At 34.3% G+C, this 57,671-nt stretch carries 51 protein-coding genes and 2 tRNA genes (2 of these 53 cut by a window edge); 48 read left to right on the forward strand and 5 right to left on the reverse strand.

Annotated elements, in window-relative coordinates:
* On the forward strand, window positions 1–1,651 hold the 3' portion of the coding sequence (gene ftsH, locus DWZ69_RS01040; RefSeq protein WP_347475071.1) for an ATP-dependent zinc metalloprotease FtsH. 170 nt of this gene lie to the left of the window's left edge; only the last 1,651 of its 1,821 coding nucleotides appear in the window; its start codon lies off the left edge, out of view; its stop codon occupies window positions 1,649–1,651.
* A 21-nt stretch (window positions 1,652–1,672) separates the two neighbouring features.
* Entirely contained in the window at window positions 1,673–3,697 is a 2,025-nt protein-coding gene (locus tag DWZ69_RS01045; protein ID WP_118435695.1) for a glycoside hydrolase family 13 protein, read from the forward strand.
* A gap of 154 nt (window positions 3,698–3,851) precedes the next feature.
* Here DWZ69_RS01045 and DWZ69_RS01050 read toward each other — a convergent pair whose 3' ends face one another.
* The 3 genes from DWZ69_RS01050 to srtB all read right to left on the reverse strand — a co-directional run bounded on the left by DWZ69_RS01050 (window position 3,852) and on the right by srtB (window position 6,455).
* Window positions 3,852–4,226, reverse strand: a complete 375-nt coding sequence (locus tag DWZ69_RS01050) for an NPXTG-anchored protein (RefSeq protein ID WP_118435697.1) — start codon at window positions 4,224–4,226, stop codon at window positions 3,852–3,854.
* 92 nt (window positions 4,227–4,318) lie between these two features.
* Window positions 4,319–5,713: an LCP family protein gene (locus tag DWZ69_RS01055; RefSeq protein ID WP_118435699.1), complete on the reverse strand. Its 1,395-nt coding sequence runs from the start codon at window positions 5,711–5,713 to the stop codon at window positions 4,319–4,321.
* Window positions 5,697–6,455 carry a class B sortase gene (gene srtB, locus DWZ69_RS01060; protein ID WP_118435701.1) on the reverse strand — a complete coding sequence of 253 codons (759 nt, stop codon included), beginning with the start codon at window positions 6,453–6,455 and terminating at the stop codon, window positions 5,697–5,699. Before srtB ends, DWZ69_RS01055 begins: the two co-directional genes overlap by 17 nt.
* 297 nt (window positions 6,456–6,752) lie before the next feature.
* Between srtB and DWZ69_RS01065 the strand changes: the two genes are divergently transcribed.
* From DWZ69_RS01065 to DWZ69_RS01225, 34 genes are all read left to right on the forward strand, one after another.
* On the forward strand, window positions 6,753–7,859 hold the full coding sequence (locus DWZ69_RS01065; protein WP_118435703.1) for an SIS domain-containing protein: 1,107 nt from the start codon (window positions 6,753–6,755) through the stop codon (window positions 7,857–7,859).
* A gap of 50 nt (window positions 7,860–7,909) precedes the next feature.
* Window positions 7,910–9,250: an MATE family efflux transporter gene (locus DWZ69_RS01070; protein WP_118435705.1), complete on the forward strand. Its 1,341-nt coding sequence runs from the start codon at window positions 7,910–7,912 to the stop codon at window positions 9,248–9,250.
* 57 nt (window positions 9,251–9,307) lie between these two features.
* Window positions 9,308–9,439 carry a hypothetical protein gene (locus DWZ69_RS12310; protein WP_279210249.1) on the forward strand — a complete coding sequence of 44 codons (132 nt, stop codon included), beginning with the start codon at window positions 9,308–9,310 and terminating at the stop codon, window positions 9,437–9,439.
* A gap of 92 nt (window positions 9,440–9,531) precedes the next feature.
* Entirely contained in the window at window positions 9,532–10,221 is a 690-nt protein-coding gene (locus DWZ69_RS01075) for a helix-turn-helix domain-containing protein (RefSeq protein WP_118435707.1), read from the forward strand.
* Window positions 10,218–10,970: an IS3 family transposase gene (locus DWZ69_RS01080; RefSeq protein WP_147364239.1), complete on the forward strand. Its 753-nt coding sequence runs from the start codon at window positions 10,218–10,220 to the stop codon at window positions 10,968–10,970. Before DWZ69_RS01075 ends, DWZ69_RS01080 begins: the two co-directional genes overlap by 4 nt.
* 481 nt (window positions 10,971–11,451) lie before the next feature.
* A complete protein-coding gene (locus tag DWZ69_RS01085; protein ID WP_243081022.1) occupies window positions 11,452–12,276 on the forward strand; it encodes a sugar phosphate isomerase/epimerase family protein in 825 nt (274 codons plus the stop codon).
* Between the two features lie 25 nt (window positions 12,277–12,301).
* Window positions 12,302–13,336 carry an SIS domain-containing protein gene (locus tag DWZ69_RS01090; RefSeq protein ID WP_243081023.1) on the forward strand — a complete coding sequence of 345 codons (1,035 nt, stop codon included), beginning with the start codon at window positions 12,302–12,304 and terminating at the stop codon, window positions 13,334–13,336.
* Window positions 13,337–13,715: 379 nt separating this feature from the next.
* The gene (locus DWZ69_RS01095) at window positions 13,716–14,756 is read left to right on the forward strand and encodes an SIS domain-containing protein (protein ID WP_118435711.1); all 1,041 of its coding nucleotides are present in this window, start codon (window positions 13,716–13,718) and stop codon (window positions 14,754–14,756) included.
* A gap of 142 nt (window positions 14,757–14,898) precedes the next feature.
* Window positions 14,899–15,369, forward strand: a complete 471-nt coding sequence (locus DWZ69_RS01100; RefSeq protein WP_118435713.1) for a PTS sugar transporter subunit IIB — start codon at window positions 14,899–14,901, stop codon at window positions 15,367–15,369.
* Between the two features lie 44 nt (window positions 15,370–15,413).
* Window positions 15,414–16,196 (forward strand): PTS sugar transporter subunit IIC, encoded by a 783-nt coding sequence (locus DWZ69_RS01105; protein ID WP_118435715.1) that lies wholly within the window; start codon window positions 15,414–15,416, stop codon window positions 16,194–16,196.
* Complete coding sequence (locus DWZ69_RS01110; protein WP_118435717.1) at window positions 16,183–17,013, forward strand: PTS system mannose/fructose/sorbose family transporter subunit IID; 831 nt, start codon at window positions 16,183–16,185, stop codon at window positions 17,011–17,013. Before DWZ69_RS01105 ends, DWZ69_RS01110 begins: the two co-directional genes overlap by 14 nt.
* Before the next feature lie 130 nt (window positions 17,014–17,143).
* On the forward strand, window positions 17,144–17,560 hold the full coding sequence (locus tag DWZ69_RS01115) for a hypothetical protein (protein WP_118435719.1): 417 nt from the start codon (window positions 17,144–17,146) through the stop codon (window positions 17,558–17,560).
* A gap of 135 nt (window positions 17,561–17,695) precedes the next feature.
* Window positions 17,696–18,427, forward strand: coding sequence for a GntR family transcriptional regulator (locus DWZ69_RS01120; RefSeq protein WP_118435721.1), 732 nt, complete (start codon window positions 17,696–17,698; stop codon window positions 18,425–18,427).
* Between the two features lie 9 nt (window positions 18,428–18,436).
* A complete protein-coding gene (locus DWZ69_RS01125; RefSeq protein ID WP_118435723.1) occupies window positions 18,437–19,177 on the forward strand; it encodes a GntR family transcriptional regulator in 741 nt (246 codons plus the stop codon).
* Between the two features lie 217 nt (window positions 19,178–19,394).
* Window positions 19,395–19,476, forward strand: a tRNA-Tyr gene (locus tag DWZ69_RS01130).
* A 31-nt stretch (window positions 19,477–19,507) separates the two neighbouring features.
* A tRNA-Leu gene (locus tag DWZ69_RS01135) sits at window positions 19,508–19,591 on the forward strand.
* A 234-nt stretch (window positions 19,592–19,825) separates the two neighbouring features.
* A complete protein-coding gene (gene rpiB / locus DWZ69_RS01140; protein ID WP_117999369.1) occupies window positions 19,826–20,281 on the forward strand; it encodes a ribose 5-phosphate isomerase B in 456 nt (151 codons plus the stop codon).
* 112 nt (window positions 20,282–20,393) lie between these two features.
* Window positions 20,394–21,515 (forward strand): hypothetical protein, encoded by a 1,122-nt coding sequence (locus DWZ69_RS01145; protein ID WP_118435725.1) that lies wholly within the window; start codon window positions 20,394–20,396, stop codon window positions 21,513–21,515.
* A gap of 198 nt (window positions 21,516–21,713) precedes the next feature.
* Window positions 21,714–23,294, forward strand: coding sequence for a sodium:solute symporter (locus DWZ69_RS01150; RefSeq protein WP_199640854.1), 1,581 nt, complete (start codon window positions 21,714–21,716; stop codon window positions 23,292–23,294).
* Window positions 23,295–23,674: 380 nt separating this feature from the next.
* Window positions 23,675–24,727: a beta-ketoacyl-ACP synthase III gene (locus tag DWZ69_RS01155; RefSeq protein WP_118435728.1), complete on the forward strand. Its 1,053-nt coding sequence runs from the start codon at window positions 23,675–23,677 to the stop codon at window positions 24,725–24,727.
* A 180-nt stretch (window positions 24,728–24,907) separates the two neighbouring features.
* Window positions 24,908–25,132, forward strand: coding sequence for an acyl carrier protein (locus tag DWZ69_RS01160; RefSeq protein ID WP_022165175.1), 225 nt, complete (start codon window positions 24,908–24,910; stop codon window positions 25,130–25,132).
* A 24-nt stretch (window positions 25,133–25,156) separates the two neighbouring features.
* Window positions 25,157–26,095 carry an enoyl-[acyl-carrier-protein] reductase FabK gene (fabK, locus tag DWZ69_RS01165; RefSeq protein WP_117999373.1) on the forward strand — a complete coding sequence of 313 codons (939 nt, stop codon included), beginning with the start codon at window positions 25,157–25,159 and terminating at the stop codon, window positions 26,093–26,095.
* Between the two features lie 103 nt (window positions 26,096–26,198).
* Window positions 26,199–27,113, forward strand: coding sequence for an ACP S-malonyltransferase (gene fabD, locus DWZ69_RS01170; protein WP_118435730.1), 915 nt, complete (start codon window positions 26,199–26,201; stop codon window positions 27,111–27,113).
* Between the two features lie 349 nt (window positions 27,114–27,462).
* Window positions 27,463–28,200, forward strand: coding sequence for a 3-oxoacyl-[acyl-carrier-protein] reductase (fabG, locus tag DWZ69_RS01175; RefSeq protein ID WP_117999433.1), 738 nt, complete (start codon window positions 27,463–27,465; stop codon window positions 28,198–28,200).
* Window positions 28,201–28,211: 11 nt separating this feature from the next.
* The gene (fabF, locus tag DWZ69_RS01180) at window positions 28,212–29,447 is read left to right on the forward strand and encodes a beta-ketoacyl-ACP synthase II (protein ID WP_118435732.1); all 1,236 of its coding nucleotides are present in this window, start codon (window positions 28,212–28,214) and stop codon (window positions 29,445–29,447) included.
* 10 nt (window positions 29,448–29,457) lie between these two features.
* Window positions 29,458–29,949: an acetyl-CoA carboxylase biotin carboxyl carrier protein gene (accB, locus tag DWZ69_RS01185; protein WP_022165169.1), complete on the forward strand. Its 492-nt coding sequence runs from the start codon at window positions 29,458–29,460 to the stop codon at window positions 29,947–29,949.
* A 36-nt stretch (window positions 29,950–29,985) separates the two neighbouring features.
* On the forward strand, window positions 29,986–30,408 hold the full coding sequence (fabZ, locus tag DWZ69_RS01190; RefSeq protein WP_022165168.1) for a 3-hydroxyacyl-ACP dehydratase FabZ: 423 nt from the start codon (window positions 29,986–29,988) through the stop codon (window positions 30,406–30,408).
* Between the two features lie 159 nt (window positions 30,409–30,567).
* Window positions 30,568–31,926, forward strand: coding sequence for an acetyl-CoA carboxylase biotin carboxylase subunit (locus DWZ69_RS01195; RefSeq protein WP_117999377.1), 1,359 nt, complete (start codon window positions 30,568–30,570; stop codon window positions 31,924–31,926).
* Entirely contained in the window at window positions 31,923–33,728 is a 1,806-nt protein-coding gene (locus tag DWZ69_RS01200; RefSeq protein ID WP_118435734.1) for an acetyl-CoA carboxylase carboxyltransferase subunit alpha, read from the forward strand. Before DWZ69_RS01195 ends, DWZ69_RS01200 begins: the two co-directional genes overlap by 4 nt.
* Window positions 33,728–34,798, forward strand: coding sequence for a nitronate monooxygenase family protein (locus tag DWZ69_RS01205; RefSeq protein WP_118435736.1), 1,071 nt, complete (start codon window positions 33,728–33,730; stop codon window positions 34,796–34,798). Before DWZ69_RS01200 ends, DWZ69_RS01205 begins: the two co-directional genes overlap by 1 nt.
* 323 nt (window positions 34,799–35,121) lie before the next feature.
* A complete protein-coding gene (locus DWZ69_RS01210) occupies window positions 35,122–39,804 on the forward strand; it encodes an RHS repeat-associated core domain-containing protein (RefSeq protein WP_158573336.1) in 4,683 nt (1,560 codons plus the stop codon).
* Window positions 39,805–39,896: 92 nt separating this feature from the next.
* On the forward strand, window positions 39,897–40,472 hold the full coding sequence (locus DWZ69_RS01215) for a hypothetical protein (protein WP_022164565.1): 576 nt from the start codon (window positions 39,897–39,899) through the stop codon (window positions 40,470–40,472).
* A gap of 22 nt (window positions 40,473–40,494) precedes the next feature.
* Entirely contained in the window at window positions 40,495–40,824 is a 330-nt protein-coding gene (locus DWZ69_RS01220; RefSeq protein ID WP_022164566.1) for a hypothetical protein, read from the forward strand.
* Window positions 40,825–40,908: 84 nt separating this feature from the next.
* Window positions 40,909–41,475, forward strand: coding sequence for a TetR/AcrR family transcriptional regulator (locus DWZ69_RS01225; RefSeq protein ID WP_022164567.1), 567 nt, complete (start codon window positions 40,909–40,911; stop codon window positions 41,473–41,475).
* A gap of 97 nt (window positions 41,476–41,572) precedes the next feature.
* On the opposite strand, the gene DWZ69_RS01230 is transcribed toward DWZ69_RS01225, so the two are convergent.
* Together DWZ69_RS01230 and DWZ69_RS01235 are read right to left on the reverse strand one after the other, a co-directional pair.
* Window positions 41,573–42,217 carry a sce7726 family protein gene (locus tag DWZ69_RS01230; protein ID WP_117999381.1) on the reverse strand — a complete coding sequence of 215 codons (645 nt, stop codon included), beginning with the start codon at window positions 42,215–42,217 and terminating at the stop codon, window positions 41,573–41,575.
* Between the two features lie 187 nt (window positions 42,218–42,404).
* Entirely contained in the window at window positions 42,405–43,988 is a 1,584-nt protein-coding gene (locus DWZ69_RS01235) for an Ig-like domain-containing protein (RefSeq protein ID WP_117999382.1), read from the reverse strand.
* Between the two features lie 215 nt (window positions 43,989–44,203).
* Here DWZ69_RS01235 and DWZ69_RS01240 point away from each other — a divergent pair, with 215 nt between their 5' ends.
* From DWZ69_RS01240 to DWZ69_RS01295, 12 genes are all read left to right on the forward strand, one after another.
* Window positions 44,204–45,193 carry an ABC transporter substrate-binding protein gene (locus DWZ69_RS01240; protein WP_118435739.1) on the forward strand — a complete coding sequence of 330 codons (990 nt, stop codon included), beginning with the start codon at window positions 44,204–44,206 and terminating at the stop codon, window positions 45,191–45,193.
* Window positions 45,194–45,214: 21 nt separating this feature from the next.
* The gene (locus DWZ69_RS01245) at window positions 45,215–46,000 is read left to right on the forward strand and encodes an ABC transporter permease subunit (protein ID WP_022166314.1); all 786 of its coding nucleotides are present in this window, start codon (window positions 45,215–45,217) and stop codon (window positions 45,998–46,000) included.
* Window positions 45,997–46,761 (forward strand): ABC transporter ATP-binding protein, encoded by a 765-nt coding sequence (locus DWZ69_RS01250; RefSeq protein WP_022166313.1) that lies wholly within the window; start codon window positions 45,997–45,999, stop codon window positions 46,759–46,761. The genes DWZ69_RS01245 and DWZ69_RS01250 overlap by 4 nt, the downstream gene beginning before the upstream one ends.
* Before the next feature lie 14 nt (window positions 46,762–46,775).
* A complete protein-coding gene (locus DWZ69_RS01255) occupies window positions 46,776–48,356 on the forward strand; it encodes a hypothetical protein (RefSeq protein WP_118435741.1) in 1,581 nt (526 codons plus the stop codon).
* Complete coding sequence (locus DWZ69_RS01260; RefSeq protein WP_117999384.1) at window positions 48,353–49,963, forward strand: MBOAT family O-acyltransferase; 1,611 nt, start codon at window positions 48,353–48,355, stop codon at window positions 49,961–49,963. Before DWZ69_RS01255 ends, DWZ69_RS01260 begins: the two co-directional genes overlap by 4 nt.
* A gap of 29 nt (window positions 49,964–49,992) precedes the next feature.
* Window positions 49,993–51,525, forward strand: coding sequence for a class I adenylate-forming enzyme family protein (locus DWZ69_RS01265; protein ID WP_022166310.1), 1,533 nt, complete (start codon window positions 49,993–49,995; stop codon window positions 51,523–51,525).
* 20 nt (window positions 51,526–51,545) lie between these two features.
* Window positions 51,546–51,767 carry an acyl carrier protein gene (locus DWZ69_RS01270; RefSeq protein ID WP_022166309.1) on the forward strand — a complete coding sequence of 74 codons (222 nt, stop codon included), beginning with the start codon at window positions 51,546–51,548 and terminating at the stop codon, window positions 51,765–51,767.
* 176 nt (window positions 51,768–51,943) lie between these two features.
* Window positions 51,944–53,671 carry an indolepyruvate ferredoxin oxidoreductase subunit alpha gene (iorA, locus tag DWZ69_RS01275; protein ID WP_347497427.1) on the forward strand — a complete coding sequence of 576 codons (1,728 nt, stop codon included), beginning with the start codon at window positions 51,944–51,946 and terminating at the stop codon, window positions 53,669–53,671.
* A 2-nt stretch (window positions 53,672–53,673) separates the two neighbouring features.
* Window positions 53,674–54,249 (forward strand): indolepyruvate oxidoreductase subunit beta, encoded by a 576-nt coding sequence (locus tag DWZ69_RS01280; RefSeq protein WP_117999387.1) that lies wholly within the window; start codon window positions 53,674–53,676, stop codon window positions 54,247–54,249.
* Entirely contained in the window at window positions 54,249–55,085 is an 837-nt protein-coding gene (locus DWZ69_RS01285) for an amidohydrolase family protein (RefSeq protein WP_118435743.1), read from the forward strand. The genes DWZ69_RS01280 and DWZ69_RS01285 overlap by 1 nt, the downstream gene beginning before the upstream one ends.
* Window positions 55,086–55,286: 201 nt before the next feature.
* On the forward strand, window positions 55,287–56,921 hold the full coding sequence (locus tag DWZ69_RS01290; protein ID WP_022166304.1) for a class I adenylate-forming enzyme family protein: 1,635 nt from the start codon (window positions 55,287–55,289) through the stop codon (window positions 56,919–56,921).
* 354 nt (window positions 56,922–57,275) lie between these two features.
* On the forward strand, window positions 57,276–57,671 hold the 5' end (the start) of the coding sequence (locus DWZ69_RS01295; protein ID WP_158573337.1) for a YfhO family protein. Its footprint extends 2,295 nt past the window's final position; only the first 396 of its 2,691 coding nucleotides appear in the window; the start codon lies at window positions 57,276–57,278; its stop codon lies beyond the right edge, outside the window.

The following is a 57,671-nucleotide window of genomic DNA, read 5'->3' on the forward strand; positions in this document are numbered from 1 at the left end:
GGAAGTTCCTACAGGTAAGCTGGTAATTAAGTTAAGCAATTCAAATGAATCAAAGATTGTTTATGTAACAGATGTTAATAAAGTTATTAGCGATATTGACAAAGCAAAAGCAGACAACAATAAGATTAAATTAAAACCATATATACCTGATGTAAGTAGAGACAGCGTATTCTTAACAAGCGTGGTACCTATGATTTTGTTAGGTATTGTTGTGGTTGTTGTACTTATTATGATGAATGCCAATGCCGGAGGTGGCGGTGGCAAGATGGCAAACTTTGGAAAGAGCAGAGCCAAGATGGTTGTTGAAATTAAAAACATGGATTTCACAAAGGTTGCCGGACTAGAAGAAGAAAAAGAAGAGTTAGAAGAAATAGTTGATTTCTTAAAAGATCCTAAGAAATATATTAGCTTGGGAGCACGTATTCCAAAAGGCGTTTTATTAGAAGGTCCTCCGGGAACAGGTAAAACATTACTTGCAAAGGCTACAGCAGGAGAAGCCGGCGTACCTTTCTTTACAATTTCAGGTTCTGATTTTGTGGAAATGTTTGTTGGTGTAGGTGCTTCAAGAGTTAGAGATTTATTTGAACAGGCTAAGAAAAATGCACCATGTATAGTTTTCATTGACGAAATTGATGCAGTGGCAAGAAGAAGAGGAACAGGTATGGGTGGTGGCCACGATGAACGTGAACAGACACTTAACCAGATGCTTGTTGAAATGGATGGTTTCGGAGTAAATGAAGGCATCATAGTAATGGCAGCTACAAACCGAGTTGATATTCTTGATCCGGCTATTTTAAGACCGGGACGATTTGACAGAAAGGTTTTAGTTGGTAGACCTGATGTTAGAGGCAGAGAGCAGATATTGGAAGTTCATGCTAAGAACAAGCCAATTGGTGACGATGTTAATTTAGAAAATATAGCTAGAATTACTGCAGGATTTACAGGTGCAGATCTTGAGAATCTTTTAAATGAAGCAGCAATTTTGGCAGCAAAGGGTGACAAACCATATATTACACAGGCGAATATTGACCAGGCAATGATTAAAGTTGGAATTGGAAAAGAAAAGAAGAGCAAGATTATTTCTGAAAAAGAAAAGAAGATTACAGCTTATCATGAATCAGGTCATGCAATTTTATTCCATGTTTTACCTGATGTAGGACCTGTACACACAGTTTCAATTATTCCTACAGGCGCAGGTGCAGCAGGATACACAATGCCACTTCCTGAAAAAGACGAAATGTTCCTTACAAAGGGCAAGATGTTACAGGAAATTATGGTAAGCCTTGGTGGTCGTATTGCTGAAGAACTGATTTTAGATGACATAACAACAGGGGCATCGCAGGATATAAAACAGGCAACAGCAGCAGCAAAGGCTATGGTTACAAAGTATGGATTTTCAGACAAACTAGGTTTAATAAACTATGATGACGATTCCAATGATGTGTTTATTGGAAGAGACTTGGCACACTCTAAAGGCTATGGAGAAGCAACTGCTTCAGCAATTGATCAGGAAGTTAGAGATATTGTTGAGAGTTGTTATGTACAGGCGAAAGCCATTATTGAAGAACACATGGAACAGCTTCATGCTTCAGCTAAATTATTGTTAGAAAAAGAAAAGATTAATCAGGAAGAATTTGAAGCGTTGTTCTAATAAGGAATAGAAGGTAAAAATATGTTTGTTAATCAAGATATATTATTTCATGACGGAACAAAGCAGTTCTGTAAATATAATGAACAGCAAAAAACATATAGCATCATTCTTAGAGCAAATAAAGGCACTGTTAGTAGTGTCTTTGTGTGCGTTAATGGAAATGAATTGCAGATGACAAAAATAAAAACTACAGAGGACTTTGAATATTTCGAAGCTCTGCTGGATGCCGGTGAAAAGATGTATCAGTATTATTTTAAATGCGATACAAATGAAGACTGCATTTTTTATAATATGTTTGGAATAATGAAACAGGCTGTAAATGATGGTTATTTCGAATTGACACCTGGTTTTGAAACTCCCGATTGGGCAAAGGGAGCGGTTATGTACCAGATAATGGTCGACCGTTTTAACAATGGGGACAAAACAAACGACGTAGTTGACAATGAATATGTTTATATTGGAAAAGCAGTTACAGCAGTGAAGGATTGGAGCGAAAATCCTGCAGTTGATGGAACAAGACAGTTCTACGGTGGAGATTTGCAGGGGGTCATTGACAAGCTGGACTATTTAGAAAAATTAGGTATTGATGTAATTTATTTTAATCCTATTTTTGTTTCACCATCAAACCATAAGTATGACACACAGGATTATGACCATGTTGATCCACATTTAGGAAAAATTGTTGTGGATGGTGGAGAAACTGTATCAGATTACGCAACTGATAATAAAAACGCAAGCAAGTACAAAACAAGAACTACTAGCTTGGAAAACCTTGAGGCAAGTAATCAGTTATTTATAGAATTAGTTGAAAAAGCTCATGAGCATGGAATTAAAATAATTATCGATGGAGTTCTTAATCATTGTGGTTCTTTTAACAAGTGGTTAGACAGAGAGGAACTTTATAAAGGAAACAGTGATTATGAAACAGGGGCATATCAGTCAAAGGAAAGCCCATATAATTCTTATTTTAAATTTAGCACAGATAGCTGGCCTGATAATTACAGTTATGAAGGTTGGTGGGGATTTGATACTCTTCCAAAATTAAACTATGAGGGTAGTGAAAAGTTGTGTAATTACATTTTGCATATAGCTGAAAAATGGGTGTCACCTCCATTTAATGTTGATGGTTGGAGACTTGATGTGGCAGCTGACTTAGGACACAGCCCTGAATTTAACCATAAATTCTGGAAGCGTTTTAGAGACAGAGTTAAACAGGCCAATCCTAATGCAATTATTTTGGCAGAGCACTATGGTGATGCACACTCATGGCTTATGGGTGACCAGTGGGATACGGTAATGAACTATGACGCATTTATGGACCCTGTTACATGGTTTTTAACAGGTGTTGATAAACATTCTGACAATGCAAACCCATACATGAGAGGTAACGGAGAAGTGTTCCATAACACAATGCAGTATCAGCTTTCACGTATGCAGAACCAGTCAATTCTTGTGGCAATGAATGAATTATCAAATCATGATCATTCAAGATTTATGACGAGAACAAATAAGATGGTTGGTCGAATCGGTACAGTAGGAGCTGCAGCAGCAGAAGAAAATATAGACAAAGCAATATTTAAACAGGGCGTTATTATGCAGATGACATTGCCTGGTGCACCTACTTTATACTACGGTGATGAAGCAGGTGTATGTGGTTGGACAGATCCGGATAACAGAAGAACTTATCCTTGGGGTAAGGAAGATTTAGAATTGCTTGAATTCTATAGAGAGGCAATATGTGTTCACAAACAGAATCAGCCATTAAAAGACGGGTCTTACATGTTGCTAATTGCTGACACCGATTTGGTGTGTTATGGTCGCTTTAATGAAAACGATTCAGTATTAACAGTAATCAACACATCTGACATAGACAAAGAGATTTCCGTTCCCGTTTGGAAGTTGGGACGAAGTGTTTCACAGTGGGAAAGATTGTTGGAATCAAGTAGAGAATTCTATAACTGTGGAAGAATAATCTATGAAGTAGAAAATGGCAATTTGAACTTAACAGTCAAAGGAAATAGCGGTTCAATCTACCGCAACAAATAAATAACAATTCACAATCTGGTGAAAAAGCAGATAAATAAAAGGAATTCAGACAAGTCATATTTCTATTGTCTGAATTCCTTTTTATTTTCTCGCTTTTTCTATTGATTTATGAATTTCCTTTATTTTCCACTAATGGCTATCTGTTATTTATTATTTAGTTCTTATCTGTTAATTCTTTTCTGGAAACTACAATTGCACCTGCGGCTACTAACAAGCCGGCAATTGGGATTATAATGTTTGAGCCTGTTTTTGGAGAAATGCCTGAAGAATTTCTCTTTCCTGTTTTACCTGAGCCGGTTGTTGTTTCGTCTTTCTTAGTAGTTTTTTGCTTTTTTTGTTTTTTCTTAGTTGTTTCGTTGTTCTTAGTAGGCTTTACTGTTGTTGGTGCTTTAGTAGTTGGGTTAACTGTAGTAGTTGGAATAACTGTAGCAGTAGGACTACTTTTGGCAAAACATGTTGTAGCAAAAGCCAATGTAAATATTAAAGTCGCTAGAAGAACTATAATATTTTTTTTCGTGGTTTTATTCATAGTTTTTACCTCCGTAATTACACATTATACAGAATGTGAAGCTTTTCTTATTCTATTATACATATATACGCTTAAAAATCAAAGTCATACTTTTAATCAATCTGTTTATAGTAAAAATCCAAAACAGTTTCAAAAAGTTTTTTCTTAGAAATTTTATATTCTGCAGAACTGTCTTTTGGGGAGTCCACATATTTCCCAGATGTACTTTGTATATTTAACCCGGTATAGTTTGTAGCCAGTGACCAACCTAAATATGTAAGTATCGGTGCAGAAATATTTGTAACTGTATTTGTTGTTGTATCTTTGTATAAATCCAAAGACACGTGGAAATCTTTTCTTATTGCAGGGACAATGGAACTGGCAAAAGCTGTAAGATATTGTTTCTGGCAATCCATTCTTCTAAGGTTGTCATCTAATAAGCTGGTGTCTCTATGACGAACAAATGCCTCTGCCATATCGCCTTTTAAGGTAACAGTCTGCCCCTTTGTGAAACTTTCAAATGTATAGTCAGGTGTAACAGTAACCCCACCAACATCATCATTTAAAATTTTTATGGCATCCAAATCAATTGCATAGTAAGCGTTGATTGGAATGTTGTATAAAAGACGTTCCGTAGCAGTTACCTGATTTTCAGCGCTTGTTTGTTTGCCGTCGCCATAGGCATATGCCAAACAAAGCTGGGCAGTTGCAGTGTCCACGTAGTTACCGCCCTCATCATATCGGCTAATGTCAGTCATAATATCACGATTAAGGCTGAGCACTTTTATATGACCGCTCTTTGTATCGTAAGTAAAAAGATACAAAGCATCAGCTTGGCCGCCTGTTCCAGAGACTGCATTATCTTTTAGTTTGCGATTATCAATACCCATAAAAAGTATGCTTGCAATATTGTCATTAAATTCATAAGTATGTCCCTTGTAGTATACAATTCGCCCGTCATCTTCATATTGTATTCCTGATGGAACATTAACATGGAGATTTCTGTAATTAAGTAACTTCTTCCTGCCAATATAATTTAAAACTCCGAAAACAATTGCAATAATTATAAGTAGTGAAAGTAAAATAATCAAAAAAATCTTTAGCTTTTTATGTTTCTTTTTAAGATTTTGATCATCATCTTTTGCCTTCTTATGCTTGTTGTTATTAGTTTGATCATCATCTTTTACATTATTATGTTTGTGTGTATTAGTTTGATCATCTTTTTTTAACTTATTATGTTTTTGCTTGTTAGTTGAAGCATTTGCGTCAAAATTCTCAGACTTATCTACGTTAGTAGAGCTATTATTGTTAAAGTCTGTAGGCTTATCTGAGTTCGACGAACTGTGATGTCTATGGTGTCTGTGATGATGAGAGTCGTATTTATAATTTTTCTCAATAGTTTCCCAGTCAACATCAAATTCCAGATTATTCCTAGTGTCCTTAATGACGTTAGGATTAGCAATGTTTGAATTGTCGCTTATATTATTATCATTAGTTTGTTTGCTCACGTTTAATTAAAACCCCCTGTACTAGATATCTTGTGTTTTCGGCACCGTTTGTGCAGGTACTTAAAGTTAAAATTTTACTGTCCTTATTTAATGTAACTTTTCTTGTATTTTTATTCATTGAGTCAGGATTAAGAGTGTATTTCTGATATTTTTCCAAAACACTTTTGTTACTAAAATCAAAGGAATTTAAAATATGTCTGTTGTCATATACATACGCAGCATAGATTTTAAATGTCAATTTTTGACTTGGCATGTAAATATAAATGTATTTATTTTTCTTAAAAAAATCAGGTTTCTCAAAACTATGCAAAGTCTTAAACATTGAACCGTTGTTCATATTGTGCCCGTATAAAACTGTTACAGGATCAGAGTAATCGGTTGCATTTTGCATTTCGCTGTAAATTGCACCGGCAAATTCTGATTCCTTCTGTATATTGTGATTTAGGTAAAAGTCATCATTATCTGTTGTTGGCTGAACAACAGGATAATCAACCTTGGTATTTGGAATATAAATCCAACTATATATGTCAGAGTTATCTTTTTTTAATTTTTTCCAGTTAATGTTGTGGCTGTCAGCATATTCTTTTGAATTCTTGACACGCCTAGAGGTAGTTTCGGTCAAATATTTTTTTGTATTTCCACCGTCGCTGCTTCCCTGTGAAAGTAGCAGGTAGCAACAAAAAATAAAAATAGCAGTAGCTATAACCAAAACAGTTCCCCATATAATTTTCTTACTCTTCATATAAATTTTAGAATCCCTTTCAATAACGATTGTTTGTAACTATAAGTATAGTGGTTGGAAGAATGTATGTCAAAGAGAGATATTGCCGAAAAAAAAGAGATACATTCTGAAAGGCAAAATAATTGTTAGGTGGGGGGGACATACATGTAATGCTACAAACATATTTCTTTAACATAAAAATATAGTTGAAATTAATAAAACAAGTGGTATACTAAAAATAATAATTGGACTATATAAGAAACCAAAAGCGATGTAAAATGAATTATAAAAAAGAGTCAAAAAAACGAGGTAAAATATATGAAAATGCAAATGGAGGATTATATTAGAATTTCGCCGGATGTAATGAAGAAAAATCTGGATAATAGAAAAAGTTTAACAGAAAAATTAGTCGAATATTATCTGAGTTCGAATAAAAAAGATATATGCATTATAGCATCAGGAAGTTCATTAAATGGAGCAATAACGGCAGAAATGTTTATGACTAACAATTTGAAGTGTAATGTATATTGTGTAAGTCCTACAGAATTTATTAATTATAGAATGGAGAAAATGAGAGAATGCAATCTTATTGTTGTTTCTCAAAGCGGTTGTAGTACAAATATTATCCAATTGGTAGAAATACTGAAAAAAAATAAAATGGATTATTTTTGTTTAACAGGAAACAAAAATGGAGATTTGTATACTTATTCAGACAATGTAATCGAATATGGGGTGGACAATGAAACCATAGGATATGTAACTTTAGGCTTTGTAACTTTGGTTGAGTTTTTGATTTTATTTGCTAATGAAGTAGCATTGAAGAGAAGAACAATTACTGAAGATAAATACAGTGAAAATTTGCAAAATTTAGAAAGAGCAATTGCTACAAGCAGAGAGTTGTATAAGGAGTCAGAGAATTTTGTGAAATTGTATTATGATCAGATATTTAAAATGGATAGTGCAATCATAGTTGCTGATGGAGCGAATATGGGAACGGCAAGAGAAGCAGCCTTAAAAATAAGTGAAACCCTAAAAATCCCTGCAGTTTATTATGAAAGCGAGGAATATGCTCATGGTCCTAATATGCAATTAACACCATGGTATCACGTGTTTTTTATAGATTTTAATCCAAAATCAGATAGAATGTATAACGTTTTCAACGCTACAGGTACGGTTACAAAGAATGTTTATCTTGTGACAAATCGAAAAGTTAAAAGACAGAATAATGTAATAGAACTTGGAGCAGGGATAGACAGTGATATTACTCCGTTGTTTACAGTTGTTTTATTCCAGTATATTTGTGCGATTGTGACAAAAGAAAAGAACAACTTTAAGTGTCATCCTGATTTTGATAAATTTGCCAAACTAATAAAAACAAAAACAGATAAATATATGAAAATGAAAGAAAACAACGAAGAGCTTTAAAGGGTAAACAAAATAAATAGAATAAAAGGACTTTAGAAAGGTAAATACAAATGAAAAACAGAAAATTTTTTTCGGAGTTTTTTCTTCTGGCAGTGCCAATTATGTTACAGGCACTAACAGGAACGCTTTTAAATATTTGCGACACAATAATGGTAGGAAAAATATCAGAAAATGCAATAAGTGCAGTGACAGTTTCAAATAAAACGTTTCTTATTTTTTCAATGTTTATTTTTGGAGTCGCAAGTGGCATTAGTATGTTTATGAGCCAATATTATGGAGCAAATGAAAATCAGAATGCCAAAAGGACATTTAAATTTGGCATTCAGGTGTGTGTAGCAGTTGCTTTTATTTTTATTGCAATGCTGGTAATAGGACCACAATATGCAATCAGATTGTTTGTAAAAGGCAATGGCATAACTGTTTTGGGAATCCAATATATTTCAATTGTAAGATGGTCTTATTTGCCATATGCAATAAATCAAATTTGTGCAGTGTATTTTAGAGTGTTTAAGAAACAGAGCTTACCGATGAAAATAAGCATGATATCTGTTGTAATAAACATATTACTTAATTATGTTTTAATATATGGCAAGCTAGGTATGCCAATCCTTGGAATTAAAGGTGCAGCACTTGCTACACTGATTTCAAGATGTATGGAAACAGCAATGCTTCTTACAATATTATTTTTTAAAGATTCAGGGAAAGAAATTTTTGGAGAAAAAATTGGAGCATTGGATAAAACTAAAAAAATGCGTATAATCAAAAAGATTATTCCATTAATGGTAAATGAAGGTTTATATGCTATAGCATTGAGCTTGATTTTTAGAAATTATTGTATTGTAAGTGAAGCAAATATTCCGGCAGTTACAGTAGTAGACAATGTTTACGACTTTGTAAATGTTGCTTTTGTGGGTGTTTCGCAGGCGGCAGGAATCATAATTGGAAAGGTGCTTGGAACGGGTAATATGGAAATTGCCAAAAAGACTGCTAACAGACTGCTTGTTATAGGAGTTACAACAAGTGTTATTGGAAGTTGTATAATTGTTGGAATTTCAGGCTTTGTACCAATGCTATTTTCTTTAAGTGGAGGTGTGTTTGCAATGGCTACATCACTTCTTAGAATTAAAGCAATTTTTAGTTGGAGTCAGGGATACGGATTGACCATATACTATATTTTGCGTGCAGGTGGGGATGTAGCGGCAGTATTAGTTTTAGATGGACTGTTTAATCTCTATGGACCATTATTAGTTAGCTCAATTTTAGCATATTTTGCTAACTTCTCAATTGAATTGGTTTATTTGTGTACAGAAGCAACATATTTGATGAAAATTATTCTTGGAACATGGTTTTACAAAAGAGGAAGATGGTGTAGGAATCTTACTGAAGGGTAGGAAAGAAAAATTACTAAAGGAAGGAGGAAAAACTAAATATTAGTTTTGAATAAAAATATGAACGTAGTTAAAAAAATAGGAAATGTGCTTGCAAAAGGATTTTTAGAAGTGGTTATGTATATAGCTGAACATTTAGCAGTAATCATAGGTGTGATTATTATGGTTATTTTAGTTTTGAAATTAATATAATTAAAAGAGGATATTCAGAAGTAATGCAATTTGATATGATACCTCTAAAGTAGACAGGTAAAATAACCAAAATCTACTTTGGAGGTATTTTTATGTCTAGATATTTAAAATATACAATTGAACAAAAAATACGTGCTTGCGAAGATTATCTTTCCGGTGCACTATCAGTGAGTGAAATTTGTGTCAGATTGGGGATGTCTCCTAAAAATGGAATGACTATATATAAGTGGTTAGATAAATATAAAATATGGGGCGCAGATGCCTTTATTCCCTCATCAAAGAACAAATCTTACACAAGAGAATTTAAACTACGAGCGGTTGAAGAATATATTTCCGGACAGGCATCTGTCCGTAAAATTGTTGCCCAATACAATATCAGTTCAATGTCTATGTTAGAAAGATGGATTTCATTGTATAATGCCAATAGAGAACTTAAGGATTATGATCCTAAAAGGGAGGTCTATATGGCAGAAGCTAGAAGAAAAACAACTATGGAAGAGCGTAAGGAGATTGTTGAATACTGTATTGAGCATAACCGTGACTATAAAGGTGCTGCAAGCAAATATGACGTATCGTACAGCCAAGTCTATTCTTGGGTAAAAAAGTACGTTACAAATGGCGAAGAGGGGCTAACTGATAAACGTGGATGTCATAAAGCAGATGACGAAGTGGATGAGTTAGAACGTTTACGACGGGAGAATCTCCGACTGAAACGTCAGTTACAGGAAAAGGACATGGCAGTTGAACTGCTAAAAAAAGTGAAAGAATTCGAAAGGATGTGAGGCTTGGAAAAGTACGTTACGAATCTAAATATTTAGCAATTAAATATTACCATGTAGAAAAGGGCTGGAGCATTGAGTGGATGTGTAAACAACTTGAAATTTCCAGAGCTGCTTACTATAAATGGTTACACCGAGATACCCCGGAACAGGAAGCAGAAAATAAACTGAAAAGAGATTTTAATGCAACAGCACCGAATGAAAAATGGTCTACGGACGTGACAGAATTTAAGGTTCCCGGTGAAAAGAAGAAATTGTATTTAAGTGCTATTCTGGATTTATATGACAAATATCCAGTTTCATATGTGATTAGTTGTAGAAACGATAATCGTCTGGTGTTTAGAACATACGATAAAGTAATTGCCTCTAATCCGGATGCAAAGCCTATTTTCCACAGTGACAGGGGTTTTCAATACACAAGTAAGGTATTCCAACAGAAATTAAAAGAGCAGGAAATAGAGCAATCCATGTCAAGAGTTGGTCATTGTATTGATAATGGACCGACAGAGGGATTTTGGGGAATCATAAAAACAGAAATGTATCAAATGTACGATATTACCGATGAATCATCTTTAAGATTTGCAATTAATGATTATATGAGATTTTATAGTGAAGAACGTCCGCAGGACAGATATTATTGCAAAACACCACTGGAAGTAAGAACAGAAGCTTTAGCTTCTGATAATCCAAAGGAATATCCTATTCCTGAAAATAAACGAATTAAGAAGTATAAAGAAAAATGGTGTGCATAGAAAAACGACCACACAAAATGCGTGGTCGTTCATTAGCACCTAATTTTATATATTTGACCTGTCTACTTGACAGGGGGCATATCAATTTATGAAAACCATTTATGGAAGTGTAAAGTCTCCATAAATGGTTTTCGTTTTTTATGTAATAAGAAATTCCTTCAGAATTTCTTATTACATAAAAAACGTTCCACTATGGATACGCACTCGCACGAATGGAAAAATGTTGCTAAATGGGCATGCGCTGGTTGCGTAGAATGTCGCAAGCGACATTCTTTGTTCTTAAATAAAAAAATATAAAAAAGTGCTTGCATTATACAAAACTAACTGGTATATTAAAAATAACAAGTGGATTATAAGAAGAACCAAAAAATAAAAAACAATAATTAGTGTTATGACTAATTTTATAAGAAAGCATACATCCAGTGGGCAGGGAAAAATTAATTCTCTGCCTTAGAGGAAAGATGAAAGGAGGCGACATATATTGAGGTTAAGTGCAATGAATTGTCACCATAGATTTTATGAACTGAAAGACTTCTTTGCAGCATCAAAAGAGAACGGATATGAGAATGTTGAAATTTGGACAGGACCACAACATTTTTTTATGGACCATAATGGTTATGAAAATGTTGATAAACTTCTTAGACTGGAAGAAAAATACAATATCAAAATTATTGGCATATGTCCTGAACAAACTAATCCGAAACCTAATAACATGGCTGCCAAAGATAGGGAAATGCAGAAACGTGTTTTAGCATACTTTAAGAATGCTGTAGATGTTGCTTGCAAAGTTGAAGCAAATCAGGTTGTTGTAACAAGTGGCTGGGGATTTTTAAACGAACAAAGAGAAGAGGTTTATAAACGAAGTGTTCAAATGTTACGAAAGGTAAGTGATTATGCTTTTGAAAAGAATATGACATTGGCTATTGAAGCTTTACAGCCGGATGAGTCAATGTTAGTACACACAGCAGAAGAGATGAAACAATTAATTGATGATGTAGATTCACCGGCATTGAAAGTTTGTATTGACACAGGGGCAATGGTTAGAGCAAAGGATACAATAGATGATTATTTCAAAATATTTGGTGATAGGATAGTTCACGCTCACTTTGTAGATGTAGATGAAGATCATTTTACAACTCATTTAGCGTGGGGCGATGGAACAAGAAACATGAAAGAGGAGCTGGAGGCTTTTAGACGGAACGGCTACAAAGGAATTTTATCTGTGGAATGTGTTAATGGAAGATACTTTGAAAATCCAAAAGTAGCAGATAAACAATCAATGAAAAATTTTTTAAAATTTAAATAATCAAGAAACACAGGAGGAAAGAAAAATGGGAATTGATGTAGAAAACATTTCTTTGCCAAAGTTTGAAAAGGAAAAGTATTTAGAACATGGCAAAAAAACTTATGAAATGAGAGAAGAAGTTGAAAAAATTGCAGATGAGGTATTTGCAAAGGGAGCGAAGAATATTGTTTTAATTGGAATTGGTGGAACAGAATTTGAAATGATGGCAATTAACTATATTCTAAAAAAATATAGCACAATTGATACTTCATTATACAATGCGGCTGATGCCAATACACTTCATCCTAGAAAAATTACAAAAGATACATTAGTTATTACAGCCAGTGCCAGCGGAGATACAAAGGAAATTATCGAAGCAACACACTGGATTAAAGAAACAGGTGCTTATGTTGTTGCTTTTACTAAGAAGGAAGGAAAGTTGGGAAAATTAGTAGATGTTGCAATTGAATCACCGGGAGAAAGATTAGACCAGTCTTATCTGTTGTTCAATTTCTTTATTTTAAAATATTTGAACAACAGAGGGGAATTTCCTGAATATACAAAATTTGCAGACCAGATGAAGGATATCTTTATTAAAATGTTACCTTCAAAGGTGGCTTTTGATCCAACAGCAGAAAAGCTGGCAAAAGAATACTGCAAGGCACCTTATACCATTTTCACAGGAAGTGGAGCTGCATGGGGCGAGACAATGATGTTTGCAATGTGTATTTTGGAAGAGATGCAATGGGTAAGAACAAGACCTGTAACATCAGCACAATTTTTCCATGGAACATTGGAATTAGTTGAAAAAGGAATCCCTGTAGTTATTGTAAAGGGCGAAGATGAATATCGCGTGCAGGATGAGAGAGTGGAGAATTTCTGCAAGTTAATTGGCCATGAAGATGTTATTGTGGTTGATTTGGCTTCATTTGAAGTAGAAGGTGTGGATAAGGAATTCAGACCATTAATTAGCCCAATGCTATTAACAGGTTTATTAACAAATAGAGCAGCTAGTTACTACGAAACATATACAAAACATAACTTGGACTATCGTCGTTATTATCGTCAGTTTGATTATTAGAAAAGGGTTTGCCAAAGCAAAACTCCCCCTTTTAAATATTTATTACCTTTGTCGCGTCTGGGATACACACCAGACGCGATTTTAAGAAAAAGTAATAATGTTAACAAATTGGGGATAGCCGGGATTGTCAGGCACAGGTGGTATAGCGTTTGTCACTACAATTTGTTGAATGTGCATAAAAAAGTTTTAAAAATATAAAAAAGTGCTTGCAATATAACTACATAACTGGTATATTAAAAATAACAAGTGGATTGCAAAAAGAACCGAATAGCACGAACGGGTTTTTTTACAAAAGTTAATTACATAAGAGAAACTAAAGTAAGTAAACAAAAGTCAAAAATTAAAAAGTAAATTAAATTTACAGAAAGAGGTGTAGAAAATGGATAAGTCATTAGAAAAAGTAGTGTTACCAAAGTTTGATAAAGAGAAATACTTCAAAGATGCTGAAGCAGTATTGGCTCAGAGAAAAACAGTAGAAGAAGTTGCAGACAAAGTTTGTGAAGAAGGGTTCAGCAACATTGTTTTACTTGGAATTGGTGGAACAGAATTTGAGTTAGGACCAATTGAATACCAGATTAAGAAGTATAGCAATATTGATGTTGAATTAGTGAATGCAGCCGATGCTAACACAGTTCACCCTAAGAAAATTACAAAGGACACATTAGTAATTACAGCAAGTGCCAGCGGTGATACAGTTGAAATTGTAGAAGCAGCAAAATGGATTGTGGAAATAGGAGCACATGTAGTTGCTTTTACTAAGAAAGAAAAGCCATTAGGTCAGATAGTACAGACAGTTATTGAAGCTGAAGTAACAACAGGTGGATGCGAATTCTCATATGTATTATTCGATTTATTAGCATTTAGAATTTTACATAATAAAGGAACTTTCCCTAAATATGAACAGTTCGCAAAAGGAATGGATGGTATATTCCAGAACTTATACGACATTAGAGTTCAATTTGATGACAGAGCTGAAAAGATTGCAAAAGCATATTACAATGCACCATATTCAATATTCACAGGAAGTGGTGCAGCATGGGGCGAAACAATATTGTTTGCAATGTGCATTTTAGAAGAAATGCAGTGGGTGAGAACAAGACCTGTAACATCAGCACAGTTCTTCCACGGAACATTAGAACTTGTTGAAGAAGGCGTACCTGTATTTGTTATCAAAGGTGAAGATGAATTTAGAAATCAGGATACAAGAGTTGAAAAATTCTTAAAGCAAATTGAACACAAAGAAACAGTTGTAATTGATACAGCAGAATTTGCTTTAGATGGAGTAGATAAAGAATTCAGACCAATATTCACTCCAATGATTGTAACAGCGTTGCTTACAGACAGAGTGGCAAGTTACTACGAAACATACACAAAACATAACTTACAGTACAGACGTTACTACCGTCAGTTTAAATACTAAGAGTTAGGATTTTCAGTTGTAAAACTCTAAAACATATTTGTGGGGCTAACATAAAAGCAGCAAAAATGTTAGCCTCTGCAAAATAAAAGGCTAGGTATTTTGTAAATACCTAAAAAGGTAAGAATGGAAGGGAGAGGTTCTTATGATTAAATTAGTAAGAGTAGATCATAGATTATTACATGGACAGGTTGCTTTTAGCTGGACAAACGGTGTTGGAGCTGATTGCATTTTAGTTGCAAGTGATATGGTTGTAAATGATGAAGTTTGGAAGACAACTCTTCGTTTAGGAAAACCAAGTGGTGTAAAACTTGTAATGAAAAACATGGAAGATTCAATTAAGGCTATTAACAGTGGGGTTACTGACAAATACAAATTAATTATTGTAGTTCAGACGATAAAGGAAGCAAAGCAGTTAGTTGACGGTTGCCCACAGATTAAGAGTATTAATTTAGGAAATACAAAAGAAAGTAAAACAACAACTCAGGTAAGTAAACAGGTTTTCCTTGAACCGGAAGAGAAAGAAATTCTAAAAGAACTGGTAGACAAAGGTGTTGAATGTGAAATTAGAGCTTTAGCTGATGATTCAAAGATAAACGTGGCGAAATATTTATAGAACAACATTTTAAGTAAAATAAATAAGAAACGGAGGAACTCATTATGTTGGTAAAAGCAATTTTAATTGGTTTGGTGTCAGCGTGGGGTGTACTTGATTACCAGTTTGGTACACTTTACACATTCAGACCTCTCGTTCTCAGTGTAATCGTAGGTGCGATTTTAGGCGATGTACATCAGGGAATTATCATTGGAGCCAATCTTGAATTATTATTCATGGGCGCAATTTCAGTAGGCGCATACATTCCACCGGATGTAAACGTAGGTGGCGTTTTAGCAACAGCGTTTGCCATATCCATGGGAAAAAGCGTAGAAGCAGCAGTAGCACTTGCTATGCCAATTGCAACTTTAGCATTAGGTATTAGTAATATTATTGCAGCAGTAACACCAGTATTCTTAAAGATCGCAGACAAGGGTGCTGAAGAAGGAAATTATAAAAAGGTAGTATTTACACACTGGTTAATGGGTACTATCGGTGTAGTTGAAAAATTCTTATTAGTAACATTTGCTTTCTATTTAGGAGCAGATAAGGTTCAGAGCTTATTAGATTTCATTCCACAGTTTATTTTAGACGGAATGGGAGTTGCAGCAGGCATGTTACCTGCAATGGGATTTGCAATGCTCTTAAGAATGATTGTAAGCAAGAGACTTATTCCTTACTTTGTATTAGGTTTTGTACTTATTAGTTACGCAAATATACCTGTACTTGGTATTGCTTTGATAGCACTTATTATAGTAGCAATTAAGTTCGGTTTCCTTGAGGATAAACCAATGATGGCTACAGCAGAAGGAAATGCACAGGAGGTGGATGACGATGAAGACTTCTAACGAAAACGAAAGATTAATTACAAGAAAAGATATGATCAAAATGTCATGCAGCGCTGGTGCATTAGGAATGGAATATTCCTGGAACTACCCAAGACAGATGCATTTAGCTTTCTGTATGATGATTAACAATTGTTTAAAGAAAATTTATAAAGATGATCCTGAAGGTTATGCAGCAGCATTAACAAGACATGTAGGATTCTTTAATGTTACTCCACAGTTTGCACCTTTCGTTGGCGGTGTTGCAGTATCAATGGAAGAACGTGTAGCAAAGGGAGAAATTGATGGCTCGGCAGTAGATTCAGTAAAATCAGCATTAATGGGACCTTTATCAGGTATTGGTGATTCAATCTTTTTAGGATGCATCAGAGTTATTGCAGTAGCAGTTGGCGTATCACTTGCAAAGCAGGGAAATATTTTAGGACCAATCCTTTACTTCCTTATTTATAATATACCGGCATTTGCACTTCGTATTTTAGGTGCAATTAAAGGTTATGAATGGGGATTCCAGTTCTTAGCAAAAGCTGAGAAAAGTGGTTTAATGGACAAGATTATGTATGCAGCAGGCATTGTTGGTATTATGGTAATAGGTGCCATGAGTAAAGATATGTTCTATGCAACCATACCACTGAAGATAGGTACAGGAAAAACTGCTACAACCATTCAGGAAATTTTAGATGGCATTATGCCCGGTATGTTAGGACTTGGAGCTACTTTACTGTATTACTGGTTGTTGAAGAAAAAGGTAAGTCCAATGATTCTTATAATTGTTACAATGATAATTGGTATTATCGGTGTATATTTTGGATTCTTAGGATAATGGCATATAATAGAAGTAGATTAAAAATAAAATATGGAAATTAGTCCATACATAAAAATAGCTGCTATACTTAAAGGTGTAGCAGCTATATTAATAAATCAAGATTATAGTTTGAGCGGAGGAATTAACAATGAGAAAATATATTATTGCAACACATGGTCACATGGCATATGGAATAGGAACAACATTATCAATGATAGTTGGAGAACCGGAGAATTTAACCATTATTAATGCATATACAGAAGAATGTGGAGATCCCACACCTGAATTTAAAAAGGTGATTGATGAAAATCCTGATGATGATATTGTAATCATGACAGATGTTTTTGGTGGAAGTGTAAATAATAACGCAATGGCATTAACATCTAATAAAAGAGTACATGTTGTTACAGGTGCTAATTTGGCATTGGTTATTTCAATTGTAATGTCTGATCAAAATACGCCAACACCAGATGTAATAAAACATGCAATTGTTGGAGCAAGGGACATGATGATTTATTGTAATGAAATGATGGAAAATTGCGACGAGGAAGATGAAAACTTTTAAATAGAAAAGACAATTTAGTGTTTTTTATACAAAATATATCTGCGCCAATTATTTTACTCCCCCCATTGTAAGGCGCTTTTCTTGAAAAAAGAAAAATAAAAATGTATAATATACATTATTAGATGCGAGGTGGATATGAAGTTATTAAATAAAGATGAGTTAATAGCCAATGAACTAAAACTTTACTTCATAAAGAACAACATTAAAGAAGGAGAAAAGTTTCCTTCGGAACGTGAGATTGCAGAAAAGTACGGAGCACAAAGAGCAACTGTAAGATCGGCATATAAGATATTAGAAGAAGAAGGAATTGTGGAAATTCGTGAAAGAAGCGAAAGATATATGAGTCATCCACGAATTGTAACAAACCTTAATGAAATCAAGTCTTTTAAAGAAAAAGTTAGTGATATTGGCAGCAAAGTAGAAAATCAATTATTATCATTTGAATTAATAGAAATTGATAAAGATTTATACAAAAAAATCAAGCTACCTATTGGAACGGAAGTATATAAAATAACAAGGGTCAGAAAAGTTGAAAGTGAAGAAGGCATTATTCCAATTGCCATTGAATATTCGTATGTTCCTGAAAGTATAGCACCAAAGCTAATTAGACAGGATTTGGAGAAAGGTTCACTATTTCAGATATTAAGAGATATATATGAGATTGTACCGGTGAAGGAGGAACAGCTTATTGAAATTGTTTATGCCAATGATTTTGAATCAAAGATACTTAAATTAGATAAAATGACAGCAGTGGCAAAGAAAACCGGTATTAGTTATGACAAAGATGGAAATGTTATTCAATATTTACATGCCATTATGAACAAAGAATGGGTAGAATTTAGAAAAGAAATTAGTTCAGAAGAATAGAGGTTGCCTATGGATTACAGAATGCCTATCTATATCCAACTACAGGATATCATTGTAAAAAAAATAGAAGAAAAAAAATATTTGCCAGGTGAAGCTATTCCAAGTGAAAGAAAAATGGCTGAAATGTACGGAGTAAACAGAATGACAGTGAAGCGTGCTGTTAGTAAGCTTGTCGAGAAAGGCTATTTGGAGAGAAAGCCGGGATCAGGTACTTATGTTGCAAATAGAGATAATAAAAAGATTGATTTTAATTATGAAGATGGTGCAAAGAACTCAGGTATTACTGCAGTTTTGCGTAACCAGGGAACTACAATATCAAATAAAGTTCTTGGCATAGGAGAATTGGACAATTGCGAATTTATGAATTACAAATTAAATCTTGAAAGAGGCGAGGTAATATGGGGAGTTCACAGAATACGATATGTTGGTGATATTCCTTTCGCTGTGGAGTTTGCATATGTACCTAAGAAGTATTTTCCGGACATTGATAACTTTGATTTTGAGAAAGTTTCGCTCTATGATTATATGGAAACAAAAGATCATTTACCTGTGCATTTTTCACAGAGTTGTATAATTTGTGATGCTAATAGTAATATTGCAGAGTTACTGGGAGTTGAAAAAGGAACAACAGTATTTAAATTTGAATATATAGGTGCAGATAAGGATTATAATTTGGTTGAATATACGGATACTTATATGAATCCAACATACGCCCAGTTCAGATTTAATACTGACGTAACAGAAGATTAGGATTAAACAAATTAAAAGGAATTTTTGGGTATATAAAAAAATAATTGCACTTTTGCTCTATTTATGGTATAAATGTATATTGTTGAGGAAAGTAGTTCGCAAACGTTGTTTGCTCACTGTCATTTACTTCGTAAATGACTTTCATTTTTTATATAATCTCTCACATGCAAGCATGCAGAGCTTACATAAAAAACAAAAGCGCTTTCTAAGTTATTATGGGCAGATTCCCGAGTGGCCAAAGGGGGCAGACTGTAAATCTGTTGGCACCGCCTTCGAAGGTTCGAATCCTTCTCTGCCCAGTCTATAATTAGCTTTTAGCTGGTTATGAATGCCGGTGTGGCGGAACTGGCAGACGCGCAGGACTTAAAATCCTGTTGTGGCAACACAGTACCGGTTCGATTCCGGTCACCGGCATGTTTAAGTTTTTCAAAGCTTTGGGCGTACCTGATTTTTTTGGGTATGTCTTTTTTTATGTAATAAGAAAGTTTTCCATAATTTCATATTACATAAAAAATTCAGTTAGGAATGTGGTAGAAATACCTTATTTATTATACAAATGTAAAAGTTTGACATGAACTTTTATATTAGGTAGAATAAAAAAGTTAGGGATAACAGATTGTTAATAATAAGAAATGTGAGGAATTTACAATGAAAATAGGTTTTGGTTGTGATCATGCAGCAATTGATTTAAAAAATGAATTAGTTGAATATATGAAAGAAAAAGGATATGAATGTGTAGATTATGGAACGGGTTATGATGAAAACGGTGAAATAATCAAATGTGATTATCCTGCAAAGGGTGAAGAAGTAGGTCGTGCAGTAGTAAACGGAGATGTTGATTATGGTGTACTTATGTGCGGAACAGGAATTGGTATTTCTATAGCAGCTAATAAGGTTCCTGGTGTTATTGCGGCAGTTTGCAGCGAACCATATTCTGCAAAGCTTACAAAACAGCATAACAACGCCAACATCATTGCATTTGGTGCAAGAGTTGTAGGTGTTGAACTTGCAAAGATGATTCTTGATGAATTCTTTGGAGCTGAATTTGAAGGTGGAAGACATCAGAGAAGAGTCGATATGATTAGAGAAATCGAAAAAAGATAACAAGTTTAGGTGAAAGAATATAATTTTCTAATTATAAAAGGAAAGCTAAAATAGTTTGATGGCAGACTATTGGTTAGTAGAATGATATAAATGAAAAAACATAGGATAAATAATGGTAACAATAAAGGAAGTTAAAACCAGAAAAGATTTAAGAACTTTTGCTGGTTTCAATGAAAAAATGTATAGAGATGTGCCACAGGCAATGCCTGATTTGATTTCAGACGAAATGGCGAATTTTAATCCTAAGAAAAATCCGGCATTTGAGTATGCTGAATCAAGACAGTGGTTGGCATACAAAGATGGAGAGTGTGTAGGAAGAATCGGTGCCATAATCAGTCATAAGGCAAATGCAAAATGGGATAGAAAAAGAATAAGATTTACAAGAGTGGATTTTATTGACGACTACGAAGTTTCAGAAGCTTTATTTAAGACTGTTGAAAATTGGGGCAGGGAAAAGGGACTTAAAGCAGTTCATGGACCAATGGGATTTTGCGATTTGGACCAGGAAGGAATGCTTATTGAAGGTTTCGAATATGATGGTATATTCATAACGATTAATAATGCACCTTATTATAAGGAACATATGGAACGCCTTGGGTATGTAAAATCTGTGGAGTGGATTGAAAACAGAATAGATATACCAGATGAGATACCACCTGTTTTTGACAAAATGTGTGAGAGAGTTTTAAAAGACAATAAACTCAAAATTGTAAAAGTTAAGAACAGATTGCAGCTAAGAAAATACATAAAATATATATTTGATGTTGTAAATGATACTGCAAAGATACTATATGGTGAAGTGGATTTATCTGAGGCACAGATTAAAAAGTATGTTCATCAGTTCATATTAATGGTTAATGTTAGATTTATTTCATTACTTGTAAATGAAAAAGATGAGATGGTTGCTATTGGAGTAACTGTTCCTTCAATGGGCAAGGCTTCAAAAAAATCTCATGGAAGATTGTTTCCTTTTGGATGGGCAAGACTGCTTTATGCACCATATTCTAAACCTGACACATTGGAACTTTATTTAGTTGGTGTAAGAGATCAGTATAAGAAGAAAGGCTTACCGTTAGTTTTAATTACGGAAATTCTAAAAGCAGCCATTGAAGATGGAATGAAATATGCTGAGACAGGACCAATGCTTGAAGATAATATTAAGGTTCAGTCTATGTGGAAAAGATTTAATAAGATTCAGCATAGAAGACGTAGATGCTGGATAAAAGAAATATAAAAAAGTGGGCTGTGGATGTGCTCTGCCATGAAGATAGGAGCAGGAAAAGGAAACAGTTGATAGTTAACAGGTGCTTTGTTATTTACAAAGCATCTTTTTTTTTATATAATCACTTTAGTAATTTAAAGCGTAACGGTTTAAAGTTTAACGCTTTAAAGACACGGAATATATTTTAATAATTTTAATGGAGGGAACATTATGACAGTAGTATTATGTTCAATTATGCTAGTTGTATTTTTTGCTGTAATGATCTTTGTAGGTTTTTACACCAGAAAACATGCAACAGACGTTACAGGATTTGTTCTGGGAGGTCGTTCAGTAGGCCCTTGGCTTACTGCCTTTGCTTTTGGAACATCTTATTTTTCTGCAGTTATCTTCGTAGGATATGCAGGACAGTTTGGATGGAATTTCGGACTTGCATCAACTTGGGCAGGTTTAGGAAATGCATTCATTGGTTCTTTACTTGCATGGAATGTGTTAGGTAGAAGAACAAGGGTTATGACACAGCACGTTGATGCAAAGACTATGCCGGACTTTTTTGGAAAAAGATTTAATTCAACACCTTTAAAAGTTGCTGCATCAGTTATTGTATTTATTTTCTTAATTCCGTACACAGCATCACTTTACAATGGACTTTCAAGTTTATTTGGTTTAGTGTTTGACATTCCATATTGGGTAGTTATTGCGGTAATGGCAGTGCTTACAGGATTCTATGTAATTTTTGGTGGTTACATGGCAACAGCTATTAATGATTTTATTCAGGGAATCATTATGTTATTTGGAATTTGTGCTATTATTGGTGCGGTTTTAATGGACAACGGTGGTCTTTTACAGGCAACAAAGAGCCTTGCAAAAGTTACAGGAGATGCAGGTTGGGAAGGCGCTTACACAGCATTTTTAGGACCTGATCCTTTAGCATTATTATTTGTGGTTATTTTAACATCACTTGGTACATGGGGACTTCCACAGATGGTTGGAAAATTCTATGCTATCAAAAGTGAAAAAGACATACATAAGGGAACAGTTATTTCAACAGTATTTGCAATTATTGTAGCAGGAGGCTGTTATTTCTTAGGCGGATTCGGCAGATTATATAGCGATAAAATTGCAATTAATGAGGCAACAGGTAAGCCTTTATTTGACACAATAATTCCAACAATGTTATCAACACTTCCTGCAATAGTGGTTGCAGTAGTAATTGTTTTGGTTTTATCAGCTTCAATGTCAACACTTTCTTCATTAGTTTTAACTTCAAGTTCAACATTTACATTGGATGTAATTAAGCCGGCATCAAAGAAGGAAATGTCAGATAAGAAACAGGTAACAATAATGCGTTTATTTATTGTTTTCTTTATACTTGTTTCAGCAATAATTGCCATTTTCAAGGATGCACATCCTGAAGTGACATTTATAGCACAGATGATGGGTGTTTCATGGGGAGCTTTAGCGGGAGCATTCCTTGCACCCTTTTTGTATGGACTATACTGGAAGGGCGTTACAAAAGCAGCGACAATTGTATGTTTCATCTGGGGTTGCGGAATTGCTGTTGTACAGCTTGTAATTACACTTGCGGGAATTGATACAACAGGTTGGGGAACAGTTCTTTCATATGTATTTAAGTCTTCAATCAACTCAGGTGTAGTTGCCATGGTTGGTGGCTTGATTATTGTACCGATTATTAGTTTATTTTCAAAGAAGCAGGACCAGAAAGAGTTAGACGATTTATTTGAATGTTATGAAGAAAAAACAGAAGCAGTAGCAAAGGAACATTTAAAATAAAGGCTTCTGGAGTGTAAAATGTAGAACACTCTAAGGGCAAATAAAATTGCTACTCAAATATAAAATTTAATAGACAAATCAGAAAATAGATGTCCGATAATGAACAAAAACAAGAGGAAATGTTCATTACAGGACATCTTTTTTTCATGTTGTTTAGCTTTGCCAAATTCTATTGACCACTAATTTTTAGGTGGCTATACTGTAGGCGTTCTAAGACAAAAGAAAATATTTGTCGTAAAAATAAAATGTTGGAGTATAGAAAAGACAAATAGTTTATTAAAAAAAGAATGAGTAAAAATGAGTAAAGTAGAGAAAGCTTAAATAAATCGTAACAGGGAAGGAGTACAAAAAATGTTAATAACATTTTCTGTAAGGATAATATGTTTGGAAAAATAATTGGAACAGGTTCATATGTTCCTGAAAATATAGTTACAAACAATGATTTAACAAAAATTGTTGAAACAAGTGACAGTTGGATTGAGGAAAGAACCGGCGTTAAGCAAAGACACCTTATGAAAAATGAAACTACTGCTACTATGGCAACTGAGGCAGCAAAAAGAGCAGTGGAAAATGCAGGAATTAAGCCAGAAAAAATTGATGTTATTGTGGTTTCTACAGTATCTTCCAATTTGATTCTTCCAAATACAGCCTGCTTTGTTCAGGAACAAATTGGAGCCATAAATGCTTTTTGTTTTGACATTAACACAGCCTGTACCGGTTTTATGATGGCATACAATACTGTCCAAAGTTATATTAATTCAGGTTTAGTGAAGACAGCGTTAATTATTGGAGCAGAGGGCTTGTCAAGAATTGTTGATTGGAGTGACAGAGGAACCTGTATTCTTTTTGGAGACGGGGCAGGAGCTGCAATTGTTAAGGCAAGCGAGGCTGCAGTTTTTGAAACTGTTATGAAATCTGATGGTAGAAAAGGTTCAGCACTTACATGTTATAACGGGTTTGCAGCAAGACCAAGAAAAATTTTTACAGAAGAAAAACAGGAAATTTCAGATATATATGAAAAAATGAATGGTCAGGAAAATTCAGATACATATAAAAAAATAGATGGTCAGGAAAGCTTAGACACTTTTGTAAAGATGGATGGTCAGGAAATTTTTAGATTTGCCGTAAAAGAAGTTCCAAAATGTATTAATGAATTAATGGAAAAAATGAATATAACAAGTGACGATGTGGATATGTTTGTTTTGCATCAGGCAAATTTAAGAATTTGTCAGGGGATTGCCAAGCGTTTGAAAATCAGTATGGATAAGGTGCCAACAAATGTTTCAGAATATGGCAATACATCATCTGCCTGCATACCAATATTGCTGGATGAGTTGTTTAAGGCAGGCAAACTGAAAAAAGGCGACAGAATTATAATGTCAGGTTTTGGTGCAGGAGTAACCCTTGCTGCAACATATTTGGAAATTTGTTAATGGCAGTTGTAACTAAAACCGTAAAAAATTTTTTATTAGTTATTAACCGGTACAGCCGGATTATATAAAATTGCTTTTGAAAATAAAAAATTATATGGAACTTAAAATAGTAGTTTTTTATAAACAGGTTTTCAATAAGCAAAAAAAAAGCCAATTATAAAAGAATAAGGAGATTAAAAAATGTTTGAAGAAATTAAGGAAATTATTGTTGAAGAATTAGGAGTAGATGAAGACAAGGTTGTGGAAACAGCAACATTTAATGAAGATTTAGGAGCTGACTCATTAGATTTATTTGAACTTGTAATGGCATTTGAAGATAAGTTTGACGTAAAGATTCCTGAAGAAGATTTAGAAAAAATCAAGACTGTTGGAGATGTTGTGAAATATATTCAGGACAATAAATAATAGAAAAGCGTAGGAAATTTCGTTATGAAAACAGAGATAACAGAATTACTAAATATTGAATATCCCATAATTCAGGGTGGTATGGCATGGGTGGCTGACTATCATTTAGCAGCTGCCGTTTCCAATGCCGGCGGACTTGGGCTGATTGGTTCAGGTGGAGCACCTGCATCCTGGGTAAAAGACCAAATTAGGGAAGTAAAAAAATTAACTGATAAACCTTTTGGGGTAAACATTATGTTAATGAACCCGGAGGCAGATGAAATCGCAAAAGTAATTGTAGAAGAAAAAGTACCTGTTGTTACTACAGGAGCAGGAAATCCGGCAAAGTACATTAAAGAATGGAAAGAAGCTGGAGTGAAAGTAATTCCTGTAGTTGCAAGTTGTGCCTTGGCAAAAATGATGGAACGCTGTGGAGCCGATGCAGTAGTTGCAGAGGGAACAGAGGCAGGAGGACATATTGGGGAGATTACAACAATGTCTTTGGTGCCACAGGTTGTTGATGCAGTGAATATACCTGTCATTGCAGCAGGCGGGATCGCTGATGGAAGAGGTTTTGCTGCGGCACTGATGTTGGGAGCTAAGGCAGTTCAAATGGGAACTCATTTTGTTGCCACAAAAGAATGTAACGTTCACGAAAATTATAAGGAAAAAATAATAAAGGCAAAAGACATTGACTCAAAGGTAACAGGTCGCTCAACAGGACATCCTGTACGTGTACTTAGAAATCAAATGAGCAATGAGTACATAAAAAAAGAGCAGGAAGGTGCCACATTGGAAGAGTTAGAACTTTTAACTTTAGGTGGTTTAAGAAAAGCTGTTGTTGAGGGCAACGTAAAAGAAGGAAGTCTAATGGCGGGGCAAATTGCCGGTTTGGTAAAAAAACAATATACCTGCAAGGAACTTATCGAAAAAGTTGTAACCGAAGGACAACAGGTAATAGAAAATAGATTGGCAGAGTTTTAAAGCTGGAATTTTGACGTGAGATTTTAAAAGTAAAATTTAGTATTCATATCTAAAAATCAGTGGAGAAAAATTAGAGTTGTATTTAAAATTTTTGGAGGAGCATATGAGTAAAATCGCATTTGTATATCCGGGACAGGGTGTGCAGACAGTAGGCATGGCACAGGACTTTTATGAAAACAGTGTTTTGTCAAAAGAAGTATTTGACAAGGCAGATCAGGTACTTGATTTTGATATAAAGAAAATCTGTTTTCAGGAAAATCAGGAAATAAATGATACAGAGTACACACAGGCGGCTTTGGTTACTACATATCTTGCAATAACAAAAGAAGTAGAAAGCAGGGGAATTAAACCTGACGTTGCAGCAGGGCTAAGCCTTGGAGAATATGCGGCAATTGCAGTAAGCGGTGGCTTTTCTTACGAAGATGCCATAAAAACGGTAAGACAACGAGGAATTCTTATGAACAGGGCTGTGCCAAAAGGTGAAGGTACAATGGCAGCAATTCTTGGAATGACAGCTGAGCAAATAGATAACATTGTAAACAAGATGGAAAACGTGTCAGTGGCAAATTACAACTGCCCGGGACAAATTGTAATAACCGGAAAAAAAGATGCCGTTGAAAAAGCAATGGAATCATTGAAAGAAGCCGGAGCCAGAAGAACAGTAGAATTAAACGTAAGTGGGCCTTTCCACTCACAATTCCTAAAAGAAGCCGGAAAAAAACTAGGAGAGCAACTTGAAAAAGTACAATTCACACCATTAACAATACCATACGTTACAAACGTAACAGCACAATATGTGGAAGATGTTAATAAAACAAAAGAATTGTTAATAAAACAGGTCTACTCACCGGTTCGATGGGAAGAAAGTGTAAGAAACATGATAGAAAAAGGCGTAGACACATTTATTGAAATAGGTCCCGGAAAAACAATCGCAGGCTTCTTACGCAAAATAGACAGAAATGTAAAATGCATAAACATAAGTCAATATGAAGACTTAAAAAAACTAAATCAAAATTAAAAATTAATAAGATAATTTAACTCTTTTTTTAGAAAAGTAAAAAATATTAAAGAATAAAATCAAGATAATCAAAAATATAGCTTTTCTTCTTTCTGCTTTGCAGATATACATTCACGAAAGCACGTTACACTTAGGATAATGCACGTACAAGCCTTCCCAGTACGTTGCACATAGGTAATAAACATTCTAAGAAAGTGCTCTGAAGCCGTGGGTTCACAAAGGCAGCGAAGTCGGCTTTGTAGAACCGCTACGAGCTGAAGGCAGCGGGAGCGTGCTTTCGTGAATGCATATTGCCTATGTGCATGGGAAAGAGAGTGTAGATTTTGATTATCTGGAACAGAGGTTTTATATGGAAAATAAAGTAGCAATTGTAACAGGAGCTTCAAGAGGCATAGGAGCTGCCATTGCAAAAAAACTAGCTTCACTTGGTGCCACAGTAATTGTAAACTACGCAGGCTCCAGAGAAAAAGCAGAAACAGTAGTAAAAGAAATTGAAAATGCAGGTGGCAAGGCAACAGCCATGCAGTGCGACATTTCAGATTTTAATAAATGCAGTGAATTTACTAATGAAATAAAAGACAGATTTGGTTCCATTGATATTTTAGTAAACAATGCAGGTATTACAAGAGATGGTTTGTGTATGGCGATGAAAGAAGAAGACTTCGACGCTGTAATTAATACTAATTTAAAAGGAACATTTAACTGCATTAAATTTGCTTCAAGAATAATGATGAAACAAAGACATGGAAAAATCATTAACATGACTTCAGTTTCAGGAGTTGCAGGTAATGCCGGGCAGGTTAATTATTCAGCGGCGAAAGCAGGAGTAATTGGAATTACAAAATCAATGGCAAGAGAATTGTCATCAAGAAATATTAATGTAAATGCAATTGCACCGGGATTTATTGAAACAGACATGACTGCAAAATTATCTGACAAGGTAAAAGAGCAGGCAGTTTCACAAATTCCCCTTAACAGATTTGGAAGGCCTGAGGAAGTTGCCGAGTTGGTGGCATTTTTAGCAGGTGAAAAAAGTAATTATATAACAGGACAGGTATTTCACATTGATGGTGGAATGGTAATGTAGCGAGGTGTCATATGAGAAGAGTTGTAGTAACAGGTATGGGTGCAATAACACCAATTGGAAATAGTGTAGATGAATTTTGGCAGGGAATTAAAGCAGGAAAAGTTGGTATTGACGAAATTACCAAATTCGACACAACAGATTATTCTGTAAAATTAGCAGCAGAAGTTAAAGACTTTGTGGCAAAAGAAAGAATGGAATTTAAGGCGGCAAAGAGAATGTCACCATTTTCACAGTATGCTGTGTGTGCAGCAAAGGAGGCACTTGAACAGTCAGGGCTTGATTTGACAAAAGAAGACCCTTACAAAGTGGGAGTAAGTGTTGGCTCAGGTATTGGTGGCATGAAGGATATGGAAGAAGAAAACAAAAAGCTTCTGGAAAGAGGTCCCGGCAGAATTAAACCATTGCTTGTGCCAATGATGATTACAAACATGGCAGCAGGTAACGTGGCAATCGCCTTTGGAGCAAAAGGAAAATGTATTAATGTGGTAACTGCCTGTGCAACAGGAACACATTCAATTGGCGAGGCGTACAGATCAATTCAGTGTGGTGAAGCCGACGTAATGATAGCAGGGGGAACAGAAAGTTCAATTACACCTTTAGGGGTTGCAGGTTTTACAAGTCTTACAGCATTAACAAAAACAACTGACAAAACACAGGCATCAATTCCATTTGATAAGAAACGTAGTGGTTTTGTAATGGGAGAAGGTGCAGGAATAGTTGTTCTTGAAGAACTGGAACATGCCTTAGACAGAGGTGCAAATATTTTGGCGGAAGTGGTAGGTTACGGAGCAACCTGTGATGCTTACCATATTACATCACCTGCTGAAGATGGAAGTGGAGCAGCAAAAGCAATGGAACTTGCCATAAAAGAAGCAGGGGCAAAGCCGGAAGACGTTGATTACATTAACGCTCATGGAACAAGTACACATCACAATGATTTATTTGAAACAAGAGCCATTAAACTTGCACTTAAAGAGGCAGCAAAGAATGTAAAAGTAAATTCAACTAAATCAATGATTGGACATTTGCTAGGTGCAGCAGGTGGTGTTGAATTTATTACATGTGTAAAGAGTATTAACGAAGGTTATATACATGAGACAGTTGGTTTAACAGAGCCGGATGAGGAGTTAGACCTTGATTATGTAATGGGACAGGGCGTTGAAACAAATGTTGATTTTGCACTTAGTAACTCATTAGGTTTTGGTGGACATAACGCAACTTTAGCTGTAAGAAAATATAGCAAGTAAAGGGGAAAAAATGGACATTAAGGATATTAAAATTTTAATAAATGAAGTATCAAATTCTAATTTATACGAATTTAGATATGAAGAAAATGGAGTAAAATTACAACTTTCAAAAGGCACAATTTATGACGAAAAGAAAACGGTTGCCATAACAGATGCAAAAACTACAGCTACTATTTCTCAGGAAAATGTTAATCCTGCTAACAATCAGGAAAATTTGGGAAGCAGTGAGAATAGCGGTAAGCAGTCTGAAATTGAAAAAGAAATAAAAGGAAACATTGTTACATCTCCGTTAGTTGGAACAGTTTATCTGGCACCGGCAGAAGATGAGCCACCTTTTGTTTCAGTGGGTGACAAAGTAAAAAAAGGACAAACACTGGCAATTGTTGAAGCTATGAAACTAATGAATGAAATTGAGTCAAAGTTCGATGGGGTGGTTAAAGAAGTGTTAGTTGACAATGAATCACCTGTGGAATTTGGTCAGGAAATGTTCGTTATAGAATAGAAGAAAAGTTGTAAAAAATTAGAAAGTAGGAAATAAATGTTAAACATAAAACAAATACAGGAAATTATACCTCACAGACATCCTTTTTTATTGATTGATTATATTGAAGATTATGAGCCTGGAGTTTATGCTGTTGGCTACAAATGCGTAACTTACAGGGAAGATTTTTTTAAGGGACATTTTCCGGGGATGCCTGTAATGCCTGGAGTTTTAACAGTAGAGGCATTGGCACAGGTTGGAGCAGTTGCAATTTTAAGTCAGGAAGAAAACAAAGGAAAAACAGCATTCTTTGGTGGAATTAACAAATGTCGCTTTAAAGGAAAAATAGTTCCCGGTGACAAGATTAAGCTTGAAACAAAAATAATCAGACAAAAAGGACCTATGGGAATTGGAGAGGCAAAAGCCTCCGTTAATGGAAAAGTGGTAGTGACAGCAGAACTTACATTTATGGTTGGTTAAAAATTAATAAAAAAACCTATTGCAGTTGAAAAACAGTGACAGGATTTAATGCCAGTTTAAAGCAATATAGAATGTGGGCGGCAAAGAAACCGGCAGTTTTGATGTGGATAGGAAGATTAATTTAATAAAACAGATAATTGGAAATTAGAGGTGATTTTGGTGATACGAAAAATGTTAATTGCAAACAGAGGTGAAATTGCAGTAAGAATTATAAGAGTTTGTAGGGAAATGGGGATAGAAACTGTTGCAGTATATTCTGTTGCAGACAAGGAAGCATTACACACCCAGTTAGCAGATGAAGCTGTTTGCATAGGTGAAACAAAGTCCAGCGAAAGTTACCTGAACATGGAAAGCATTATTAGTGCTGCCATTACAACAGGCGCAGATGCAATTCATCCGGGTTTTGGCTTTTTATCAGAAAATCCAACTTTTGCAAAATTATGTGAAACATGTAACATCACATACGTTGGACCAAATCATACAGTTATTGAAAATTTAGGAAACAAAGTACAGGCGAGAACAACCATGATAGAAGCTAATGTTCCGGTAATTCCCGGAAATGATAGTGGAATTGTAGAGGTTGAAAAGGGAAAGCAGGTAGCTGAGAAGGTTGGCTATCCCATTATGATTAAGGCAGCGTCAGGTGGTGGTGGAAAAGGTATGAGAGTGGCTTTTACACCGTCGGAATTCGATAGTGCTTTTAAGGCTGCACAAAAAGAAAGTGAAATGGCATTTGGAGACAACACCATGTACATTGAACATTTTGTGGAACATCCACGTCATATTGAATTCCAGATCTTAGCAGACAAATATGGAAATGTAGTGCATTTAGGGGAACGTGATTGTTCTCTTCAGAGAAATCATCAGAAAATTATTGAGGAGGCACCGTCTAGCGCCTTGTCAGAAGAATTAAGAAAAGAAATGGGCGAGACGGCAGTAAGAGCCGCAAAAGCAGCAGGTTATGAAAATGCCGGCACAATTGAATTTTTGTTAGAGAAAACAGGTAAATATTATTTTATGGAAATGAATACAAGAATTCAGGTGGAGCATCCAATAACAGAAAACATAACAGGTATAGATATTGTAAAAGAGCAAATTAAAATTGCTCAGGGAGAGAAACTTCCTTTTACACAAAATGAAATTGAAATTAAAGGCCATTCAATAGAGTGCAGAATTAATGCGGAAAATCCAGAGGAGAATTTTAGACCAAGTCCCGGAAAAATTACAGAAATGCATTTTCCAGGTGGAAATGGCGTACGTGTTGATTCAGCTATTTTTACAGGGTACGAAGTTACACCTTACTATGATTCAATGTTAGCAAAACTTATAGTTTATGGTGACAATAGACAGGAAGCAATTAACAAAATGCGAAGTGCCCTTGGAGAAGTGGTAATTGAAGGCATTGATACAAATATAGATTACGAATACGAAATAATAAATAATGAAAAATTTATTTCGGGGGATTTTGACGTAGATTTTATTGAGCAGTTTAATAAGCAGAGGAGAGCTGTAAGTTGAGACTAAAAACAAGAATAAAAAAACAAAGAAGTGGATATGTGACAATAAAAATTCCAAAGCCGGATGTGCCAAAAGGACTTTTTGGAAAATGTAAAAAATGTGGTCAAATGGTATTGTCAGAAGAGGTCAGGGAGAATGGCTATATTTGCCCTAAATGTGGCGGTTATGTGAGAATGCACGCAAAGCGCAGAATCAAAATGCTTGTTGACAAGGGAACTTTCGAACCATGGTTTGAGGGACTGGAAATTAGCAATCCACTTGGAGATAAAGAGTATGAAAAGAAATTATTGGAAGTAAAAGAAAAAACAAAATTAGAAGAAGCAGTAATAACAGGAAAAGCTTTAATTAACGGCAGCGAAGTTGCTTTGGCGGTAATGGACGGACGTTTCTTAATGGCAAGTATGGGAGAAATTGTTGGCGAAAAAATTACACGAACTGTAGAGAAAGCCACAGAAGAAAATCTTCCTCTTGTAATTGTGGCATGTTCCGGTGGGGCAAGAATGCAGGAGGGAATTATTTCCCTTATGCAAATGGCAAAAACATCGGCAGCCCTAAAACGTCACAGCGAAAGTGGAAATCTCTACATATCTGTTTTAACTGATCCAACAACAGGTGGGGTTACTGCAAGTTTTGCAATGCTTGGGGATATTATTATGGCAGAACCTGATGCGTTAATAGGTTTTGCAGGTCCCAGAGTAATTGAACAGACAATCGGCCAGAAGCTGCCAAAAGGATTTCAGAAGTCAGAGTTTCTGCTTGAACATGGGTTTATAGATTTAATTGTGGAAAGACAGAATTTAAAAAATAAGTTGTCAGAGATTATTAAACTTCATTATTCTAAGAAGAGCAGTGAAGAAAATTGTAAAGTTGTAGATGAAAAGGACTTACAGAAATTAAATGAAGAGAGCAACGAAATCAAGGTGGATAGGAATTGGAAGAGAGAAAATTCCGAAAGTGATTCAAAAAAATCTCCGATAGACGACGGAAATTGTGAAACAGAAAATGAGAGGTTTAAGAACAATTTGACACCTTGGGAAAAAGTTCAGATTTCACGAGAGAACAAACGTCCTACAGGACTTGATTATATAGAAAAACTTGTGGAGAATTTTACAGAGTTGCATGGTGACAGATATTTTGGAGATGACAGCGCAATTGTTGGTGGAATTGGAACTGTTAACAATAAGCCGGTAACAGTTATCGCTCAGGTAAAAGGTCACAACACAAAAGAAAACATTAGCAGAAACTTTGGCATGCCATCACCGGAAGGCTACAGAAAGGCTTTGCGTTTAATGAAAGAGGCAGAAAAATTCCACAGACCTATAATATGCTTCGTTGATACTCCGGGAGCATTTTGCGGTTTGGAGGCAGAAGAAAGGGGTCAGGGTGAAGCCATAGCAAGAAATCTTTTTGAAATGTCAGCAATAAAAGTACCTATTCTGTCTATTTTTGTAGGAGAAGGGGGAAGTGGCGGTGCCTTAGCCATGGCAGTTGCCAATGAAGTTTGGATGCTGGAAAATTCAGTGTATTCGATTTTGTCTCCTGAAGGCTATGCAAGTATTCTTTGGAAAGATGGAAAAAAAGCTGACAAAGCGGCAGAAGCCATGAAAATGACAGCGGATGATTTGAAGCAGTTAAATGTAATTGAAAAAATATTTAAGGAACCTGTTGACTATAATGTTACAACCCTTGAATTTGTAACTGATAGGCTAAAAACAGAAATAGACCAATTTTTAATTAACAAATCTCATTTATCAGAGAAAGAAATTGTTAATGAAAGATATAATCGATTTAGGAGAATGTAATGAATATTAAACCTTTAAAAATAGGGGAGTTGCAGGCGAAAATCCCATTAATTCAAGGTGGAATGGGCGTTGGAATTTCTTTGGGAAATCTTGCAGGAGCGGTAGCAAATGAAGGTGGTGTTGGAATTATTTCCACGGCACAAATTGGATTTAAGGAAAAGGATTTTTACGTTAATACCTTGGCAGCTAATTTACGTGCCATTGAGAAGGAATTGAAAAAAGCCAGAAAAATTGCTCCAAAAGGAATTTTAGGCTTTAATATAATGACTGCGCTTACCAATTATAAAGAGCAGGTGCTTACAGCAGTGGAGGCAGGGGCAGACATTATTATTTCCGGCGCAGGACTACCGGTGGATTTACCTGCTTTTGTGCAAGGTTACAAAACAAAAATAGCCCCCATTGTATCAGGTAAAAAGTCAGCTCAGGTTATTTTAAAATACTGGGATACACGATACAAGAAAACAGCCGATTTAGTGGTTATTGAAGGACCAAAAGCAGGTGGTCATCTTGGATTTAAAAAAGATGAGCTGGAGAAGTATGGTTTTGGTGCATGCAAAAAGGATTACAGTGAGGAAGTTCTGGAAATTAAAAAAGTAGTTCAGGAATACGAGAATAAATATTCAAAAAAAATCCCCATTGTTTTGGCAGGTGGAATTACAACAAGAGATGATGTTAAAAATGCATTTGACTTAGGAATGGACGGAGTTCAGGTAGGTTCATTATTTGTGACAACGGAAGAATGTGACGCTCACATTAATTATAAAAATTCTTATGTTAATGCAAAAGAAGATGAAATTACAATTGTGAAAAGTCCGGTGGGGATGCCTGGAAGAGCCATCAAAAATAAGTTTATGAGTCAGGTTATGGCAGGAGAAAATTTTCCACCAAAGAAATGCCTTAAATGTCTCAAAAAATGCAATCCGGCAAACATACCATATTGCATTACAGAGCGCTTAATTAATGCGGCAGAGGGAAATGTAGATAATGGTTTACTATTTTGTGGAGCAAATGCCTATATGCAAAATGAAATTACAACAGTTCATAGGGTTATAGAAAAACTGTTTGGGTAGTTTAAAGGTTGCACAAAAAAATGAAAGTGTTATACTGTGGATATATAAATGGGTACGTGAAAGAGAAGGCAGTGAAGAACTTAAGATTTTAGAAACATTAATACTAATAAGAATATAAGAGACTCTGGCATAACAGTTAATGTATCAGATAGAATCTGAGAGACTTGCTGTTGTGGCAGAGTTTTGTTTTTTGTTGGTTAAATTCTTTTAGAAATTGTATTTGATTTATCGAAAATGAAATTTTGTATTTGTTCATTTCCCATAATTAGTAACCGGTATGAAGTAATACCAAGTAACACATGAAAAACATGGGAGGAAGGAACATGAAAAAGAAGATTTTTAAGAGTAGGAAGTTCAAAAAAGTAGTAGCTATTGCACTTACGGTAGCTACAACTACCACACTGGGAAACGGAGGAGTGTATAAATCTGTCAGTGGAGTAGAAAATGCAAGTAAACCTGAACAAACAGTAGTTAAAGAGAAGCCGAAAGTTTTAAAAGAGTTAAAAGATGAAAGAACTCAAAATTCAAATACTTATTTAATGAGTGATGGCTCTAAAAAGACAGAAATACATACAGATAGTATAAGATTTAAAGATAAGGGGAACTTGGCAGACTTTTCAACGAAACTTGTTAAAATATCAAAAGATGCGAAAGATATATTAGATGAAAAGACAGACGTAAACGGAGAAGACTATAAATATATAAATGAAAGTGGGAACATAAGACAATATTTCCCAAAGACATTATCTGTAGATACAGGGGTTGTTTTGAATAATGGGAAATATATATTAAATATGTTGCCTGTAACTGAAGAAGAATATATTCCGCAAAAGAATGAAAGTACAGTTACATATTCAACAGAAGAAACGAATATTAAATATGAGTATATTTCAATGAAGAACGGAGTTAAGGAAAATATATTACTAAAAGAAAAACCTGAAAAATACTCATTTAAATATAAAATAGAAGGTGAAAACATATGCTTGAAGCAAAGAAAAAATGACAGAGGAATTTTAGTATGTGATAGTAGTACAAATGAAACAATAGGATATATTTCACCACCAAATTTAGAGGATGGTAATGGAGATGTAGATTATGAAAATGTTGAATATAAACTAAAGAAAGAAAATTCAGAGACAGAAATAGAAGTTAAACTTAACAGACAATATTTTGATAATGAATCATTGAAGTATCCTGTGAAGGTTGATCCGACAATGGTATGGATGTCTGACTATTTAGCAACAAGAGGTGTATGGTCAGTTCCATTTATGGCTGATTCAATGATGAACTATAAAATATTAAACGTTACTAATTATCTAAAAGATGCATATCCATATAATAGTGAAAATAGAATATATCTTGATACAACAAATCTTTTAAGTGGAAAAAGTTTTGTTGGAACTAAAACACCTCTTAAAGGCAAATATATAGAAAGTGCAGAACTTATTTTTAGTGAAAGTAAAACACCGGATTATTATCCAACAGGTACTGTTCAAGTAAAAAGAGCATTAGCTAAATGGGATAAATCAACAATAACATGGAATTCACAGCCCAAAATATCAGATGATTATATTGCTGAAACACAGTGTACAGGAGAGGAAGGAAATCGTCATACACTAGATATAACTGATTGGGTGCAGGATATAGCAGATGGTAAGTTAGAGGATAATGGATTAGTGTTCACATGTCCTGAAAAAGGAATGGCAGCATCTATCTATAGTCCTGAAATACAGTATTCAAGTTCAGAGAATGGTAAATACGGAGATCCATTATATATGGCAATTGCTGTTAATTATAGAGAAATGAAATCATATGATGAAACAGTAGAATTAAATGCAGAGTATGCTAATGATGAAAATAATATTCAACTTAACATTACAGATAATAATACAGATGATGGGGTGACAGTAACCGGATATAAAATATATGCGAGAAAAAATAATGCATCAGTGTTTTCAGTAGTAGGAAAGGGAACAACAATAGACGAGACAATCAAGATAGCATCAGACAATGAAGATTGTATAGATTTAAGAGCATGCTTGTTATATTCTGATGGAACAGTTAGACCTTCGAATATTGTATCTCTTAAGAAGAGCAATGAGGATGATGATTCAGAAATCACCTACGAAAATGTTAAAATTGATACAGACGGAGATGGACTCGAAAATGGATATGAAATATGGGATTTTAAGACAAAGTGGAATGAAAAGAAATCTGATGGCACATACAATCAGGATACAGACGGAGATGGATTCCCAGATGGCTATGAAGTATTTACATTGGGTACAGATCCGGCAGTAGCAAATGAATCAGGAGCAGATAGTGATGGAGATGGATGGACAGATTTAAGAGAATATAAAGAAGGAACAGATCCGTGGTTAAAGGATTCAGATTTTGATGAAATAAAAGATTCTGATGATTTTGAAACAACAAATCCGAGAAAAACAGATAACCCTCAGAATAAAGGAACAGATAGATTAGGAGCATGTTCAGCAGAGGTACATAAAGGACTTTACGATAGAGAATATTCTGAATATGACAACGGTGTAAAGACCACATATTTAAAAAATATTTATAGAAATGATATAAAAAAAGTAACAACCGATTATGGTGATGAAAACTTAAATAAAGTGGTAAAATATTTCTATGATGAAAAAGGAAACAACACTGCTGTTATAGAAGAAAATCAAAATGATAAAGACCACACAATATGCATTACATATACATATGATAGTGACGGAAATGTAATATACATATGTGATCAGAAAACAGCATATACAATGGAATATCAAGACAGTGAGATGAAGTCGCTTAAAGTAGGAAATATAGAGCTTGTAAATAATTCGGAAAATATAATAAAAAGCAATGATGAAGCTTCCGATATTGCTGTAGGAGAGATAATAAACAGTACAGAAAATACAACTACATATGGTAATAATCAAAAGATTCGAACAGTAACAACTGAAATGAAGGTGGCAGAAAACGATACAACATCAGTTGCTAGGAAAGTAGAAATATATTATGATACAAACAGCATTCCTGCATATACAACCGAATACAATGATGCGGGAAAGATTATAAAATTCACAGATAATACAGGAAAAGAAGCTGTAAGTTATAACTACATTTATACAGGTGATAATGTAAAGGTTGAAAGAAATGATGGCTTTATAAAGACAGTCAATACAGAACAAAATGAAGAAAGTGGCATTACACAAAAAAATATTGAGTATACATATAAAGATATTTTAGACAGAAACGCAACATATAAGACAACTCAAAAGTCTGATATGTCAGATGAAAACAAAGTATTGATGACAAATGTATTTTACAATAATGCAGTGTTGACAGAAGAGTCAAGTGATAATGAACAAACAATAAGCAGAAAATTGTATTCAAGTCTTAATGGTCAGGGAATATTTAATGTAGATGAAAAGAAGAATACAGAACAGGAATCATTATATACAATAATTTTTAGTGGAAATAAAAAGGTATTTAGCTATATATATGATTTGGCAGGAAATATAACGGAAATAAAGCTGGGCGATAAGAAAATTTATGAATATGCCTATGATGTACACGGAAGAATTACAAAGGAACTTGATTATGTTAATAAAACAGGTTGTACATATGGATATACAAGTACAGGAAATGTTGTAGCAAAACACATAAAAGAAATTAATAATGATGGAAGTCTTACTAATGTAAGAGATATTAAATATAGTTATCAAAATGGAGAATGGGCAGATCAACTTACACAGTATGACGGACAGAAGATAACTTATGATGGTATGGGAAATCCTATAGATTATATTGACGGAAAAACTTTTAAGTGGACAAGAGGCAGACAACTTGAACAAATGACATTAAAAGATGGTTCAAGTGTTACATATAAATATAATCAGGATGGATTAAGAACATATAAAGATACAAAGGAATCTATAACTAATTATCAATGGGATGATTCTAAGCTTATAAGAGAGACAGTAGCATATAAGGGAGATGAAAAGAAGTATGATATTTGGTATTTTTATAACAATGATGATGAAGCTATAGGTTTTGAGTATAGTGAAGTTGATAATAGTAATATCGTTAAAACACCAATTTATTTTGAAAAAAATAAACAGGGAGATGTTATTGGTCTTCTTGATACAAAGGGAAAAGAACTTGTGAAGTATTCATACGATGCATGGGGAAATATTGTTGATGTATCATATGAAAATGAAACAGCATTAAAATTAAATCATATAACTTATCGAGGATATTACAAAGATAACGAAAGTGGATTTTACTATCTCCAAAGTAGGTACTATGATTCTGAAACAGGAAGATTTATTAATGCAGATGATGTTAAAATATTAGGAATAAAAGATACAAGTATATATAAAGATAATCTATATTGCTATTGTAACAACAATGTTGTAAATTGCACAGATCCAAATGGTAAATCTCCTATAATAATATATTATGCTTACGAGTTTATAAAGGCTTGTGTAATACTGGTAGGAACGGTAATTGCATATTGTAGTATAAAAAAGATAATGAATTCGTTTAAGGAATATTGTAAATTAGTAGGAAATGGAATGTCTGGTATAGCATATACCGTTGTGCATGGTGGTAAACGTGCATTCAGTTGGGGAAAGAGTAAAATAAAAAAAGCCATTAAAGCTGTTAAGGCATTTACAGAAGTAGCAAAGGCTGAAGCAAAGATAAGAAGTCGTGTTAAAAGAACATCTAAAACTCGTTATTGGAGTGCAACTTTAAAAAAAGGATATGTTGATATTGGTAGACCATTATCATATTCGCAGGCTGTAAAAGAGGTTTCAAGAAGACACAATGTGTTTACAGTTACTAAAGCAGAGGCGAAAGCTGTAGCTAAAGCTGCTGGCAATAATAAAAAACCAACAAAGGCTGAAATTGATAAGGGAAAAAATGGAATTATAGGATATTACTGGCATTATCATACTTATAATAGAAATGGCGCCCATGTATGGTATTTGTTTTAGATAAAGTAACAAATAGCTTTATAGAATAATTTAGTCTTATACACATTGAAGATTAAATTATTAGTAATTTGATATTTTTAAGGAGGTAAATTATGTTAGCATATATATCAATTTTATTAAAAACAATATTTAGGAAGAAACATTTTTGCATTACAAGTGAAATATCAGGAGAATTATACGATAAAGTGATAGACTTCCTGATGACACAATGTGATCAATTTGCGTTTTGTGTGCCAAATTTAGGAAAAACATTAATAAATGAATCTAATGCGAAATATTTTCCTGAATATAAAATAGGATATACAGAAATGGATGACGACTGGGTTGAGGATTATAATAGATATCGTGTTAATATTAAAAAGTATTTAGATAGTATTTCTGAGCATATCAAGAATCATTATATTGATACGGTATATTGTGATTCTATTTCAGAATATGAAAAAGAAATATTTCTGATTGAACTAAATGATGATACGAGAAAATTTTTCGATTATGTTAAGGATTTATATCAGTGGAAATATCCTGATTTTCCTGAAGATTTAAGTTTTTATAGAAAAGGCAAAGTTTTTATGTCGAGTGTAGCTCATGAAAATATGTGCGAGTTCTGTAAAAAGCGAAAAGTAGAAGAATTTCTAAAAAATAACAATATAGAATATTACAAAGGGTAAGTAGACAAAGAAAGGCTAATATATGAAAAAGAAAATAAAAATAATTGTAATAGTTGCCTTAATTTTAATAATTCTTGTGCCATATATTTTTGTGGAAGGTAACACTCTTTTATTTGGAAGTGAATTTAAGAATCAGTATAAACAGACAAACATGATTGACGACATAGAATACTATAAGGTTTTTTATAATACAAATAAAACTGCCAAAGTGTATTATGTGGAATCAGACCATGAAGCAGGTCATTTTATTTGGTTCAAAAAAGAAAAGTCAAAATGGAAAATGACAAAATGGACTACGGTATGGTCACAGTATGGTAGTGCTAGCGGAATAACCTTTCCTTTTTACAAGTAGGCTTATTTTACAATTTTACTAATATGTCTAAAAGTGGTAAAATACCATTTTGAGGAATATCCTTCAAGGTATAGGAGGCGCAAAATGGAAAACACTTGTAAGGTAGACAAAAGAATAAGACGAACAAAAAAGATACTTACTGAGGCTTTAATTGAAATACTGAAAGAGAAAAATGTTATGGATGTTACAGTAAGCGAGTTAGCAAAAAAGGCTGATGTGACTCGAACAACTTTTTATCAGTATTATCGTGATCCTGTGGATATGCTTGAGCAGTTACAGGATGAAATTGCCGAAGATATTCAAAAAGTTGTTGAGGCTACAGAAGGAGGAAACGCAGAGGGCTTTTTCTATGGCCTGTTTAACTATTTTTATGAGGATAAAATCAAAGCAGGTTTGTTGTGTTTTAGTGTGAACAACCAGACCGGTTATGAAAAAATGGGATATTACATACATGACAAGTATATGCTTAGATGGAAAGATAAGTTTATGGATGAATCTCTGAAACAGTTTAAATATTACAGATACTATATAGTTTTTGGCTGTACGGCTGTTGTAGAAAACTGGGTTCGTGGCGGAATGAAGGAAACACCACAGGAAATGGCAACAATAGCCAAGAGCTTCCTACCAAGAGAAAAAATTTATTTAAAATAATAAATAAAGGTACTACTAATTGCACAGGCTTTTCAAAAGTTAGATTTACGAATCTAACCATTGGAGGCTGCACAGATTTTCATTAGTAGTACCTTTTTTATATGTGTTGGCGTGAAATCTTTTTGGATTTTTTTGAACGCCTTTTCCTAACAGGTTTCTGATTCTCTTTCTTGTAGTTTGCGATTATGTCAGCAATCAAAGTATAGTCTCGCTCAAAAAGTTCAGTGCTGATTTCTAAATCAAGTTGCTCTCGTGGAAGTTTTTCAATAAGCTTGTTTACAACAAAATCCTTGCTTTTCTGTTTATACTTTGGAAGTTCATTTCGTTCCTGAATATGTGCAAGTTCAGGTCGCCATAATAAACTAAGCTTACGCTTAATACGCTGGCGTTTATTTCGTGTAGGTTCCCGTAGTACATAGAAGTCCATGTTGCCGTCAATTAGCTCAGCAGAAATAATTCCCCAACTGTCAGGTATATGTTCATTAACGTGTTTTGCGTGAGTTGAACCAACCACAACATAATTATAGTCGAAGAAAAGATTATAGTCTTTTACCTGTCTCTCTAATCTTACATATGTATCTGCGTCGCTTTTTATTTCAAGTCCCACTAAAGAATCGTCAGTAACCATAATAACATCAGCTCTTGAGCGGGCAATTTCTACTTCTTCAAGTATTCGTATTTTTCCGTAAGAATCCTCCAGATAATTAAACAGAGGCTCTCTAATATCTGCATCATGTAACATAAATTCACCTTTAATTAAAAAAATGATTATAATAGAAATTTTTTTAATATTTTCTAGTTATAAATCTCAAACATAGATTATAACATTATTTCAACAAAAGGTGTTAGATTACTTCATTAGAAAATGCAGCAAGTTTGTTTATACAAGTTTTTATTATGTTCTTTAGTACATTCCTCTTTATATCTCTTTACTGTAATTTGATTTTGGCAGCAGGTGATTTATAGCTGTTACACAATGAGCTTGAATATACCGCTACGATTTTGTAGTAATAGGTTCTACCTTTTTTAACATTATAATTAATGAACTTATTAGTAGTTGTAGTAGCTATTTTGGTATATTTTGATTTACCTAATCGTCTTCTGTAAATGTAGTATTTAACAGCAGATGAATTTTTCTTCCAGGTTACTTTAACGTTTGAATATTTATAGCTTTTTGTAGAACCGCTGGTTTTAACAGCTTTTACTGATGTAGGAGTTTTAAGTTTAACTCTTACATATCGGGTCAATTTTATGCCACTATCTGTTTTTGCAGTAATCTTTGCAGAACCGATTTTTTTTGCTTTGACTGTACCTGTTTCATCAACAGAAACTACAGATGGATTACTACTTGTCCAAGTGATTGTATCAGTGGTGTCAGTTGGATAAATTTCCGTAGTGTACTTTGCAGTATCTTTTATGTGTAGGTAAATACTACCTTCTTTTATAGTAAGAGAGGTAGAAGGCTGAACAACATTTACTGTGCAGAATGCCATAAGTCCGCTATCTGTTGAAGCTTTAATCATTGAAGAACCATTTCTAATTGCAGTAATGGTACCTTTTTGTGAATTTACACCTACGCTTGATTCGTTAGTGCTTGAATATGTTATTGTATTTGAATAATTTGCCATAACAGGGTTTGTGTCAGTGAAAGTGATTTTGGCATTCACAGAGGCTTTTTCCCCTTTTTTAAGAGTAACGTTATAGGTAGATAAAGTTATCATTCCGTCGGCTACATTCTGAAGTTTTTTTGCAGTATCATTATCTAATTTATCTATAATATGGCTGGTGTCGAATTCACTTCCTGACAAAAAAGTATTGTTGTAAGCTGATGTTTCAAATATAGTCTGAAAAAGTGTGCAGGCAGCCAGATAACTTCCCTCTAATGTTGGATGAATCATGTCGGAATTATATAAGTTAATTTCAGGATATTCTTTCATGCATCTTGTATAATTGACACCTACAGGTGCAACTTTGCAGTCAAATTTATTTCCAAGAGAAAAATAGAATTTAGTCATATAATTTTGCAAGGTAATATTGTCAAAGTAAATTGAAGTGCCATCAATTATAAAATCATTACCAATATAATCTGCCTGAGTTTCATATAGTATTGTCTTTGCACCTGTGCTATCAATTGTTGATTTTAAGTTTGTGATAGCATTTTTAGTTGCTTCTAAATTACCCATTATATTTTCGCGGTGCTCCTGCAAAATAACAAAATCCCATTTCTCTTTTGATAGAGCATTAACAATTTCTGTGTTATAAGCATTGCCCGTTGTGGCAAATTGAGTAAGTTTATAACTAGAGGCTGTAATGGATTTGACCTCACAGTTAATATTGTTAGCTTTAGCAAGACCTTCCACCATCAAAGGCATTTGATTGTAATAGGTTGAGCTGTTTCCGATAAATAAAATTCGTGTTGTTGAAATATCGTTAGATGTGGCATAGGTTGGGGTACAATTTATGCCAAGAAAAATTAATAGTAAAAGAAAAATAACCTTATAATATCTCTTCATTTTTTGTCTCCTTATGTATTTTGTAAATAATCTGCTAAAAGAGTAAAGTCGAAATTTGATGGAAAATTTATATCAAAATCACATCATATCAGATTGATAAACTCACAAAGGTATTAGTAAAAATGGGAAAAATAGGATTTTTAGAAAAAATAAAAAGAAATATAACCAAAAGAAAAACAAAAAACAAAAACATTAAATGAAAGGAATTTAAAAATATGAGAATTATTAAAAAAGTTTTGAGCTTCGCGCTGATTACAGCTATGGCAGTAACAATGACAGCATGTGGAGGCAGCAGTAAGGAAAGCAAAAATGATAACAAGATTGTTATCAGATACCAGAAAAGTATTGCTTATGCACCAGTAATGATAATGGCAGAAAAGAATATGATTTCAAAATATTATGACAAGGATTTAGAAGTTGATTGTCAGGTTGAGAAAGATGGAAACACAATTAAAGAAGGCGTATCAAGTGGAAGCATTGATATTGGAACATTAGGATTGCCACCGGCAGTTGTTGGAATTTTAAGTGGCAGTAAATACAAAATCTTTTCAGGTATTTCTTCACAGCCATATTCAATTGTTACAAATCAAAAGGATATAAACACTTTAAAAGATTTAAAAGATAAAAAAATTCAGATAGGAGTTTTAAGTACAAACAGCCAGGGACATATTTTACTTGGTATGGCTGCTAAGGCTGAACTTGGAGATGCTCATGCATTTGATAATGTGCTTAATTCGGTTGACAATGCATCAGGATTTGACGGAATTAAAAGTGGTTCAATTAAGGCACATATTGTAATTTCACCGTATAATTTCAAAGAGTTAGCTGTGGAGGGAACTCATGAAATTGCTATTAGTGAAGATGTGTGGGTGCCTGGAGATACATCTATTGTGGGAATTGCTTCAAAAAATCTATATGAAAATAACAAAGATTTATACAATGCAGTTTGCAAAGCACTTGATGAAGCTATGCAGTATGTAAAGAACAATCCTGAAGAAACAGCACAACTTGTAAAAGATAAATTAGAACTTGATGACAGCGTGGAAGATATTGTTAAGTGGATGAGTGATTCAAAATCACAATATTCAACAACACTACAGGGTGTAGGAAATTTTGTTCAGTTTATGCAGGATGAAGGATTTTTAGAAAACGAATATTCAGGAAATCTTAGTGACATTGTATACGATGGTGTAAAAGGAAAATAAAGTTACAAGGAGACAAAAGCAGTGAAGAAAAAAACAAAAGGTTTATTGTGTCAGATTATTTTTATAGTAATAGTTGTGGCTATATGGCAGATTGTGGCATACAATTTTGCACAAAACGGAAATGCAAATTTGTTCCCATCCATAGGAATGATTTTTGAAAAAATGATATGGGGATTTACTGAAAAAGGTTTTGGTGGCATTATGCTTCACTCACTCTTACTAATGTTAGAGGGATTAGGTATAGGGATAGTTTTAGCAATTGTATTATCAGGTATATCTGTTATCTCAGATTCATTTGCGGCAGTTTACAACATGGTTGTATCTATGTTTGACCTGATTCCGGGAATTGCTTTAATTTCAGCAATTATAATTTTTCTGTATGGACAAAACGATATTGCCATTGTGATTTTGGTGGTTCATTCAGTTGTGTGGCCTATGTCACGTAGTATTATTGATGGCTTTAATGCTGTGCCAAAATTATATTTGGAAGTTGGACAAAATATAGGTCTGTCACCAATAAAACTTTTGTTTGGAGTTTTCATTCCGGCGGCAATGCCAAGAATTTTCTCAGGCATAAAAGTTGGTTGGGCGAGAGCCTGGAGAGGGCTTATTAGTGCGGAAATGGTTTTTGGTGGAGCAGGAACTATTGGTATGGGATATTACATTACTCAAAGAAGAGATAATAGTGACCTTGCAAGTATATATGCAACAATAATCATAATTATAATGATTGGACTTGTTGTGGAATACGGAATTTTTAGAACTATTGAAAATAGAACATTTAAGAAATGGGGTATGACACGATGAGCAACAATGAGATTTTAAAAATAGAAAATTTAAAAAAGACATATAGCAATACTACTGAACCTGTTTTGAAGGGAATAGACTTAAGTATTTATGAAGGAGATTTCTTGTGTGTGCTTGGACCATCAGGTTGTGGAAAATCAACCATGATTAGATGTATTGCAGGTTTTGAGGATTATGAAGGAACAATTGAAGTTAGTGGCGAAAGTGTAAAAGGTCCCGGTACTGACAGAATTATGGTGTTTCAGGACTTCAATCAGTTGTTTCCGTGGAAGACAGTTCTTGGGAACATAACATTTCCTTTAAAGAGCAGTGGCATGAAGGACAAAAAAGAAAGAATAAAGAGAGCTGAGAAATATTTAGACAAGGTGAATCTTTTGCAATACAAGGACTACTATCCACATCAGCTAAGTGGTGGTATGAAACAGAGAGTAGCTATTGCTAAAGGAATGGCATTAGGTTCAAAAATCATTATGATGGATGAGCCATTTGCAGCATTAGATGCAATGACAAGAAATCAAATGCAGTCAGAACTTATGCACATAAAAGAAAAAGAGAAAATGACAGTTTTATTTATTACTCATAACATTCAGGAGGCAATTGCCCTTGGCAACAGAATTATGGTTATGTCAAAGGATGGTTTAATTAAGGAGCATATGTACAATCCAATTGAAAAACCGGTAACTCCTGCTAGTGAAGGATACGGAGAGTTATGGGAACATTTGAATAGCATGTTGACGGAAGAAAATACTAAAGAAAATTAATGTGGAGTTAGACAATGAAAAGAAAATTGAAAATATTAGCAAAAATAGTTTGTTTTTGCCTGATATTTGTCCTACTACTTGATTTTGTTAATGGGTTATTTAAGCCAAAGTGGTTAGAGGACAGATGGGCATCTTCAAAAACAAATGTAAGTTTTTATAAGCTGGAAAAGAACAGTACAGATGTGTTGTTCTTTGGCTCCAGTGTTGTAGCTGCGTCAGCGGATCCTTTTCAATTATACAATGAATATGGAATATCTTCTTACAATTTGAGTGTGGTTTCCCTAACTATGAGCGGAACATATTTTTGGGTAAAGGAAGCTTTACAGACACAAAAGCCAAAGGTGATTTTTGTTGAGGTTAAAACTCTCGGAAGAAAGCATGACAAGTTAGAAAGTAAGGCAAGAAAGTCTTATGATTATATGCGACTTGGAAAAACAAAATTAGAGTACGCTTATGCCACAGTGAACTCTGATAAGGAAATAAAAGATAATGAGGAAGCACAGGGAATTTTTGAATATCTCTTTCCACTTTCACTTTATCACACAAGATGGTCTGAGTTAGACTATGACGATTATGATTTTGTTTTGGGCAACAATAATTCAGATACAAAAGGCTACGCTGCATTAACAAATACTTTTAAATATACATCAAAATATGATAAGGCAAGTGATGATGCAGGAAAGTATGACGGATTCGATGCAAAAAAAGTTGAGTACAGTAAATATAACGCCACAAACAAAGAGTATGTTGAAAAGATTGCAAAGTTAGCAAAACAAAATAATGTGGAGCTTATTTTATACAAAACACCGGATACAAGCTGGAGTGTTAAAAAGTACAATTATGTAAATGATTTAGCAAAGGAATTAGGCGTTAAGTATTTAGATTTTAATTTGAAGTCTATGAGAAAAGCTGTAGGCATTAATTTTGCTGAAGATGGTGCAGACAATATCCATATGAACATTAGTGGTGGAAAAAAGGTAACATCTTACATTGGAAAATATTTGACAAAGAATTTTAATCTTACAAATTATAAAGAAAAAGATTCTAGTGTGACAAAGAGCTTCCAGTGGGAAATGGCAACTTATGAAGCTCAGATGAAAAATGCAAAACTTTTAAAAGAAATGAATTTAAATAATTACCTTAAATTAATAAATGACAAAGATTATGCATTTATTGTAGTTGCAGGTTCATCATCACATAAGTTGAATTTTTCAACAGAGCAGTTAGATCTTTTTAAGGATATGAATATAAAAATTGACAAGTTCCAAAAAGATTCTGTTTATGGAAATAATTTTGTTTATGTATCAGAGGACGTAAAGTCAGATGCAAGTATCAATATATCAAAAGAAGAAGACAAATACACAACAGCGGTAATAGATCAGGGGGGACAGTTTAGTGATGGAATGTCTTACTCAGCAAAAGTTAGCGGTGGACTTTGTTCAGTAAGAGTAAACAACAATGCCTGTGGTGATGTGTATGAGGATGCCATGAATATTGTTGTTTACGATAAGAAAACAAAGTCAGTTATAGATACAGTAAGTTTAAAAAATAATGCTTATGGAACTGTAAGTATAGGGAGAAAGGGCAAAGGATGAGTTTTACAAGTTTAAGTTTTTTAGGTTTTGTACTTGTGGTTGCAATTTTGTACTTTACCCTGTTTAGAAAGTGTCAGTGGTTTTTACTGCTACTTGCAAGCATTGCTTTCTATATGTTTTCAGGTCCAAAGTACATAGTTTATATTAGCATAACTGCTGTTACAACATATTTGTTTGCAGGAAAGATACAAAAACTTCATGATAGAGAAAAGAAGATTATTGGAAAACATGATTTCTCAAAAGAAAAGAAGAAATCCATAAAGAAACATTTTACAGCAAAAAGAAAAGTCTGGTTATTGCTGGATTTAGTTATAAATTTGGGTATGCTGTGTGTAATTAAGTATATGGATTTTGCACTTCGCGGTATGTCCGCAGTGCTTGCAAAGTTTGGAGTTGACTGGTCAAAATCTGTGAGTTTTGTTTTACCACTTGGTATATCATTTTATACTTTTATGACAGTAGGATACATACTCGATGTTTATTGGAAACGATATAGAGCAGAGAAAAATATTTTGAAGCTTGCTTTGTTCACATCGTATTTTCCACACATAGTTCAGGGACCAATTGGCAGATATAACAAATTAGCAGAACAGTTTAATCAAAGATATAAGTTTGATTATGACAGAGTAAAAAAAGGTTTGCTGTTAATGTTATGGGGTTATTTTGAAAAAATGGTTATTGCAGACAGGTTGGCTATTTTCGCTAACGGCGTATATGCAAAGTGGGACGAGGTTACAGGTTTACCGTTAGTGCTTGCAATTATATTTTTTTCAATGCAGTTGTATTTAGACTGGACAGGGTGTATGGATATTGCAAGAGGTGTTTCACAGATTTTTGGAATAGAGCTGGAAAGAAATTTCTGGCATCCTTATTTTTCAAAAAACATGCCGGAGTTTTGGAGAAGATGGCACATTACACTTGGGGCCTGGTTTAAGGATTATTTACTTTATCCTGTTTCAATGTCGAAGCTTTGTAAATCAATTAACAGATTTACAAGAAAGAAGTGGGGCAATCAGGCATCAAGAGCATTTTCAACAGTAATCCCTGCAGCATGCGTATGGATTGTAACAGGTATGTGGCATGGAGCGGCAATGTGCTACGTGCTATGGGGTGTGTATCATGGAATCTTGATTATACTTGGAGCAGTGTTTGATGTACCAATACAGAAATTAAATAAGTTATTGCATATTAACACTGAATGTTTTTCATTTAATTTATTTAGAATGGCAAGAACATTCTTATTGTCCGCCATTGGTAGAATATTTTTTGTATCTACAGCAGGTTTCCATCATGCAGTATTGATTATCAAAAGAACTTTTGATTTGAGAAATTTTGGATTACATACATTATGGGACGAAAGCCTATATTCTTTTGGACTGGACAGACATGGGTTTACACTATCGCTTATTTTAATTGGGTTAGTTTGGTGTGTTAGCATGTTACAGGAAAAATTTGATAAAGATAACAAGGGCATTAGAGATGTAATTTGCGAACAGAATATTATTTTCCGTTGGATATTATATTTTGGTTTAATATTCGGAATTATTATATTTGGTATATATGGTTCAGGATATAATGCAGGAGCATTTGTTTATGGACAGTTTTAGTAATCTCTAATTGAAGAAAGGACACAAAAATGGAAGAACAGATAAGTTCAATTGTTGAAGCATTAAAAATAAATGCTGAGAAAACACCTGACAAATTATGTGTAGGTGATAAGAAAAATCAGGTTACTTATAAAGAATTCTGGAACATGGTAAAAAAGGCGGCAGTTTATCTTCAGGAAAAAGGCGTACAAAAAGGAGATATGGTTGTTATTCGAGGAGCACAGAAAGTTGAATTTTTGTTAGGAGTTTTCGGTGTACAACTAGCAGGTGGTGCTGTTTGCCCTCTTGAAAAAGCCATAAAAGACGACCGTATTATGGAAATAATGAATTTCGTTGATTCAAATATTTATTTAGCAGAAAAACCTGTAAAGAATACAACTGTTAATAATATTAGTTTGAAGGAAATGTTTAAGGTTGTCCAAAATAATGAGGCAGTAACACCAAATGAAAATACAGACAACAGTGAAGCAGTTAATTCAAAAGAATTTAGTTTACCGGCTAGTGATGATTTGTCCGAAATTTTGTTTACTACAGGGACAACAGGAAAGTCAAAAGGAATTGAAGTTACATTTGGGTGTAATGTAGCTATTGCACAAAACGTTATTGACAGTGTTGGTATGGAAAAGGATGAGATAGAATTGATTACTACACCAATTAATCATTCCCTGGCAATAAGAAGATCTTACGGTGCAATTTACAATGGAAGTTCAATTGTTTTAACAGATGGAATCAAGTTTGTAGAGGACTTTTTCAAATTATTAGACAGATACAAAATTACAGCAATTACTTTTGTACCTGCAATACTTGAGCAGGTTCTAAAATTTGCAAAGGACAGATTTGCAACCTATGATAATCAATTTCACTATATTCAGTTAGGTTCAGCACCATTGTCTGAAACAAATAAAGAAATATTAACAAAAATGTTTCCAACTACAAGATTGTACAATACATACGGGGCTACAGAGTCAGGTTGTACAGTGATTTTGGAATTTAGCAAATATGGTCACAAGAAAAAATGTATTGGCCGAACAACAGTTAATACAGAAATCTTATTTGTAGATGACAAGCGAAATATAGTAGAAGCTTCGTTGGAAAAACCGGGCATACTTGCTTTTAAAGGTAAAATGAATATGCGTTCTTATTACAAGGAACCTGAAATTACTAAAGAAGTGATGGATGAAAACGGTGTTGTGTATACAAATGATTTAGGCTACTTAGGTGAGGATGGCTTAGTGTATCTTCTTGGCAGACAGGGAGATGTTATTAACATGGGTGGAATCAAAATTGCACCTACTGAAATAGAAGAAGTAGCTATGAAGCATGAAATGATTAAAGATTGCGCATGTATCCCGATTAAAGATGAAATAACAGGTGAAGCCCCTAAGTTGTTTGTAACTTTAAATGAAGGATATCAACTGGATCAAAAAGAGCTTTCCAAGTATCTTTTATCAAAACTTGAATCTTTAAAAGTGCCAAAGACTTTTGAGGTTATAGATGAAATTCCAAGAACTTTCAATGGAAAAATCATAAGAAAACAGTTGAAAGCATTGGAAAATAATTAAAGAAAGATTGGAGAATGAATATGAGAGATGAAGTTATTGAAATTTTAGAAATGATATGCCCAGACATTGATGTAAACGATGAGGACATGAACCTTCCGGAAGATTTAGATTCCATGGACATAATTGCGTTAATTGCAGAACTGGAAGATAAGTTTGATATTGAAATAACAATGGAAGAAAAAACAGAAGAAAACTTTGAAAACATTGACACATTAGTGGCTATGATTGAAAGACTTCAGTAGAAGTAAAAGGCATCCCATGTTGCAGGAACAGGCACAAAGGGATGCCTTTTCTAGTGGTGGGTTTCATTGACTTATAGAAATGGATAAATTATAATATACTTTATGACTTTAAAGCAGTGAAAAAAGTGTCTATTTTAAAAGAGAGGTAGGATATAAAAGTGAGTAAAAAGACAATTATGTTAGGCAATGAAGCTATTGCCAGAGGTGCTTACGAAGCAGGAGTTAAGGTGACATCAGCATACCCAGGGACTCCAAGTACAGAAGTAAGTGAAAACGTAGTGAAATATGATGGTATTTATGCAGAATGGGCTCCAAATGAAAAGGTTGCTGCCGAAGTGGCTATCGGTGCATCTATGGCAGGAATCCGTTCTATGACAATGATGAAGATGGTTGGTTTAAATGTAGCAGCAGATCCACTTTATTCAGGTTCATACATTGGAGTAAATGGTGGTATGGTAGTAGTTGTTGCAGATGATCCGGGAATTTACAGTTCACAGAACGAACAGGATACAAGAATGGTAGGTCGTGCGGCAATGATTCCCGTTATTGAACCATCAGACAGTGAAGAAGCAAGAGTGTTTACAAAGAGAGCGTATGAAATATCAGAAGAATACGATACACCAATTATTTTAAGAACAACAACAAGACTTGCTCATTCACAGGGAATTGTTAATTTAGAAGATAGAGTAGAAGTAGAAGACAAACCTTACGAAAGAAATGTTGCAAAAAATGTAATGATGCCAGGAAACGCAATTAAGGCACATGTACGTGTAGAAGAACGTATGAAGAGACTAGAAAAAGATGCATGCACATTAGATATTAACAAGGTTGAATACAACGACACAAGTATCGGTATTATTACAAGTGGTATTCCTTACCAGTATGTAAAAGAAGCATTACCAAATGCATCAGTGCTTAAACTTGGTATGGTTCATCCTTTAGCAAAAGATTTAATTAAGGAATTTGCAAGCAAGGTTGACAGAGTTGTAGTTGTAGAAGAACTTGAACCTGTAATTGAAGAACAAGTTAAGGCAATGGGAATTGAATGTGATGGTAAGAATTTATTTACAATTCAGGGAGAATACAGTGCAAACATGTTAAGAGAAAAACTCCTTGGGGAAAAAGTGGAAATAGCAGAAGCAGAAGAAGCACCTGCAAGACCACCAATTCTTTGTCCTGGTTGTCCACATAGAAGTACATATTCAGTATTAAAGAAATTAAGAATTCATGCAGCAGGCGATATTGGATGCTACACATTAGGTGCAGTTAATCCACTTGGAGTAGTTGATACTACATTATGTATGGGTTCAAGTATTTCAACTCTTCATGGTATGGAGAAGGCAAAAGGTAAAGAATACATTAAGAATTGGGTTGCAGTAATAGGTGACAGTACATTTTTACATACAGGTGTAAACTCACTTATGAACATGGTATACAACAAATCAACAGGAACAGTTATTATTCTCGACAACTCAACAACGGGTATGACAGGTCATCAGGATCATCCGGCTACAGGAAAGACTTTAGCAGGAGAACCGGCTTATGCAGTAGATTTAGTAGATTTATGTAAGGCATTAGGTGTACAGCACGTAGAAGTTGTTGATGCATTTGATGTTGAAAGATTAGCAAAGGTTGTAAAAGAAGAAGTTGCAAGAGACGAAGTTTCTGTAATTATTTCACAGTCACCATGTGCATTGTTAAAATCATTTGTTCCAAAGGGCAAGTGTTACACAATTCCTGAAAAATGCGTAAAATGCGGTCAGTGTTTAGTTCCAGGTTGTCCTGCAATGACAAAGAATGCAGACGGAACAGTTGCAATTGATAAGACAATGTGTAACGGTTGTGGACTTTGTATGAGTAACTGTAAATTCGGAGCAATTGAATTAGAAAGAAGAGGAGAATAATCATGGCAGAAACAAAGAATATTATGATAGTAGGCGTTGGTGGTCAGGGTACTCTCCTTACAAGTAGAATTTTAGGTGGTATCACTGTAGAAAACGGATATGATGTAAAACTTTCAGAAGTACACGGTATGGCACAGCGTGGCGGTAGCGTTGTTACTTATGTAAGATATGGCGAAAAAGTAACAGAGCCAATTGTTGAAGAAGGTCAGGCAGATGTGCTTATTGCTTTTGAAAAATTAGAGGCATTACGTTACGCACATTTCTTAAAGAAAGACGGAGTAATTATTGTAAATGATCAGAAAATAGATCCTATGCCTGTTGTAACAGGTGTAGCAAAATACCCTGAAGGTATAATTGAACATCTTTCTGAGAAATATAAAGTTATATCAGTTGATGCTCAGAAAGAAGCTTTAGAATTAGGTAATTCAAGAGTATTTAACGTAATTATTCTTGGTGTTGCAGCAAGCAAAATGGATTTTGAGAAGGAACAGTGGATTGAAGTAATAAAGAAAAAAGTTCCACCAAAAACAATTGACATCAACGTAAAAGCATTTGAGAGAGGTTACGAAATAGGTTAATGATAATTGATATTCATGCACATACATTTCCTGAGGCTATAGCAGATAAGACTATAGCCAACATGGAAAAAGAAATCTTAAAAGGTCAGAAGATGGTGGTAAAACACGAGAGAATACCAACATTGCAGGGATTAATAGAAAGCACCCACAATGCAGGCATAGACCTGTCAGTGGTTTGTCCCGTAGCTACCAACACAAGGCAGCCTGAAAAAATTAACAGACTATCAGTGGAATACAATGAAAAAATGTCAGAAAACAAAATCTTTTATTTCGGGGCAATTCATCCTAATTGCGAGAATTACAAAGAGATAATTGATGACATTGTGGCAATGGATTTAAAAGCCATAAAAATTCATCCTGACTATCAGAATACTTTTTTTGATGACGAAAAGTATTTAAGATTAATTGATTACGCAGCAAACAAAGACTTGGGAATTATTGTACATGCAGGTGAGGACGTAGGTTTACCAAGCAGAGTGCATTGTACCCCTGACATGGTTCTTAATTTGTGGAAACACATTCAGCCGGAGAAGCTTATTTTGGCACATTTAGGCGGTTGGAGAATGTGGGATGAAGTAGAAGAAAAATTAGCCGGTCTTCCAATGTATTTTGACACAGCAGTTGTATTAAATAAAAAATTCCCTGTAAAAATATCACAGGAACAATTTGCGAGAATAGTCAGAAAACATGGGGCAGACAAAGTTATTTTTGGAACAGACACTCCATGGTACGACCAAAAGCAGGCTTTGGAAGATTTTGAAAAAGTAGGATTATCAGAAAAAGAAAATAAAATTATTTTAGGCGAAAACGCAAATAACTTATTTAATTTTTTCTAGGTTAGAGATTATAAGGCATTTAGACTATAAATCATAATTAAGAAGTTCTAACATAGAAGAAATTAAAAACGTAACATTGTCAGGCAGTGTTATATTGCAGAAATGAAACAATATTCATAGACAATGTTTTAGTGTAGAAACTAAAAATAACATTTATAGATAATGTTATACATCAAAATAAAGAGAGAGAAGGACAAGTAAATGCCAATTACAGAATTATTGGAGAGAAATGCAAAAGAATTTGCAGATGATGTGGCTTTAGTAGAAATTAATCCTGAAATTCAGGAGAAAAAGAGAGTTACATGGCGTGAATATGAATTGATTCAGCCGGATTTGCGTCAGCAATATAGAAGAGAAATTACATGGCATGTATTTAACGAAAAGGCAAACAGAGTTGCTAATTTGTTAATTAGTCGTGGTGTCAGAAAAGGAGACAAAGTTGCCATTCTTATGATGAACTGTTTAGAATGGTTACCTATTTACTTTGGTATTTTGAAAATGGGAGCTTTGGCAGTTCCAATGAACTTTAGATTTGACGAACATGAAATTAAATACTGTTTAGAATTATCAGAAACAGACGTGCTTTTCTTTGGACCTGAATTTATTGGAAGATTAGAGGAAATAGTTGATGAAATAGATGAAAAGAGAATTCTTTTCTATGTAGGCGGTGACTGTCCATCATTTGCCGAGGATTACAATGAATTGGTATCTAACTGTTCATCACTTTCACCGGACGTGAAAATCACAGACAAGGACGATGCAGCTATTTATTTTTCATCAGGTACAACAGGATTTCCAAAGGCTATTTTACATAATCACGAAAGCCTTATGCATGCAGCAAAGGTTGAACAGAATCATCATGGACAAACAAAAGATGATGTATTTTTGTGCATACCACCTCTTTACCATACAGGTGCAAAAATGCATTGGTTCGGTAGCTTATTAACAGGTGGCAAGGCAGTCCTTCTAAAAGGTGTAACACCAAAAACAATAATGGAAACAGTTTCTAATGAAAAATGTACAATTGTATGGTTATTAGTTCCTTGGGCTCAGGACATTCTTCTTGCATTAGACAGAGGAGAAATTAAAAAAGAAGATTATAATTTAGACCAGTGGAGATTGATGCATATTGGAGCACAGCCTGTTCCACAGAGTCTGATTAAACGTTGGAAAGAATATTTTCCACATCATCAGTACGACACAAACTATGGTTTAAGCGAATCAATTGGACCTGGTTGCGTACATCTAGGCGTGGAAAACATACATAAAGTAGGTGCTATTGGTATCCCCGGCTATGGCTGGGAAGCAAAGATAGTTGATACAGATGGCAATGAAGTGGCTCAGGGTGAAGTTGGAGAACTTATTGTAAAAGGTCCCGGAGTTATGACATGTTACTATAATGATGAGGAAGCAACAGCAGCCTGCTTAAAGGATGGCTGGCTTTACACAGGTGATATGGCTGAAATGGACGAAGACGGCTTTATTTACTTAGTTGACAGAAAGAAAGACGTTATCATTAGTGGCGGTGAAAATATTTATCCTGTACAGATTGAAAACTTCTTAAGCAAGCATCCAAAAATAAAGGACGTTGCCGTAATCGGCTTAGCGGATGAACGTTTAGGTGAAATCTCCGCAGCAATCATTGAATTAAATCCTGATACAGAATGCACAGAAGAAGAAATTAATGAATTCTGTAAGGAACTTCCAAGATATAAGAGACCTAGAAAGGTGATTTTTGCGGAAGTACCAAGAAATGCCACAGGAAAAATCGAAAAGCCAAAGCTTAGAGAAATTTACCATAGCAAGAATTTAGTAGACGCACAGAACAGAGGCTAGACATTATTAAAGAATATATTGGTATCAGACAGAAATTAAAAAAACATAAATAATTAAATAATAAATAATAAAAATCGTTGTATCAAATAATTGATACAGCGATTTTTTCGCCCTACCGTTCATATCTTAAGATTTCCTTAAGTTTTAATTAATTCTTATTTAAATGCAATATTTTTCGCAATTTTTACGTTATTCTTATTAGAACAACTTGGGAACTACAAAATTATAACAAAAGAAAGAGCAAATAATTTAAAGAAAAAGTAGTTCACGATAATTTAAGTAAAAAGCAGGTTAAAGATGACAGAAAGAGAAAATTGTGATAAAATGTTGATGACTAAAAGGAGAAAAGAAAAAATGAAAAATTATAGTAAAGCAAGAAAGGCGGGGATATTTTTACTTGCCTATACTTTGTTGTTTGTAGGGTTAGCCTCTTGGCTAAGTTATGTTTTTGCCCAAAGTGGCAAGACTTTTATTTGGAATGTTGATGGAGCATTTCAGCATGTGGTTGTATTGAAATACATAAGACAGGCTCTTATAACATTTTTTACAACCGGGAAATTTGCTATGGTAGATTACACCATAGGACAGGGATTTGATGTAATTGGAACCCTTAATTATTATGGACTTGGAGACCCTGTTACATTATTAACAGTGTTTTTCCCAAAGGATTCGCTAGAATTAACATATCAGATTCTGGCACTTGTAAGAATGTATTTAAGTGGTTTGGCAGTTGCGTATTTATGCAAAACA

It is taken from the genome of Eubacterium sp. AF34-35BH (assembly GCF_003477765.1).
Classification (GTDB): domain Bacteria; phylum Bacillota; class Clostridia; order Lachnospirales; family Lachnospiraceae; genus Eubacterium_G.

Excerpts from the sequence above, each read along its gene's own strand:
- DWZ69_RS01095 (WP_118435711.1), top strand. The coding sequence starts at position 13,716 with ATGGATAAGTCATTAGAAAAAGTAGTGTTACCAAAGTTTGATAAAGAG.
- DWZ69_RS01045 (WP_118435695.1), top strand. The coding sequence starts at position 1,673 with ATGTTTGTTAATCAAGATATATTATTTCATGACGGAACAAAGCAGTTC.
- DWZ69_RS01220 (WP_022164566.1), top strand. The coding sequence starts at position 40,495 with ATGAAAAAGAAAATAAAAATAATTGTAATAGTTGCCTTAATTTTAATA.
- fabF (WP_118435732.1), top strand. The coding sequence starts at position 28,212 with ATGAGAAGAGTTGTAGTAACAGGTATGGGTGCAATAACACCAATTGGA.
- DWZ69_RS01260 (WP_117999384.1), top strand. The coding sequence starts at position 48,353 with ATGAGTTTTACAAGTTTAAGTTTTTTAGGTTTTGTACTTGTGGTTGCA.
- DWZ69_RS01160 (WP_022165175.1), top strand. The coding sequence starts at position 24,908 with ATGTTTGAAGAAATTAAGGAAATTATTGTTGAAGAATTAGGAGTAGAT.
- DWZ69_RS01145 (WP_118435725.1), top strand. The coding sequence starts at position 20,394 with ATGGTAACAATAAAGGAAGTTAAAACCAGAAAAGATTTAAGAACTTTT.
- fabD (WP_118435730.1), top strand. The coding sequence starts at position 26,199 with ATGAGTAAAATCGCATTTGTATATCCGGGACAGGGTGTGCAGACAGTA.
- fabK (WP_117999373.1), top strand. The coding sequence starts at position 25,157 with ATGAAAACAGAGATAACAGAATTACTAAATATTGAATATCCCATAATT.
- DWZ69_RS01205 (WP_118435736.1), top strand. The coding sequence starts at position 33,728 with ATGAATATTAAACCTTTAAAAATAGGGGAGTTGCAGGCGAAAATCCCA.
- iorA (WP_347497427.1), top strand. The coding sequence starts at position 51,944 with ATGTTAGGCAATGAAGCTATTGCCAGAGGTGCTTACGAAGCAGGAGTT.
- DWZ69_RS01070 (WP_118435705.1), top strand. The coding sequence starts at position 7,910 with ATGAAAAACAGAAAATTTTTTTCGGAGTTTTTTCTTCTGGCAGTGCCA.
- DWZ69_RS01155 (WP_118435728.1), top strand. The coding sequence starts at position 23,675 with ATGTTTGGAAAAATAATTGGAACAGGTTCATATGTTCCTGAAAATATA.
- DWZ69_RS01090 (WP_243081023.1), top strand. The coding sequence starts at position 12,302 with ATGGGAATTGATGTAGAAAACATTTCTTTGCCAAAGTTTGAAAAGGAA.
- DWZ69_RS01075 (WP_118435707.1), top strand. The coding sequence starts at position 9,532 with ATGTCTAGATATTTAAAATATACAATTGAACAAAAAATACGTGCTTGC.
- DWZ69_RS01115 (WP_118435719.1), top strand. The coding sequence starts at position 17,144 with ATGAGAAAATATATTATTGCAACACATGGTCACATGGCATATGGAATA.
- DWZ69_RS01240 (WP_118435739.1), top strand. The coding sequence starts at position 44,204 with ATGAGAATTATTAAAAAAGTTTTGAGCTTCGCGCTGATTACAGCTATG.
- DWZ69_RS12310 (WP_279210249.1), top strand. The coding sequence starts at position 9,308 with ATGAACGTAGTTAAAAAAATAGGAAATGTGCTTGCAAAAGGATTTTTA.
- DWZ69_RS01255 (WP_118435741.1), top strand. The coding sequence starts at position 46,776 with ATGAAAAGAAAATTGAAAATATTAGCAAAAATAGTTTGTTTTTGCCTG.
- DWZ69_RS01125 (WP_118435723.1), top strand. The coding sequence starts at position 18,437 with ATGGATTACAGAATGCCTATCTATATCCAACTACAGGATATCATTGTA.
- DWZ69_RS01105 (WP_118435715.1), top strand. The coding sequence starts at position 15,414 with ATGTTGGTAAAAGCAATTTTAATTGGTTTGGTGTCAGCGTGGGGTGTA.
- rpiB (WP_117999369.1), top strand. The coding sequence starts at position 19,826 with ATGAAAATAGGTTTTGGTTGTGATCATGCAGCAATTGATTTAAAAAAT.
- DWZ69_RS01250 (WP_022166313.1), top strand. The coding sequence starts at position 45,997 with ATGAGCAACAATGAGATTTTAAAAATAGAAAATTTAAAAAAGACATAT.
- DWZ69_RS01270 (WP_022166309.1), top strand. The coding sequence starts at position 51,546 with ATGAGAGATGAAGTTATTGAAATTTTAGAAATGATATGCCCAGACATT.
- DWZ69_RS01265 (WP_022166310.1), top strand. The coding sequence starts at position 49,993 with ATGGAAGAACAGATAAGTTCAATTGTTGAAGCATTAAAAATAAATGCT.
- DWZ69_RS01150 (WP_199640854.1), top strand. The coding sequence starts at position 21,714 with ATGACAGTAGTATTATGTTCAATTATGCTAGTTGTATTTTTTGCTGTA.
- DWZ69_RS01280 (WP_117999387.1), top strand. The coding sequence starts at position 53,674 with ATGGCAGAAACAAAGAATATTATGATAGTAGGCGTTGGTGGTCAGGGT.
- DWZ69_RS01230 (WP_117999381.1), bottom strand. The coding sequence starts at position 42,217 with ATGTTACATGATGCAGATATTAGAGAGCCTCTGTTTAATTATCTGGAG.
- DWZ69_RS01110 (WP_118435717.1), top strand. The coding sequence starts at position 16,183 with ATGAAGACTTCTAACGAAAACGAAAGATTAATTACAAGAAAAGATATG.
- DWZ69_RS01065 (WP_118435703.1), top strand. The coding sequence starts at position 6,753 with ATGAAAATGCAAATGGAGGATTATATTAGAATTTCGCCGGATGTAATG.
- DWZ69_RS01235 (WP_117999382.1), bottom strand. The coding sequence starts at position 43,988 with ATGAAGAGATATTATAAGGTTATTTTTCTTTTACTATTAATTTTTCTT.
- DWZ69_RS01210 (WP_158573336.1), top strand. The coding sequence starts at position 35,122 with ATGAAAAAGAAGATTTTTAAGAGTAGGAAGTTCAAAAAAGTAGTAGCT.
- DWZ69_RS01225 (WP_022164567.1), top strand. The coding sequence starts at position 40,909 with ATGGAAAACACTTGTAAGGTAGACAAAAGAATAAGACGAACAAAAAAG.
- accB (WP_022165169.1), top strand. The coding sequence starts at position 29,458 with ATGGACATTAAGGATATTAAAATTTTAATAAATGAAGTATCAAATTCT.
- DWZ69_RS01100 (WP_118435713.1), top strand. The coding sequence starts at position 14,899 with ATGATTAAATTAGTAAGAGTAGATCATAGATTATTACATGGACAGGTT.
- DWZ69_RS01120 (WP_118435721.1), top strand. The coding sequence starts at position 17,696 with ATGAAGTTATTAAATAAAGATGAGTTAATAGCCAATGAACTAAAACTT.
- fabZ (WP_022165168.1), top strand. The coding sequence starts at position 29,986 with ATGTTAAACATAAAACAAATACAGGAAATTATACCTCACAGACATCCT.
- DWZ69_RS01215 (WP_022164565.1), top strand. The coding sequence starts at position 39,897 with ATGTTAGCATATATATCAATTTTATTAAAAACAATATTTAGGAAGAAA.
- DWZ69_RS01285 (WP_118435743.1), top strand. The coding sequence starts at position 54,249 with ATGATAATTGATATTCATGCACATACATTTCCTGAGGCTATAGCAGAT.
- DWZ69_RS01290 (WP_022166304.1), top strand. The coding sequence starts at position 55,287 with ATGCCAATTACAGAATTATTGGAGAGAAATGCAAAAGAATTTGCAGAT.
- fabG (WP_117999433.1), top strand. The coding sequence starts at position 27,463 with ATGGAAAATAAAGTAGCAATTGTAACAGGAGCTTCAAGAGGCATAGGA.
- DWZ69_RS01050 (WP_118435697.1), bottom strand. The coding sequence starts at position 4,226 with ATGAATAAAACCACGAAAAAAAATATTATAGTTCTTCTAGCGACTTTA.
- srtB (WP_118435701.1), bottom strand. The coding sequence starts at position 6,455 with ATGAAGAGTAAGAAAATTATATGGGGAACTGTTTTGGTTATAGCTACT.